Source organism: Bordetella trematum (assembly GCF_900078335.1).
GTDB classification, from domain to species: Bacteria; Pseudomonadota; Gammaproteobacteria; order Burkholderiales; family Burkholderiaceae_B; genus Bordetella; species Bordetella trematum.
The window spans coordinates 272984-330654 of the sequence record NZ_FKBR01000046.1 but is presented as its reverse complement, the minus strand read 5'-3'; the positions used below and the strand labels follow the sequence as shown (position 1 = coordinate 330654).

Annotated in this window: 48 protein-coding genes (2 of these 48 running past the window's edge); 9 read left to right on the top strand and 39 right to left on the bottom strand. The window is 67.5% G+C overall.

Annotated features, from left to right (window positions below):
* On the bottom strand, window positions 1–668 hold the 5' portion of the coding sequence (locus tag A7V84_RS18610) for a helix-turn-helix transcriptional regulator (RefSeq protein WP_025514306.1). It extends 412 nt beyond the left edge of the window; 668 of the gene's 1080 nt are visible here — the first part of the coding sequence; it begins with the start codon at window positions 666–668; its stop codon lies off the left edge, out of view.
* A gap of 150 nt (window positions 669–818) precedes the next feature.
* Window positions 819–3686, bottom strand: coding sequence for an excinuclease ABC subunit UvrA (gene uvrA, locus A7V84_RS18605; protein WP_033535210.1), 2868 nt, complete (start codon window positions 3684–3686; stop codon window positions 819–821).
* A 167-nt stretch (window positions 3687–3853) separates the two neighbouring features.
* On the opposite strand from uvrA, the gene A7V84_RS18600 reads away from it, so the two are divergent.
* Complete coding sequence (locus A7V84_RS18600) at window positions 3854–5038, top strand: MFS transporter (RefSeq protein WP_063491698.1); 1185 nt, start codon at window positions 3854–3856, stop codon at window positions 5036–5038.
* 272 nt (window positions 5039–5310) lie between these two features.
* Complete coding sequence (gene ssb, locus A7V84_RS18595) at window positions 5311–5859, top strand: single-stranded DNA-binding protein (RefSeq protein WP_063940023.1); 549 nt, start codon at window positions 5311–5313, stop codon at window positions 5857–5859.
* Between the two features lie 91 nt (window positions 5860–5950).
* Here ssb and A7V84_RS18590 read toward each other — a convergent pair whose 3' ends face one another.
* Window positions 5951–7315: an MFS transporter gene (locus tag A7V84_RS18590; protein WP_063491699.1), complete on the bottom strand. Its 1365-nt coding sequence runs from the start codon at window positions 7313–7315 to the stop codon at window positions 5951–5953.
* 92 nt (window positions 7316–7407) lie between these two features.
* Between A7V84_RS18590 and A7V84_RS18585 the strand changes: the two genes are divergently transcribed.
* A complete protein-coding gene (locus A7V84_RS18585; RefSeq protein WP_113749273.1) occupies window positions 7408–8331 on the top strand; it encodes a LysR substrate-binding domain-containing protein in 924 nt (307 codons plus the stop codon).
* Here A7V84_RS18585 and A7V84_RS18580 read toward each other — a convergent pair.
* From A7V84_RS18580 to A7V84_RS18560, 5 genes are all read right to left on the bottom strand, one after another.
* A complete protein-coding gene (locus A7V84_RS18580) occupies window positions 8328–9905 on the bottom strand; it encodes an acyl-CoA synthetase (RefSeq protein WP_063491700.1) in 1578 nt (525 codons plus the stop codon). The genes A7V84_RS18585 and A7V84_RS18580 overlap by 4 nt on opposite strands.
* Window positions 9906–9954: 49 nt before the next feature.
* Window positions 9955–10722 (bottom strand): 3-hydroxyacyl-CoA dehydrogenase, encoded by a 768-nt coding sequence (locus A7V84_RS18575; RefSeq protein ID WP_033535208.1) that lies wholly within the window; start codon window positions 10720–10722, stop codon window positions 9955–9957.
* 15 nt (window positions 10723–10737) lie between these two features.
* Window positions 10738–11928 carry a thiolase family protein gene (locus A7V84_RS18570; protein ID WP_063491701.1) on the bottom strand — a complete coding sequence of 397 codons (1191 nt, stop codon included), beginning with the start codon at window positions 11926–11928 and terminating at the stop codon, window positions 10738–10740.
* A gap of 17 nt (window positions 11929–11945) precedes the next feature.
* Window positions 11946–13082: an acyl-CoA dehydrogenase family protein gene (locus A7V84_RS18565; protein ID WP_025514287.1), complete on the bottom strand. Its 1137-nt coding sequence runs from the start codon at window positions 13080–13082 to the stop codon at window positions 11946–11948.
* A 100-nt stretch (window positions 13083–13182) separates the two neighbouring features.
* Window positions 13183–13995 carry an enoyl-CoA hydratase/isomerase family protein gene (locus A7V84_RS18560; RefSeq protein ID WP_025514282.1) on the bottom strand — a complete coding sequence of 271 codons (813 nt, stop codon included), beginning with the start codon at window positions 13993–13995 and terminating at the stop codon, window positions 13183–13185.
* Between the two features lie 304 nt (window positions 13996–14299).
* On the opposite strand from A7V84_RS18560, the gene A7V84_RS18555 reads away from it, so the two are divergent.
* Window positions 14300–15388 carry an AraC family transcriptional regulator gene (locus tag A7V84_RS18555; RefSeq protein ID WP_025514280.1) on the top strand — a complete coding sequence of 363 codons (1089 nt, stop codon included), beginning with the start codon at window positions 14300–14302 and terminating at the stop codon, window positions 15386–15388.
* On the opposite strand, the gene A7V84_RS18550 is transcribed toward A7V84_RS18555, so the two are convergent.
* The 28 genes from A7V84_RS18550 to A7V84_RS18415 all read right to left on the bottom strand — a co-directional run bounded on the left by A7V84_RS18550 (window position 15385) and on the right by A7V84_RS18415 (window position 49081).
* Window positions 15385–15645 carry a hypothetical protein gene (locus A7V84_RS18550; protein WP_063491702.1) on the bottom strand — a complete coding sequence of 87 codons (261 nt, stop codon included), beginning with the start codon at window positions 15643–15645 and terminating at the stop codon, window positions 15385–15387. The two genes, A7V84_RS18555 and A7V84_RS18550, sit on opposite strands and share 4 nt — an antisense overlap.
* 19 nt (window positions 15646–15664) lie before the next feature.
* The gene (locus A7V84_RS18545; RefSeq protein ID WP_033535205.1) at window positions 15665–16342 is read right to left on the bottom strand and encodes a response regulator transcription factor; all 678 of its coding nucleotides are present in this window, start codon (window positions 16340–16342) and stop codon (window positions 15665–15667) included.
* A gap of 255 nt (window positions 16343–16597) precedes the next feature.
* Entirely contained in the window at window positions 16598–16912 is a 315-nt protein-coding gene (locus A7V84_RS21720) for a hypothetical protein (protein ID WP_025514273.1), read from the bottom strand.
* Between the two features lie 180 nt (window positions 16913–17092).
* The gene (locus tag A7V84_RS18535; protein ID WP_025514271.1) at window positions 17093–17773 is read right to left on the bottom strand and encodes a response regulator; all 681 of its coding nucleotides are present in this window, start codon (window positions 17771–17773) and stop codon (window positions 17093–17095) included.
* A 12-nt stretch (window positions 17774–17785) separates the two neighbouring features.
* A complete protein-coding gene (locus A7V84_RS18530; protein WP_025514269.1) occupies window positions 17786–19684 on the bottom strand; it encodes a type IV pili methyl-accepting chemotaxis transducer N-terminal domain-containing protein in 1899 nt (632 codons plus the stop codon).
* Entirely contained in the window at window positions 19681–20199 is a 519-nt protein-coding gene (mobB, locus tag A7V84_RS18525; RefSeq protein WP_025514266.1) for a molybdopterin-guanine dinucleotide biosynthesis protein B, read from the bottom strand. Before mobB ends, A7V84_RS18530 begins: the two co-directional genes overlap by 4 nt.
* Window positions 20200–20369: 170 nt before the next feature.
* Window positions 20370–21053, bottom strand: coding sequence for a respiratory nitrate reductase subunit gamma (gene narI / locus A7V84_RS18520; protein WP_025514264.1), 684 nt, complete (start codon window positions 21051–21053; stop codon window positions 20370–20372).
* Window positions 21041–21658, bottom strand: coding sequence for a nitrate reductase molybdenum cofactor assembly chaperone (narJ, locus tag A7V84_RS18515; protein ID WP_025514262.1), 618 nt, complete (start codon window positions 21656–21658; stop codon window positions 21041–21043). The genes narI and narJ overlap by 13 nt, the downstream gene beginning before the upstream one ends.
* Before the next feature lie 14 nt (window positions 21659–21672).
* On the bottom strand, window positions 21673–23229 hold the full coding sequence (narH, locus tag A7V84_RS18510; RefSeq protein WP_063491703.1) for a nitrate reductase subunit beta: 1557 nt from the start codon (window positions 23227–23229) through the stop codon (window positions 21673–21675).
* Entirely contained in the window at window positions 23226–26939 is a 3714-nt protein-coding gene (locus tag A7V84_RS18505) for a nitrate reductase subunit alpha (RefSeq protein WP_063491704.1), read from the bottom strand. Before A7V84_RS18505 ends, narH begins: the two co-directional genes overlap by 4 nt.
* Window positions 26940–26966: 27 nt before the next feature.
* Entirely contained in the window at window positions 26967–28343 is a 1377-nt protein-coding gene (locus A7V84_RS18500) for a NarK family nitrate/nitrite MFS transporter (RefSeq protein WP_025514257.1), read from the bottom strand.
* A gap of 37 nt (window positions 28344–28380) precedes the next feature.
* On the bottom strand, window positions 28381–29628 hold the full coding sequence (locus A7V84_RS18495; RefSeq protein ID WP_033535201.1) for an MFS transporter: 1248 nt from the start codon (window positions 29626–29628) through the stop codon (window positions 28381–28383).
* 142 nt (window positions 29629–29770) lie between these two features.
* On the bottom strand, window positions 29771–30775 hold the full coding sequence (locus A7V84_RS18490) for an MraY family glycosyltransferase (protein WP_063491705.1): 1005 nt from the start codon (window positions 30773–30775) through the stop codon (window positions 29771–29773).
* A 16-nt stretch (window positions 30776–30791) separates the two neighbouring features.
* Window positions 30792–31730 carry an NAD-dependent epimerase/dehydratase family protein gene (locus A7V84_RS18485; protein WP_025514251.1) on the bottom strand — a complete coding sequence of 313 codons (939 nt, stop codon included), beginning with the start codon at window positions 31728–31730 and terminating at the stop codon, window positions 30792–30794.
* A complete protein-coding gene (locus A7V84_RS18480) occupies window positions 31727–32995 on the bottom strand; it encodes a glycosyltransferase family 4 protein (protein ID WP_231940166.1) in 1269 nt (422 codons plus the stop codon). Before A7V84_RS18480 ends, A7V84_RS18485 begins: the two co-directional genes overlap by 4 nt.
* On the bottom strand, window positions 32985–34136 hold the full coding sequence (locus A7V84_RS18475; RefSeq protein WP_063491707.1) for a glycosyltransferase: 1152 nt from the start codon (window positions 34134–34136) through the stop codon (window positions 32985–32987). The genes A7V84_RS18480 and A7V84_RS18475 overlap by 11 nt, the downstream gene beginning before the upstream one ends.
* 2 nt (window positions 34137–34138) lie before the next feature.
* Window positions 34139–35281, bottom strand: coding sequence for an N-acetyl sugar amidotransferase (locus A7V84_RS18470; RefSeq protein ID WP_082832949.1), 1143 nt, complete (start codon window positions 35279–35281; stop codon window positions 34139–34141).
* Entirely contained in the window at window positions 35278–36534 is a 1257-nt protein-coding gene (locus A7V84_RS18465) for a hypothetical protein (RefSeq protein WP_063491709.1), read from the bottom strand. The genes A7V84_RS18470 and A7V84_RS18465 overlap by 4 nt, the downstream gene beginning before the upstream one ends.
* 8 nt (window positions 36535–36542) lie before the next feature.
* Window positions 36543–37667, bottom strand: a complete 1125-nt coding sequence (locus A7V84_RS18460) for an N-acetyl sugar amidotransferase (RefSeq protein ID WP_033535227.1) — start codon at window positions 37665–37667, stop codon at window positions 36543–36545.
* A gap of 178 nt (window positions 37668–37845) precedes the next feature.
* A complete protein-coding gene (locus A7V84_RS18455) occupies window positions 37846–38607 on the bottom strand; it encodes an AglZ/HisF2 family acetamidino modification protein (protein WP_025514238.1) in 762 nt (253 codons plus the stop codon).
* On the bottom strand, window positions 38601–39227 hold the full coding sequence (gene hisH, locus A7V84_RS18450) for an imidazole glycerol phosphate synthase subunit HisH (protein WP_025514236.1): 627 nt from the start codon (window positions 39225–39227) through the stop codon (window positions 38601–38603). Before hisH ends, A7V84_RS18455 begins: the two co-directional genes overlap by 7 nt.
* A complete protein-coding gene (locus A7V84_RS18445; RefSeq protein ID WP_081695020.1) occupies window positions 39224–40669 on the bottom strand; it encodes a lipopolysaccharide biosynthesis protein in 1446 nt (481 codons plus the stop codon). Before A7V84_RS18445 ends, hisH begins: the two co-directional genes overlap by 4 nt.
* Window positions 40666–42549 carry a polysaccharide biosynthesis protein gene (locus A7V84_RS18440; RefSeq protein WP_025514232.1) on the bottom strand — a complete coding sequence of 628 codons (1884 nt, stop codon included), beginning with the start codon at window positions 42547–42549 and terminating at the stop codon, window positions 40666–40668. The genes A7V84_RS18445 and A7V84_RS18440 overlap by 4 nt, the downstream gene beginning before the upstream one ends.
* A 55-nt stretch (window positions 42550–42604) precedes the next feature.
* A complete protein-coding gene (gene wecB / locus A7V84_RS18435; protein WP_063491710.1) occupies window positions 42605–43687 on the bottom strand; it encodes a non-hydrolyzing UDP-N-acetylglucosamine 2-epimerase in 1083 nt (360 codons plus the stop codon).
* A complete protein-coding gene (locus A7V84_RS18430; RefSeq protein WP_025514228.1) occupies window positions 43687–44787 on the bottom strand; it encodes a DegT/DnrJ/EryC1/StrS family aminotransferase in 1101 nt (366 codons plus the stop codon). The genes wecB and A7V84_RS18430 overlap by 1 nt, the downstream gene beginning before the upstream one ends.
* Before the next feature lie 5 nt (window positions 44788–44792).
* Window positions 44793–45362 (bottom strand): acyltransferase, encoded by a 570-nt coding sequence (locus tag A7V84_RS18425; protein WP_025514226.1) that lies wholly within the window; start codon window positions 45360–45362, stop codon window positions 44793–44795.
* Window positions 45363–45366: 4 nt separating this feature from the next.
* A complete protein-coding gene (locus tag A7V84_RS18420) occupies window positions 45367–46413 on the bottom strand; it encodes a Gfo/Idh/MocA family protein (RefSeq protein WP_025514224.1) in 1047 nt (348 codons plus the stop codon).
* Window positions 46414–46915: 502 nt separating this feature from the next.
* Window positions 46916–49081: a malate synthase G gene (locus tag A7V84_RS18415; protein ID WP_063491711.1), complete on the bottom strand. Its 2166-nt coding sequence runs from the start codon at window positions 49079–49081 to the stop codon at window positions 46916–46918.
* A gap of 228 nt (window positions 49082–49309) precedes the next feature.
* Here A7V84_RS18415 and glcC point away from each other — a divergent pair, with 228 nt between their 5' ends.
* A complete protein-coding gene (gene glcC / locus A7V84_RS18410) occupies window positions 49310–50074 on the top strand; it encodes a transcriptional regulator GlcC (RefSeq protein ID WP_033535226.1) in 765 nt (254 codons plus the stop codon).
* A gap of 81 nt (window positions 50075–50155) precedes the next feature.
* On the opposite strand, the gene A7V84_RS18405 is transcribed toward glcC, so the two are convergent.
* From A7V84_RS18405 to A7V84_RS18395, 3 genes are all read right to left on the bottom strand, one after another.
* Window positions 50156–50536 carry a DUF4148 domain-containing protein gene (locus A7V84_RS18405; RefSeq protein ID WP_081976986.1) on the bottom strand — a complete coding sequence of 127 codons (381 nt, stop codon included), beginning with the start codon at window positions 50534–50536 and terminating at the stop codon, window positions 50156–50158.
* A 265-nt stretch (window positions 50537–50801) separates the two neighbouring features.
* Entirely contained in the window at window positions 50802–51725 is a 924-nt protein-coding gene (gene ubiA, locus A7V84_RS18400; RefSeq protein WP_063492557.1) for a 4-hydroxybenzoate octaprenyltransferase, read from the bottom strand.
* Between the two features lie 93 nt (window positions 51726–51818).
* A complete protein-coding gene (locus A7V84_RS18395; protein WP_025514214.1) occupies window positions 51819–53018 on the bottom strand; it encodes an aminotransferase-like domain-containing protein in 1200 nt (399 codons plus the stop codon).
* Between the two features lie 192 nt (window positions 53019–53210).
* Here A7V84_RS18395 and A7V84_RS18390 point away from each other — a divergent pair, with 192 nt between their 5' ends.
* The 4 genes from A7V84_RS18390 to A7V84_RS18375 all read left to right on the top strand — a co-directional run.
* Window positions 53211–53699 (top strand): GAF domain-containing protein, encoded by a 489-nt coding sequence (locus A7V84_RS18390; protein ID WP_063491712.1) that lies wholly within the window; start codon window positions 53211–53213, stop codon window positions 53697–53699.
* Window positions 53700–53987: 288 nt separating this feature from the next.
* Entirely contained in the window at window positions 53988–54923 is a 936-nt protein-coding gene (gene dapA / locus A7V84_RS18385) for a 4-hydroxy-tetrahydrodipicolinate synthase (RefSeq protein ID WP_051348215.1), read from the top strand.
* 114 nt (window positions 54924–55037) lie between these two features.
* On the top strand, window positions 55038–56660 hold the full coding sequence (locus A7V84_RS18380; RefSeq protein ID WP_025514207.1) for a GMC family oxidoreductase: 1623 nt from the start codon (window positions 55038–55040) through the stop codon (window positions 56658–56660).
* A gap of 148 nt (window positions 56661–56808) precedes the next feature.
* A protein-coding gene (locus tag A7V84_RS18375) for a putative Na+/H+ antiporter (RefSeq protein WP_025514205.1) crosses the window boundary here: on the top strand, window positions 56809–57671 show its 5' portion. The gene runs 406 nt beyond the window's last position; 863 of the gene's 1269 nt are visible here — the first part of the coding sequence; its start codon is at window positions 56809–56811; its stop codon lies off the right edge, out of view.

Sequence of the window (57671 nt, the reverse complement as noted above, 5' to 3'; positions counted from 1 at the left end):
CGTTCGGAGCGAGCCAGAAAACCCGCCTGGCTGCTGAACCAGCTTTCGCCCGCGGTGTTGGCAAGCAGCAGACGCGCCCCGCCGCTGACCAGCAGCAGGGGTGTGGCAAAAGAGTTGAGGGCGGCCATGCCCAGGCGGCTGCGATGCTCCAGCCCCTGCAGGCGCAGGCGCAGGCTCAGTGCGTTTTGCAGGTGCGGCGCCAGACGGCCCAGGACGCGCTCATGATGCGGATCGAAATGCGGGATGTCGCGGCTGCGATGAAAGGCGATGAGCCAGTCGGTTTCCCGCTCGCGCAGGGTCTGCGAGAACATGATCGAGCCGATGTCGTGCCGGAACAGGAACTCGTTGTAGAAGGGCGAGCGGCGGATGGCGTCTTCATCCATGATCTGCCGGTCGCGACGCAGGGCGCCGGTCGGCACGTCTCGGGCCGCTTCCAGCAGGGTGTCCAGCGTGTGGTAGTAGCCTTCGTACTCTTCCAGGATGCAGGCGTCGAGCCCGGCGTTGTCGACCACGAGGATCTGCTCGGTCGGGGTGTGCCGGGCCAGCACCACGCACCGCTCGGTGTCCAGGGCCTGTGCCGTCTGCCGCAACGCCTGACGCCACAGACCATTGTCAGCAACCCCGGCATACAGGGCGCTGGCGATGCGGAGTTCTTGGGCGGAATCCATGGCGCGGGGTCTACGTAAAATGCACGGGGCGGAAAAATGATCCGCACCCAATTTACGTCAAACATACCCGATTCCCCTGACAGGACCATCCGTGTTTGTCCTAGGGGACGGATCAGGGCCTGCTGCCGTTGTGCCGGCGCCACCTCCGTTTCATCGCCCCGGGGTGGGCAGCAGGCGCGCCAGATAGTGGCCGGTATGGCTGTCAGGGTGGGCGGCCACGGTTTCGGGCGTGCCCTGGGCCACGACCTGGCCGCCCTTGTTGCCGCCTTCCGGACCCATGTCGATGAGCCAGTCGGCGGTTTTGATGACATCCAGGTTGTGCTCGATGATGAGCACGGTGTTGCCCTGCTCGACCAGCTGGTTGAGCACTTGCAGCAGCAGTTCGATGTCGCGGAAATGCAGGCCGGTGGTGGGCTCGTCGAGGATGTACAGGGTGCGTCCGGTGCTGCGCCGTGACAGTTCCAGCGACAGCTTGACGCGCTGTGCCTCGCCGCCGGACAGGGTGGTGGCCGATTGCCCCAGCCGGATATATGACAGGCCGACATCGATCAGGGTCTGGAGCTTGCGGGCGATGGCCGGCACGGACTCGAAATAGTCGAGTGCCTGTTCCACCGTGAGGTCCAGGACTTCGCTGATGTTGCGGCCGCGATAGCGGATCTCGAGGGTTTCGCGGTTGTAGCGCTTGCCGTGGCACACGTCGCAGGGCACGTACATGTCGGGCAGGAAGTGCATTTCCACCTTGACCACGCCGTCGCCCTGGCAGGACTCGCAGCGTCCGCCTTTGACGTTGAAGCTGAAGCGGCCCGGGTCGTAGCCCCGGGTGCGCGCTTCCGGGACGCCGGCGAACAGTTCGCGGATCGGCGTGAACAGGCCGGTGTAGGTTGCCGGGTTGCTGCGCGGGGTGCGTCCGATGGGGCTCTGGTCGACGGTGATGATCTTGTCGAAGTGTTCCAGGCCCGTGATGCTGGCATAGGGGGCGGGTTCGCCCTGGGCGTGATTGAGCTGGCGCGCGGCGGCCACGGCCAGCGTGTCGTTGACCAGGGTGGACTTGCCCGAGCCCGAGACGCCGGTCACGCACACCAGCCGGGCGGCGGGCACGCGCAGGGTGACCGATTTGAGATTGTTGCCGCTGGCGCCGGACAGCACCAGCCAGGGCTGCTCGTCGTTGACCGGGCGGCGCTGCGGGATGGCAATGGCGCGAGCGCCGCTGAGGTACTGGCCGGTGAGCGAGGCCGGATCGGTCTGGATGGCCTCGGGCGCGCCTTGCGCCACGACCTGGCCGCCGTGTTCGCCTGCGCCCGGCCCCATGTCCACGACCCAGTCGGCCTGGCGGATCATGTCCTCATCGTGTTCGACCACGATGACGCTGTTGCCCAGGTCGCGCAGGTGCTGCAGGGTGCCGATCAGGCGGTCGTTGTCGCGTTGATGCAGGCCGATGGAGGGCTCGTCCAGCACGTACATCACGCCGGTCAGGCCCGAGCCGATCTGGCTGGCCAGCCGGATGCGCTGCGCCTCGCCGCCGGAGATGGTGTCGGCGCTGCGGTCCAGAGACAGATAGGTGAGGCCGACGTTGTTCAGAAAGCTCAGGCGCGCCTCGATCTCGCGCACGATGCGCTGGGCGATCTCCTGTTTGGCGCCGGTCAGCTGCAGCGCCTGGAACCAGGCCAGGCAGGCCGACAGCGGCATGGCCTCTACCTGATAGATGGCCAGCCCGCGCTCTTCGTGACGCCCCGGCTCGTCGCCGATCAGCACGTGGCGCGCGTCGGCGCGCAGGCGCGAGCCGGCGCAGTCCGGGCAGGTCTTGATGTTGCGGTATTTGCCCAGCTCTTCGCGCACGGTGGCCGAATCGGTTTCGCGCCAGCGCCGTTCCAGGTTGGGGATCACGCCTTCGAAGGCATGGCGCTTGACGCTGCTGCGGCCTTTCTCGTTGAGATAGAAAAACGCGATCTCCTCGTCACCGGAGCCGTACAGCACCTTGTCGCGCACTTCGGGCGCCAGCGACTCGAAGGGGGCCTCGATATCGAATTCGTAGTGCGTGGCCAGGCTGGTGAGCAAGGAGTGCGTGAAGGCGTTGCGCTTGTCCCAGCCGCGGATCGCCCCGGCCGCGAGGCTGAGCTCCGGGAAGGCCACGACGCGCTTGGGGTCGAAGAAGCCGACCTGGCCGATGCCGTCACAGCTCGGGCAGGCGCCCAGGGGGTTGTTGAAGCTGAACAGCCGCGGTTCGAGTTCGGGCAGGCTGTGACTGCATACCGGGCAGGCGTAGCGGCTGGAAAATACCTGCTCGTGGCCGTCGTCCATGCCCAGCGCGATGGCGCGCCCGTCGGCCAGCTGCAGCGCGGTCTCGAAGCTCTCGGCCAGGCGCTGCTTGCTTTCGGCACGCACGCGCAGCCGGTCGACCACCACGTCGATATCGTGCTTCTCGGTTTTCTTGAGCGGCGCCATCTGGTCGATCTCGACCATCTGCCCGTCCACGCGCAGCCGCACATAGCCCTGCGCCTGCAGGCTGGCGCATTCGTCCTCGAAGCTGCCCTTGCGCGCCCGCGCGATGGGCGCGAGGATGGCCAGCCGGGTGTCGGCCGGCCAGGCCAGCACCGCGTCGACCATCTGGGCCACGCTCTGCGCCTGCAGCGGCAGGCCATGCTCGGGGCAATAGGGCGTGCCCACGCGGGCGTAGAGCAGGCGCAGGTAGTCGTGGATCTCGGTGATGGTGCCGACGGTCGAGCGCGGGTTGTGGCCGGCCGCTTTCTGTTCGATGGCGATGGCCGGCGACAAGCCTTCGATCAGGTCGACGTCGGGCTTGTCCATCAGCTGCAGGAACTGGCGCGCGTAGGCCGACAGGCTTTCGACATAGCGCCGCTGGCCTTCGGCATAGAGCGTGTCGAAGGCCAGCGATGATTTGCCCGAGCCGGACAGGCCGGTAATCACCACCAGGCGATGGCGCGGCAAATCCAGCGAGACACTCTTGAGATTGTGGGTACGGGCACCGCGTATGCGTATCTCGTCCGTTCTCTCGTTCATTCTCGCGTCCTTCCTTGCCCCGGCTAGAGGGAGGGTTTAAGCAGTTTCAAAGGCCAACTTGGTACTATAGCGCGCCGTGCCAGCCAGGGTGCGCGTGATCGCCGCCCCAGGCCTGCGGCCCGTTCTTTCCCCCTTCTTCCCGATGCGCCCTGCGCGCTTTGCAATCCATGGCGGTAGACCAGAAGTTACGACTGACCTCTTCGGAGCGCCGCGCCAGCGTGGCGCTGGCCGGGCTGTTTGCCTGTCGCATGCTGGGCCTGTTTTTGCTGCTGCCCGTGTTTGCCGTGGCGGCCCAGGGTCTGCCGGGCGGCGACGATCCGGCCCGCGTGGGCCTGGCGCTGGGCATGTATGGCCTGACGCAGGCCATCATGCAGATTCCCTTCGGTCTGGCTTCCGACCGCTGGGGGCGCCGTCCGGTGGTGATCACGGGCTTGCTGCTCTTCATTGCCGGCAGCGTGGTGTGTGCCCAGGCCGATGACGTGCTGTGGATCACGCTGGGCCGCGCCATCCAGGGCGCCGGCGCCATCTCGGCTGCCGTGACGGCCTGGCTGGCCGACGCCACGCGCGACGAAGTGCGCACCCGCGCCATGGCGATGGTGGGCGGCTCCATCGGCCTGTCGTTCGCCCTGTCGTTGGTGCTGGCGCCCGTGCTAGTTGGCTGGTGGGGCCTGCATGGCCTGTTCTGGACCATTGCCTGCCTGGGGCTGCTCAGCCTGGCGATCGCGCGCTGGGTGGTGCCGGTGGTGCCGCGCAGCAATGCGCGCTCGATGACGCAGGCGCCGGCCGCCGAGGTCATGCGGCATGGCGAGCTGCTGCGCCTGAATTTCGGCGTCTTCGTGTTGCACCTGATCCAGGTGGCGCTGTTCGTGGTGGTGCCGGCGCTGCTGGCGCGCACCGGGGGGCTGGATGCCCAGGCGCTGTGGCGGGTCTACCTGCCGGTCATCCTGCTTTCGTTCGTGGGCATGGTGCCGATCATTTTCGTGACCGAGAAACGCCGCGCCCATCGTGCGGCGCTGCGCCTGTCGGTGGCTGGCCTGGTGGCAGTGTGCGCCTTGCTGCCGCTGGCGGCCCACAGCTTTCTGCTGCTCACCCTGGCGCTGACCGGTTTTTTCGTGGCCTTCAATGTGCTGGAGGCCCTGCAGCCTTCGCTGGTGTCGCGCGTGGCCCCGGCCGAGCACAAGGGCCTGGCCCTGGGCTTTTACAACACGGCCCAGGCGGCCGGGCTGTTCTGCGGCGGAGCCCTGGGTGGCTGGCTGGCGGCCACCGCCGGCGCGGACGGCGTTTTCATGGCTGCCGCGGTGCTGGCCCTGTTGTGGCTGTTGGCCGCCTGGCGCATGCAGCCGCTGCGTTAAGCACCGGTTACAAAATCGCCCGGGACAGCCCTGTCCCGACCCGGTGGCGGCGATGGCCGTAATCGTCGATAATGGCGCTTAACTTCAGCGCCTTGACAGGACGTTTTCGCAAGGTTGCTTTGCACGCTCAGCACCTTGCATCCGCGCCGGTCCTCCCTTCGAGACCGGCGTGTTTGTTAAGGCCATCATCTTGAACATCCAGAGACCGGGCGCGGCCGCGCCGCCACCCGCCAAGGCGGGGCGCCGGCCGGTCCGGCAATAGGGACATCGCCATGGCATCGGTCAACAAAGTCATTCTCGTCGGCAACCTGGGGCGCGACCCCGAAGTGCGCTACAGCCCGGACGGCGCGGCCATCTGCAACCTGTCGCTGGCCACCACGTCGCAATGGAAGGACAAGGCCAGCGGCGAGCGCCGCGAAGAAACCGAATGGCACCGCGTGGTCATGTACAACCGCCTGGCCGAGATCGCCGGCGAATATCTGAAGAAAGGCCGCTCGGTCTACATCGAAGGCCGCCTGAAGACCCGCAAATGGCAGGACAAGGACACCGGCGCCGACCGCTACAGCACCGAAATCGTGGCCGACCAGATGCAGATGCTCGGCGGCCGTGACGGCGGCGACGGCGGTTACGGCGGCGGTGGCGGCAACTACGGCGGCGGCGGTGGCGGCGGTGGCGGCGGCGGCGGCGGTTTTGACGACGCACCGCGCCAGCAGCGCGCCCCGGCCCAGCGCCCGGCCCCCCAGCCCCGCCCGGCCCCGGCCGCCCCCGCCGGCGGCAACCCCGCCAACCTGGCCGACATGGACGACGATATTCCGTTCTGAATTCCCGAATCCGGCCTTGCCGGGTTCGATGCCCGCAAAGCCCGCACCCGCTCACAGGGCGCGGGCTTTTTGTTTGGTTGGGCAGGGCGTCTCAGGCGCGGCGCACCGATGGCGCCAGCCGTGCCAGGCTGACGCCGCCGCCGAGGACGGCGACGGCGGCGCCGACCCAGAGGGTGTAGGTGATGCCGCCTTCGGGCCAGGCGGTCAGGCAGAAGGCGACGGCGGCAGCACCCAGGGATTGGCCGAGCAGGCGCGAGGTGGCGAGAATGCCGCCGGCGCTGCCGCTGCGCTCCTTGGGGGCGCTGCTCATCAGGGCGACCATGTTGGGCGACTGGAACAGGCCGAAGCCGATGCCGCATAGCACCAGCCGCCAGCTGATGGCGTAGGGGTCGGCGATGGCGGGCATGAGGGCCAGGGTGATCAGGCCGAGGCAGAGTATGGCCAGGCCGACGCCGCCCAGCGCGCCGGGGGCGATCCGGTTCGACAGCGGCGCGGCCACCAGCGTCATGAGGGCCAGGGTGGCCGGCCAGGGGGTGATGAGCAGGCCGGATTGCACCTGGCTGTAGCCCAGCTTGAACTGAAACAGAAAGGGCAGCACGACGATCACCAGCCCCTGGATGGTGAAGGCGCATACCGAGGTGGCGGCCGACAGGGTGAACAGCGGGCGGCGGAAGAGATCGAAGGCGAGGATGGGAGCGGGCTGGCCGGCTTCGCGGCGGCGCAGGCACAGGCCCAGCAGCAGGGCGACGGCCGCGCTGATGAGCACGGCGCGCCAGCCCAGGTGCGCGCCGCTGCCGATGGCAAACAGTACGCAGCCGAACATCAGCGCGCACAGGCCGGCCGACAGGGCGTCGAAGGGGCGCGCCGAGCGCGCGGTGGCGGGCACGCCCTTGCCGGCCAGCAGAATGGACGTCAGCGCGATGAGCGCGTTGGAGATGAACAGCCAGGGCCAGGTGGCGATGGCCAGGATGGCCGAGGCCGCCGTGGGGCCGAGCGCGACCGCCAGGCCGACGATCATGGCGTACAGGCCCAGGCCGCGGCTCAGTTGGGCGGGCGGGTACATGGCCTTGATGAGGGCGGGCGTGGTGGCCGAGACGGCCGCCGCGCCGATGCCGACCAGCGCGCGGCCGAAGATCAGCGCCGGCAGCGATTCCATCAGGGCGCAGGCGGCCGAGCCGAGCAGGAAGACGGCCAGGCCAGCCATGTAGATGCGGCGGTGCCCGAGGATCTCGCCCAGCGCGGCCAATGGCAGCAGGGCGGCCACCACGGCCAGGAAGTAGCCGTTGATGATCCAGATCATGCGGGCGGGGCTGACGTCCATGCCACGGGCGATGGCCGGCAGGGCGGTGCTGGTGAGCGAGGTGTCCAGCGCGACCACGACGGTGCCCAGCATGACTGCCGCGATGGCCTGCCGGTTCAGGGCGGGCGCATTGTCTGCCGCTTGAGGTGATCCCATTGCCTGCTCGAATGCCCTTGAAGCCTTGGATTCTGGCACCCGGCGGACTTATGATCCAATATGATTTAAGCCGTTATTGATACAAGATAGGTATGGTGGATCTGCGCCGTCTGCGTTATTTCGTGGTGTTGGCCGAAACCCTGCATTTCGGCAAGGCGGCGCTGCGCCTGGCAATTGCCCAGCCACCGCTGAGCCACCAGATCCGGGTGCTGGAGCGCGAACTGGGCGCCCAGCTCTTCGAGCGCAGCAACCGGCGCGTGGAACTGACTTCCGCCGGCCAGGCCCTGCTGCCCGAGGCGCGCCGCTTGCTGGAGCAGGCCGCCAAGACCGCCCAGGTGGCCGCGCGGGTCGAGCGTGGCGAGCAGGGCGAGTTGCGGCTGGGCGTGGTCAGCACCGCTGCCCTCACGCAGGCGGTCTCGCGCCTGATCCTGAGCTATCGCCAGCGCTGGCCGGGCGTGCGCCTGCACATCGAGGAGTTCACGACCCACGAGCAGTTGTCGGCCATGGTCGAGCGCCGCCTGGACTTCGCTTTCGTGCGTGGCGCACAGGCGCCCGAGCTGCCGCCGGCCTCCTTCGGGGCCGTGCGTCTGTTCGAGGATGCCTTGCTGGCCGCATTGCCGGCGGCGCACCGGCTGGCCGGCAGCGCGGCCGCCCTGTCGGTGGGGGCCTTGCGTGACGAGGCTTTCGTGATCTATCCGCTGGAAAGCGGCGCGGGCATTCATGCCCAGATCATGGCTTTGTGCCACCAGGCCGGCTTCGCGCCGCAGGTGGTGCAGGAGGCCCGCTCGGCCACCACCATCATCGGGCTGGTCGCCGCCGGGTTGGGGGTGTCGCTGGTGCCCGAATCCTTCAAGAGCATCGCGGTGCAGGGCGTGACCTACCGGCCCTTGCGCGAGAAGAAAGCCCGCTCGGCCATGTGGCTGGTGCACCGCAATGAGCCCGAGTCCGCGGTCGAGCGCGAGTTTCTGGCGCTGGCCGGCGTGGCGCCGTTTGCCGGCCAGGCGCGCGAAAGCTAGGCCGGATCTTCCCCGTATTGCGTGCGCAGCTGGCGCTTGAGCAGCTTGCCGGAAGCGTTGCGCGGCAGATCGTCGACGAAGAACACGCGCTTGGGCACCTTGAAGGGGGCCAGGCGCGCGTGCACGTGGGCGATCAGGGCATCGGCATCCTCCTGCGCGCCCTGCTTGAGCGCGACCACGGCGGTGACGGCTTCGATCCAGCGCTCGTCGGGCAGGCCGATCACGGCCACCTCGGCCACGGCCGGGTGGGTGTAGAGGCATTCCTCGACTTCGCGGCTGGAGACGACCACGCCGCCGCTTTTGATGATGTCTTTGACGCGGTCGGTGATGTAGAGGTAGCCCTCGTCGTCGAGGTAGCCCACGTCGCCGGAGAGGAACCAGCCGTCGGCAAAGCTGTCGGCGGTTTCCTCGGGCTTGTCCCAGTAGCCGCTCATCAGCTGCGGCGAGCGGTGGGCGATCTCGCCCTGCGTGCCGGGCGGGACTTCACGCATGTCGTGATCGACGATGCGGGTCTCGACGTTGAGGATGGGGCGGCCTGCCGAGGCGGGCCGCTCGGCGTGCTCTTCCGGGCGCAGCACGGTGGCCAGCGGCGCGATTTCGCTCTGGCCGTAGCAGTTGTAGAGTTGCAGCGCGGGCAGACGGGCGGCCAGCTCCTGCAAGACCGGCACCGGCATGATGGAAGCGCCGTAATATCCCTTGCGCAAGGAGGCCAGCTTGGCGGGGTCGAAGGCCGGATGGCGCAGAAAGGCGATCCACACGGTGGGCGCGGCAAAGAAGGAGGTGATGCCTTCGCGCGCGATCAGTTCGATGCAGCGTTCGGGGTGCGGCGCCGAGACGATCAGGGTGCTGGCGCCCACCAGAAGCTGGGGCATCAGAAACACATGCATCTGGGCCGAGTGGTAGAGCGGCAGGGCCGCCAGCGAGCGGTCTTCGCCACGGATGTCGGTGGCCAGCAGCGTGCTGGTGTACTCGGCCAGCAGGGCGCGATGGCTCATCATGGCGCCCTTGGGCGCGGCGGTGGTCCCCGAGGTGTAGAGCAGCTGGGCGATATGTTCGTCATCGATATCCAGATGCGGCGCGCTGTCGTCGCCCGGCCCCTGCGCCCAGGCCAGCACGTCATGGCCCTCGCCGCCATGCAGGGTGCCCTGGATGGCGCAGCCCAGGGTCGGCCCCAGGGCGCGCACGGGTTCGGCGATGTCGAGGTCGCAGAACAGCGCGCGCGAACCCGACTGGTCGATGATGTAGCGCAGCTCGTCGTCGATGAGCGCGTAGTTGACCGGCACGTGGATGAGCCCGGCGCGCACGCAGCCCAGCCAAAGCAGCACATAGGCGTCGGAGTTGCGGCCGTAGGCGGCCACGCGGTCGCCTTGGACCAGGCCCAGCCCGAGCAGGCGATGGGCAACCCGGTTGACGGCGGCATCGAGCTGGGCGTAGGTCCAGCTGCGGTCTTCGAAGCGCAGGGCTTCGCGGCGGGCATGGCGGCGCGTGGCGCGCGCCAGCGCATCGCCGATCAGGTCGCGCCGCGCGCGCTGGATCTGTGCCGGGGTGTTGTCGTGATGCAAGGAAGTGCTCATGTCTCTGTTCTCCGGAGGGATCGCGTGAGAGCCGGGCGGCGGCTTGCCGTTACTTGGCTGCCATGCGCAGCGCACCGTCGAGGCGGATGACCTCGCCGTTCAACATCGGGTTTTCACAAATGGCCTGCACCAGTTGAGCGTACTCTCCGGCACGACCCAGGCGCGAGGGGAAGGGCACGGTGCGTCCGAGCGAGTCCTGGACCTCCTGGGGCAGCCCGCGCAGCATGGGGGTCTCGAAGATGCCCGGGGCGATCGTCATGATTCGGATGCCGAAGCGCGCCAGTTCGCGCGCGATCGGCAGGGTCATGCCGACCACGCCGGCCTTGGAGGCAGCATAGGTGGCCTGGCCGATCTGGCCGTCGAAGGCGGCCACCGACGCGGTGGTGATGATCACGCCGCGCTCGCCGTCGGCGTTGGGTTGCGCCGTGCTCATGGCATGTGCGGCCAGGCGGATGGGGTTGAAGGTCCCGGCCAGGTTGACCATGAGGCCGCGCACGAAGGTATCCAGCGCGTGCGGGCCGTCGCGGCCGACCACTTTCTCGCCCGGCGCGATGCCGGCGCAGCACACCAGGCCATGCAGCCCGCCGAACGCGTCCAGCGCGGTGTCGATGACGGCCTGCATGGAGGCTTCGTCGGTGACATCGCAGCGCACGAAGCGCGCCGCGGCGCCGAGCTTGTCGGCCAGCGCGGCGCCGGCGGCTTCGCCGATGTCGGCCAGCACGACTTTGCCGCCCTGTTCGACCAGGTGCTGCGCGGTGGCCGCGCCCAGCCCGGAGGCGCCGCCCGTGACAACGAATACCGATCCTGCAATTTTCATGTGCTTTCCTTGTGCTTAGAGACGTTCGACGATGGTGGCCGTGGCCATGCCGTGGCCGATGCACATGACCTGCAGGCCGAACTGGCCGTCGCGGGCCTTGAGCCCGGCCAGCATCTTGGCCATCAGGCCGGCGCCGGTGCCGCCCAGCGGGTGGCCATGCGCGATGGCGCCGCCCCAGGGGTTCATCTTGTCGGGGTCGGGGGAGAACTCGCGCGCGAAGCACAGCGCCACGCTGGCGAAGGCTTCGTTGACCTCGATCCAGTCCAGGTCGGCCAGGCTCAGGCCGGCCATGGCCAGCGCCTTGCGGGTGGCGGGGATGACGCCGGTCAATTGCATGACGGGGTCGGAGCCGACCGCCACGCGGGCGCGAAAACGGGCCAGCGGCGTCAGGCCGTGCGACCGGGCGGCAGCCTGGCTGCCGACGAGCACGGCCGATGCGCCATCGGACATCTGGCTGGCGTTGGCCGCCGTGACCACGCCGGCGCCCGGGTCGCGGAACACCGGGTTCATGCCGCGCATGCGGTCGGTGTCGATGACGGCGCGGATGCCTTCGTCGTGCGCCAGGGTGAGCGGCTGGCCGGCCTTGTCCATGCCGGCCACGGGGATGATTTCCTCATGGCGCTGGGCCTGGCGCGCGGCCTCGGCGCGGCGGTGGCTTTCGATGGCGTAGTCGTCCAGTTCGGCGCGGCCCAGCGACCAGTGCTCGGCGATGCGTTCGGCGCTTTCGACCTGATGCGGAATCGGGTGGCGGGCCACCAGATCGGGGTGCAGATCATCGAAGCCCTGGAAGTCGCCCCGGCCCAGCGTGAGGTCCAGGAACATCGGCACCCGGCTCATGCTCTCGACGCCGCAGCCGATGGCGAAATCGAGATCGCCGGCGGCCACGGCCTGGGCGGCTGCGTGCAGCGCGAACTGGCTGGAGCCGCACATGCGGTTCATGGATACGCCCGGCACCTCGGCGGGCAGTCCCGCCAGCAGCGCGGCCTGGCGCGCGATGTTGCCGCCCTGTTCGCCGGCCTGGCTGACGCAGCCGGCCAGCACGTCGCCGACCTGATCGCCCGGCAGGGCGGCGCGCGTGAGCACGGCATCGAGCACGCCGGCCAGCAGCACATCGGGTCGGGTCTCGCGCAGGGCACCGCCGCGGCGGCCGAAAGGCGTGCGCACCGCGCCCAGGATGAGCGGCTCGCGGTTCGAATGGGCATTCATGGATAACACTCCTGTGCTCAGGCCCGCTGCAATTCGCGGGCGATGATGTTGCGCTGGATCTCGCTGGTGCCTTCGTAGATCTGCAGCACCTTGGCGTCGCGGAACAATTTTTCGACGGGGTATTCGGTCGAATAGCCCATGCCGCCGAAGACCTGCACGGCTTCGGTGGCGGCCCACATGGCGGCATCCGCGGCAAAGGCTTTGGCGACCGAGGCCTCGATGGTGTTGGGCTGTTTCTGATCCACCAGCCAGGCGGCGCGGTAGGTGAGCAGGCGCGCGGCATCCAGCTTCATGCGCATCTCGGCCAGCTTGTGGGCGATGGCCTGGTGTTCGATCAGGCGCCGGCCCATCGAACTGCGTTCGCGGGCATAGGCGAGGGCTTCGTCCAGGCAATGTTCGATCAGGCCCACGCCGAAGGCGGCGACCATGGGGCGCGAGTGATCAAAGACTTTCATGGCGATCTCGAAACCCTGGCCTTCGGCGCCCAGCAGATGGTCATCCGGCACGAACACCTGATCCAGGAAGACTTCGGCAGTCGGCGCGGCGCGCTGGCCCATCTTGCCCAGCGGCTCTCCCACCGACAGCCCCTGGCTGTCGCGCGCAACGATGAAGGCGCTCAGGCCGCGATGTCCGGCCTCGGGGTCGGTCTTGGCGAAGACGACGAAGAAGGCGGCGCGGTCGGCATTGGAGATCCAGGTTTTGCTGCCCGAGAGACGATAGCCGCCGGGCACGCGTTCGGCGCGCGTGCGGATGCCGGCCACGTCGGAGCCGGCTGCCGGCTCGGTCATGGCGAAGCTGGCGATGGCGCCCTGGGCAGCCAGGCCGAGGTAGTGGCGTTGCTGCTCGGCGTTGCCGGCGATCAGGATCGGCTCGGTGGCCAGGGCGTTGACGCACAGCGCGGTGCCGATGCCCAGGCAACCCCGGCACAGGGCCTCGGTGACCAGCACCAGTTCGAGGCAACCCAGGCCGCTGCCACCCACGCTTTCGGGCAGGTTGACGTTGAGCAGGCCGAGTTGCAGCGCGCGTTCATGCACATCGGCGGCGAAGGCGCCATCGCGGTCGGCCTGGGCGGCGCGGGGCACGATCTCGCGTTCGGCGAAACGCCGTGCCAGGGTGCTGATTTCCTGTTGTTCGGGACTGAGTTGGAACTGCATCGTGACTCCTCACTGGGGCCGCCCCGACGGGCGGCGCGGTAGAACCTGCGTGCAGGCGGCTTGCGTGCGCAGGCCGCCTGACGGATATCGGGGATGGAATTCAGGTCGAGGACGGGTCGAAGCGCGCGGCCCGGCGTTCGCAGAAGGCGCGTACGCCTTCGGCAAAATCGGGGCCCTCGGCTTGCGCCAGAAAGCTTGCCGCTTCGGCGTCGAGGGCGGTGTCCAGATCGCTGTCCAGGGCCGCGCGCAGCAGGCGTTTGATGCCGGCCTGCGCCTGGCCCGCGCCGGCGGCCAATTGCCTGGCCAGGCGCTGGCCGGCCGCGTCCAGTTCGGCGGCCGGCACGACCTGGCAAACCAGTCCGGCAGCCAGGGCCTGTGCGGCGTCCAGAGACGTATTGAGCAAAGCCATGGCCAGGGCGCGCTGCAGTCCGATGCGTCGCGGCAAATGCCAGCTGGCGCCGCCGTCGGGGGTGGCGCCGATGGCGCCATAGGCAAAGAGAAAGCGCGCGTCCTCGGCGGCCAGGGTGAGGTCGCAGGCCAGCGCCAGCGACAGGCCGAAGCCGGCTGCGCTGCCGCCGACCAGGCCGATCACGGGGCAGGGCAGGCGGGTGAGCCGTGCCACGGTGTCGTTGGCCGCCCCGATGATGCGAGCCAGCTCTGCCTGGCAGGCGGCAGGCGAGTCTTGCAGCAAGGCGTCGAAGCGGCGCACGTCGCCGCCGGCCATGAAGTGGGCGCTGCTGCTGCGCAGGATGAGCACTCGCGGCGCGGCGTCGCCTTCGAGACTGCGCACGGCGTCGCGCAGGGCCAGCGCCAGGGGCAGGTCAAGGCTGTTGCGCGAGGCGGGGCGGTCCAGCGTGAGGCGGGCGATGGGGCCGTCGTGCTCGAGCAGGACGCCGCAGGTCGGGTCAGACATGGGGCGCTCCGGTACAGGCGACGGCGGGCCGGCCCCGGAGGGCGGCGGGATGGGGGCGGGCAGGGGCGCGCAGGCGGCATTGCGGCGCGCCGATGCTGCCCGGCGCCGGGGCCAGGGCCCCGGTACAGCCTGGATGCATGGTGTCTCCTCCGGCCGGCGCTCTTGCGGGAGACGTTCGGCGTGCTGTGCTCTCTATGCCAATCGGGATGGCTCCTTGTGGGAGGGCATTGACCGGTTGACGCGGCTTTTTTACGTTACAGCTTGGATCTGCCCTTCATACTAGACCGTCCTGCCTGCAAATGGGATGATCGAGAAAGCCGACAAATTGTCTTTTCCTGCCATGCCAGAAGCCTATTCGCCTGACACCGGGTCGGGCGCGCCGACGCGTTCGGCCACGATCCCCATCCGTTTCGTTGCAGAGCTGGCCCGTCATCTGGGCGAGCGCGCCGGGGTGGTCGCCGACAGCATCGAGCGGGCCGGCATCGCCCCGGCGCTGCTGGCGCAGGAGTCCGCCCGGGTAACGGTGGAGCAGTTCGCCGCGTTCTATCGCAGCCTGGCCATCGAGCTCGACGATGAAACGCCGGGCCTGTTTGCCTCGCCCCTGCGCGCCGGGACACTGAAGTTTCTCTGCCTGGGTTTGCTGGATGCGCCTAATCTGAGGGTGGCGCTGCATCGCTATTGCCAGTTCTTCCGCTTGCTGCTCGACGACCTGCGCTTTGAACTGGCCAGCAGCGGCTCCGTGGCGCAGATCCGCCTGATCGAGCGGCGCGATCTGGGCGCGGTGCGGGTGCTGGCCCTGGAGCTGATGCTGATGCTGGTGCAGGGGATCGCCTCGTGGATGCTGGATCGCAAGATTCTCTTCAACCGGATCGAACTGGCCTATCCGGCGCCGGCCTACGCCGGCGAGTACATCCATCTCTACACGGGACCTGCGCAGTTCGGCTGCGCCGTCACCGCGTTGTCGCTGGATGCGGCCTATCTCGATGCCCCCATCCGCCAGGACAAGCGCGCGCTGTCGGCGTTTCTCAAGCGTGCGCCGATGGACTGGATCCATGTGTCGGTGGGCGAGCGTTTCGTCACGCACCGCGTGCGCGATCTGCTCGATGCCAGGCTGGGGCAGGCCCAGACCGTCGAAAGCATCGCGCACGCGCTGCATATGTCGCCGCGCACGCTGGCCCGCCGTCTGCAGGCCGAGGGCACGCATTTCCAGGCAGTCAAGGATGGCCTGCTGCGCGATGCCGCCATCGCGCGCCTTTCCCGCACGGCGGAGGCCATCGGCGCCATCGGGGCGGACCTGGGATTCGAGGATCCGGCGGCCTTCAATCGGGCGTTCCGGCGCTGGACGGGCACGCCGCCGGGCAGCTACCGCCGGCGGCTGGCGCTGCCGGCCTAGCGTGCGGCGTTTCGCCCCGCCACGCCCAGGGCCATCAGCAACGGCGTCCCGATGCCTGTGCCCACCAGGCAGAACAGCGGACCGTAGACCAGGGCGCTGAGGGTGATGACGTCCAGGCAGGCGTTGATGCCGTCATCCAGGCAGGTGTAAGGGTCCGCCTGGAAGGCCCCATAGAGCGGCAGGAACAGCCCGGCAGCGGCCAGGCTGATGGCAAATGCGATCAGGGCGCAGACGCTAAGGCGAACGAGTGTCTTCATGGCGCTTGCGGGGGGCGGTTCAGTCTGGAATGGCAAGGCGGTAGCCTACTCCATGCACGGTGCGCAGCAGCGCGTGCTCGAAGGGGGCGTCGATGGCCTGGCGCAGGCGATAGATATGCGTGCGCAGCGGCAGGCTGGCGGGCGTGGCCTGCTCCCAGAGCAGGTTTTCCAGCTGGGCCTTGGTCAGGGCGCGTGGCGCGGCATCGGCCAGTGCCTGAAAGAGCCGGAACGGCGTCTGGGTGAGGGCGATGGGGATGCCGTTGCGATAGACCTGCTGCATCCGGGCGTCGATCACCAGTTCGCCCAGCGTTTGTTGCGCGCTGCCGCCGGCCTGCACGCGGCGCAGGATGGCCTGCAGGCGCCAGCGCAGCTCTTCGGGGTGGGCGGGTTTGACGAGATAGTCGTCGGCGCCGGCCCGAAAACCTTCGATCTTGTCTTGCAGCGCATCGCTGGCCGAAAGAAACAGGATGGGGATATGGCGGCCGTGGCGCTGACGCAGCCGCTGGCAGGTGGCCACGCCGTCCAGGCCGGGCATCATCATGTCCATGATGATTGCGTCATAGGCGCCGCGCAGCACCAGTTCGATGCAGGCCTGCCCGCTGTGCGCGAAATCGATCTCGAAACCCAGGCCGGCCAGATAGTCGCCCAGGGATTCTGCGTTGGCGCTGTCGTCGTCGACCAGTAAAAGCTGAGGCAAGCACGGCTCCTGAAGGGGCGGCCGGCGGCCGCCGATCGGCGTGCTCCATTCTGGCATGGCCTGGTCTGTTCACTGCGGCAGTTTTCCGGCTCCGGCCTGCCGGCAGCGCCGCCGGCCATGGACGGCGTGATCCCGCTGCGACCGGACCGCTACGCCCGGCGCGGGTTTGCGTGGTGGAGGTGACGGCAGGCGGGCGTTGTCGCGGTCTCGGATGCGGCCCACCGGCCAGCGTCGGGGTCAGACGGAATCAAGGCATCAGCGGATCACGGCGGTGCCCTGGATGACAATGCCGGGTATCGCTGGCACGGTGATCTGCGGATAGACCGAGTAGCCGGGCGCCCCGCGATGGCCGTGATAGGCGGGTTTGCACTTGCGCTCTTCCTTGTATTCGCCGTTGCCCTTCCACTTGCGTTTGACCTTGCAGGCGCCGTCCCAGTATTCCTGCTTGTGGCTGCCGTGGGCATGATGGCGGCGCCCGCGTGAATCGTCCCAGCCGTCCCAGGCGCTGGCACTGGCGGAGAACAGAAGGCCGGCTGACAGCAGGCAGGAGAGCGAGAGGATTTTTTTCATGATTTACCCGAGCCGCAGAAGAAAGAGACTGACGCGTCAAGGCGCGTGGCGTGCTGCCTGTCTCGACGGAGCTACCGTAGCGTGCGGCGTCTGCCAGATGGACTCATGCCGTAACCAGGCTTTGCCGACTGTTGCCTGCGGGGCGGGATTGCCCGTCGTGGAGATGGAATGTCGCGCTTGTTACGGCAGCCCGGGGGGCTTTTCCTGGGGGGGGCCGCCGGCGGCCTGCCAGCCTTGCGCGACCACATAGGCGGCCACCTGCACGCGGCTGGTGAAGTTGAGCTTCTTCAGGATGTTCTGGACATGGATCTTGACGGTGCTGGTGCTGACGCCCAGTTCGCGCGCAATGGTCTTGTTGCTGGCGCCGCGCGCCAGGCAGCAGGCGATCTGATGTTCGCGTGCGGTCAGGCGGTGGCGGTCGGCATCCAGGCTGTTGGCCTGGTCGCGGAACTGCTCGACCAGCTTGCCGGTCATGCTGTCGGCGATCACGGGTTGTCCGGCGGCGGCGCGCAGGATGGCATCGACCAGCACGGCGGCATCGATGTTCTTGATGAGATAGCCGCGTGCGCCATGACGCAAGGCCTGGGCGAGTTCGTCGGCGGCTTCGGACACCGTGAGGATGAGCACTGCGCAGCCGGGCCGGTCCTGGGTCAGCAGCTGCAGGGTTTCCAGGCCTGACAGGCCGGGCATGTCCAGGTCGAGCAGGATCACATCCGGATTGAGCGCCTTGGCGCGCTTGAGGCCCTCCAGGCCATCGCCGGCCTCGGCCACCACCTCGAAGCCCGGCTGGCGTTGCAACAGCAGCCGCAGGCCGGAACGAAACAGCGTGTGGTCGTCGATCAGCAGGATGCGGATGGGCATGGGTGTCGGAGGTCAGGCGCCATGGCGCTGGCGGCCTGGCAGGGTGAGCGTGACGCGCGCCCCGCCGCCGGGGCGGGCGTCGAGCACGATGCGGCCGTGCAGCCGGGCGGCGCGTTCGCGCAGGATATGCAGGCCGATATGGTGACCGCTGGCCGTGGCAATGACGGCCGGGTCATAGCCGAGGCCGTCATCGCGCACATCCAGGACGAAGTCACGGCCGTTGTCGACCTGGATGTATACGTGGCGGGCCTGCGCGTGCTTGCGCACGTTCGAGAGTGCTTCCTGCAGGATGAACAGCACCTGCAGCTGCTGTTCGGGGGCCAGCGGCGCACCCCAGTCCTGGCCGAAGCGCAGGCAGGCCTGTACGCCGGCCTGCGACTGGAAGCGGGCGACCGTGTCTTCGATGGCCAGCCGCAGATCGCCTTGCGGCAGGCGGCTGCGGAAGTTGTGCAGCAGTTCGCGCACGTCGCGGTAGCTTTCGTCGACGCCGTTGCGCAGCAGCGGCAGGATCTGACGCGCTTCTTGCAGGTCACCGGCGTCCAGGCCGGCCTGCAATAGCTGCAATTGGAGATTCAGGAAATTGAGTCCCTGGGCCAGGCTGTCGTGCAGCCCCTGGGCGACCAGGTTGCGTTCCTGGATGACCGCCAACTGCCGCGCCTGCGCGCTCAGGCGGCGATTTTCCAGCGCCACGCCCAGGTGATGGCCGAGGGTGCGCAGCACCTGGATCTGCGAGGCATTCAGGCGTCTGGGCTGGCGAAAGTGCAGGGCGTACGAACCCAGGCCGGCGACCCTGATCATGGCCACGCTGGTAAAGCCGGCTTCCTTGCAAGGGGGCGAGGGCGGCTCGCCGGGGCGGGATTTGCGGCGGAACGTGATGAGGGCATCGCGGCGCAGGGCGCGGTCGCAGGCGCAATGCTGGGCCGACAGGCAGCGCGGGGTCGAGATCAGGGATTCGGGCAGCCCGACCGATGCCAGCAGCTTGAGCTGGCGGCTGGTGTCATCGAAGCGCCTGACACTGCCGCCGGCGGCATCGAAGCGCCGCATGAGGCGGCGCAGAAAGCCTTCGCACAGGGCCCTGGCGTCTGCGGGCTGGTTCAGGAAGGCGGTCACGGCGTAGAGCGTGCCGATATCGCGGTTGCGGGCCGCGAGGCGGGCCGTTTTCTGGCTGACGCGCTGCTCCAGCTGGGTGTAGAGCGCCTGCAGTTCGTCGGCCATGCGGTTGAAGCCTTCGGCCAGCAGGCCGAATTCGTCCTTGCGCACGACCGGCAGGCGCACGCTGAAGTCATGCGCAGCCATGCGTTGCAGGCCCTGCCGCAGACGCAGCAGCGGGGTGATGATCCAGAGGTAGAGCAGCCAGATCATGAAGGGCGTGCCCAGCGCCGCGATGACCGCCAGCACGATCTGCGACATTCGCAGCAGGCGGGTCTTGCGTGCGCTGTCGTGCTCGATCATGCGCACCAGCGCGTCGGCCCGCGCCACGAACTCGGGCAGGGCCTGCAGGTAGGGGGTGGCATCGCCGCCGTCGATGGCGCGGCGGGCGGCCGGTTTGAGCGTGTCGGCCCAGTAGCCGGCCACGCCACGCCATTGCAGGTCGATCGTGTGGTCATGGGGCAGGGACAAGGGGCGCTCGGGGTTGCCGCGCGCCAGTCGTTCGAGCGTGGCATCGATTTCCTGCATCCGCGCCTGGCTGCGCGGCGCACGGGCGGGGCCCGCGCGCAGAAGTTCGACCGCCACCCGATATGCGCCCATGCGCAGGCTGCCGGTGTCGTTGATGGCCGCGCCGGCGCCCTGCAATTGCCATGAGAGCAACAAGGTCCAGCCCACGATGAGCGATATCACCAGCAGGGCGCCCGTGGAGCTGGCCACGATGCGGATCGACAGGCGCTGACGCAGTGGCGGCAGTGCGCTCATCCCGGCCGGCTGGCGTCGCGGGGCAGGCCCAGGGTGCGACAGATGAAGGCGGCGACCTGTGGCGGGTCGTTCAGCGGCAGGCAGGGCAGCGCGATCGGCAAGGCCGTGTCGCTGGCGACGGCACTCAAGGAGGGATCGTGAGGATACAGGGGCGCTCGCCCGTGGCCGGGCCGGTAGACCTCAAGGCGTGGCATGTCCAAGAGTGAGAAGCCCTCGACCAGCACCAGGTCGACCGGCGCCATGCGCGCCAGCAGCGCATCCAGGCCGGGCGCCGGCTGGTCGTGATGATCGTGCACCAAGGCGCACAGACGTGGCGACACCGCCATGACTTCCCGGGCGCCGGCCCGCACGAAGCGTGAGCTGTCCTTGCCGGGCGGTCCGAGGTCGATGGTGTGGTGGCAATGCTTGATGACGCTGACGGCGAGGCTGCGCTGCTGCAACCAGGGCAACATGGCTTCGATGAGAGTGGTCTTGCCGCTGCCGGAGCGGCCGACGACGCCGAAAACAAGAGGCATGCCAGCAGGGGGGGATCTGAAGTGAGGCGGAAGGCGGGCCGGGATACGCGTTGCGCTTGACCCGCCGGGAGTATGCCAGCCGCTTGCGGCACAACGGCGCTTCGTTCCGGATGCAACAAGAAAATCCGACTCCCTTACCGTGGGAGCCGGACTTTCATTGCAATGCCGGGTCAGCGGGGGCGCACCAGTTGCCAGGCGCGGGCCAGGTAGGCCAGCGAGGCGAAGCCGCTCCAGACATGCACCAGGCGGGTGAACGGGAAGATCACGAAGAGCGTCATGCCCATGAACAGGTGCAGCTTGAACAGCCAGGGCACACCCGCCAGCAGATCGGCGGCGCCAGGACGGAAGGTCACGATGTGCTGGGCCCACTCCATCAACTGCACCATCATTGCGCCGTCCACGTGACGGGCGGACAGGACGATGGTGCTCAGGCCCAGCAGCAGCGTGATCAGCAGCCATGCCAGCAGCAGCCGGTCGCCTCGATGGCTGGTGGCGGCGATGCGCGGGTCGCTCAGGCGGCGGCATATCAGGATGAGCAGCCCGGTCAGGCAGATCAGGCCGAGCACGCCGCCCGCGATCATGGCGGTGAGCTGTTTGGTTTCGTGGGAGATGCCCAGTACGCGCCAGACTGCCAGCGGCGTGAGCAGACCCACCAGATGGCCGAAGAACAGGCCCAGTACGCCGACATGGAACAGCGGGCTGCCCAGACGCAACCAGCCGCCGCGCAGCAACTGGGAGCTGTCGCTTTTCCAGCTGTAGGGTGCGCGTTCGTAGCGCACCAAACTGCCCAACAGGAAGATGGTCAGCGCGATGTAGGGATAGATGCCGAAGAAGAAGTCGTTCAGGGCAGGCATGAGGGAGGCTCCTTGGCGGACGTGACATCGGGTTGCAGCAGCGGTTCGCTGCCGTCGGGTGCACATGCCTGGCAGGCCAGCACCTGCGCCATGGGGTGGCTGGGGGTGGCCGCCAGTGTGCGCGTCGGCGTGCCCAGAGCGGCGAAGACGCCGGCATACGGGCTGTCCTGGCGCGCCAGGCGTTCGCCGATCGCCGCCAGCACCGGCAGGGCGTCTTCCAGCAACGCTTGCGCGGCGGCCGCGTCGATGGTGCCGAGAAACTCCAGAAACAGCGGGATGTGATCGGGCAGTTCGTTGGGAATCGGCGCCAGTCCGTGGGCGCGGTAGGTCTGCAGCAGATCGACCAGGGCCTGTCCGCGTGCGCGGCTCTCGCCGTGGACGTGCTCGAACAGATGCAGCGCGTGGGCGGGATTGCGATCGAAGGTGTCGACGTAGTTTTCCTGCAGGGTGATGAGGGGTTGGCTGCGCAGATAGGCCAGCAGGGGCGCCAGGTTGCGGGCGGCCGCTTCGTCGGCGGCCAGACGCTCGTCGATATCGGGCAAGGCGTCCAGCAAGTCCTGCTGCGGGTAGCTCAGCAGCACACTCAGGAGTCGGTAGGGTGTCATGGCAGGCTCCGGGCTCAGGGCGTGGCGGCGCGCTTGCGCGAACGGGGCAGGTCGACGCGCACCTCGCCCGCCGCGGGCTGGCTGCCGAACAGCGAGCGCGAGCCGCTGCCGCCGGCGTTGTCGAAGCTGAAGCCGCACTGGCCCTGCTCACTGAAGTTGTCGTGCGTCAGTTCGCGGTGGTTGGAGGGCACCACGAAGCGGTCTTCGTAGTTGGCGATGGCCAGCAGCTGATACATCTGCTGCACATCCTCGGCGCTCAGGCCGGCGGCGGCCAGGACGTCGGCGTCCTGTTCGCCGTGCACGGTTTCCAGGCGCTTGTAGGCGCGCATGGCCAACAGGCGCTGCAGGGCCCGGCGCACCGGCGCCTCGTCGCCCGCGGTCAGGAGGTTGGCGAGATAGCGCAGCGGGATGCGCAGGCTGTCCAGGTCGGGCACGCGCACGCGTGACCCCATCGCCTGCATGGGCAGTTTGCCGCTTGCCGCCGCCGACTGGATGGGCGAGAGCGGCGGGATGTACCAGACCATGGGCAGGGTGCGGTATTCAGGGTGCAGCGGCAGGGCCACGCGCCATTGCACCGCCATCTTGTAGACCGGGGAGCGGCGGGCGGCCTGCAGCCATTCCTCGGGAATGCCCTGCTCGCGCGCACGGTGGATGATGGCCGGGTCGTGCGGGTCGAGGAAGACGTCCAGCTGGGCGGGATAGAGCGATTGCGTCTCGGCGGCGGCAGCCTGGGCGATGCGGTCGGCGTCATAGAGCATCACGCCCAGGTAGCGGATGCGGCCCACACAGGTTTCCGAACAGACGGTGGGCTGGCCGCCCTCGATGCGGGGATAGCAGAAAGTGCATTTCTCGGCCTTGCCGCTTTGCCAGTTGTAGTAGATCTTCTTGTACGGGCAGCCCGAGACGCACATGCGCCAGCCGCGGCATTTGTCCTGGTCGACCAGCACGATGCCGTCCTCCTCGCGCTTGTACACCGAGCCCGACGGACAGCTGGCCACACAGGCCGGATTCAGGCAGTGTTCGCACAGCCGGGGCAGGTACATCATGAAGGTGTTCTCGAAGCTCGCGTAGAGCTCTTTCTGCACCTGCTCGAACAGGGGATCCTGGCTGCGCGCGCTGAACGGGCCGGCCAGGTCGTCTTCCCAGTTGGGGCCCCAGTGGATCTTGTCCATGGGCTTGCCGGTCAGCAGCGACACCGGCCTGGCGGTCGGCGGCGTCTGCGACAGTGGCGCGTCCTGCAGGCGGGCATAGTTGTAGCTGAAGGGCTCGTAGTAGTCGTCGATCTGGGGCAGCCGCGGATTGGCGAACAGCTTGGTGAGGATGCGCACCTTGCCGCCCTGGCGCGGCTGCAGCGTGCCATTGGCTTTGCGCTGCCAGCCGCCCTGCCATTTTTCCTGGTTTTCCCATTGCTGCGGATAGCCCACCCCGGGCTTGGTCTCGACGTTGTTGAACCAGGCGTATTCCACGCCCTCGCGATTGGTCCAGACGTTCTTGCAGGTGATCGAACAGGTGTGACAGCCGATGCATTTGTCCAGGTTCAGCACCATGCCGATCTGCGCGCGGATTTTCATGTCTGTTGCTCCTGAGCGGTTTCGGACAGCGGACCTTCGAGCCAGTCGACCCGGCGCATCTTGCGCAGGATGACGAACTCATCGCGGTTGCTGCCGACCGTGCCGTAGTAGTTGAAGCCGTAGGCCTGATGGGCGTAGCCGCCGACCATGTGGGTCGGCTTGAGCACCGCACGGGTGACGGAGTTGTGGATGCCGCCGCGCTTGCCGCTGGTTTCGGCGCCGGGCACGTTCACGATCTTTTCCTGGGCGTGATACATCAGGCACATGCCGGGCGGCACGCGCTGGCTTACCACCAGGCGGGCGGTGAGCGTGCCGTTCAGATTGAAGGCCTCGACCCAGTCGTTGTCGGCCAGGCCGGCGCGTTGCGCATCGCTCTCGGAGATCCAGACATGCGGGCCGCCGCGGCTGAGCGTGAGCATGCGCAGGTTGTCGGAGTAGGTGCTGTGGATGCCCCACTTCTGGTGCGGCGTGAGCCAGTTGAGCACCAGTTCGGTCTCGCCATTGGGGTAGCGTCCCAGCATCGGCGCAACCGTGCCGGTGTCGATGGCGGGCTTGTAGGTGCAGAAGCCTTCGCCGAAGTCCAGCATCCAGCGATGATCCTGGTAGAACTGCTGGCGTCCGGTCAACGTGCGCCACGGGATCAGCTCGTGAACGTTGGTGTAGCCGGCGTTGTAGCTGACTTCCTCGCTTTCCAGGCCCGACCAGATGGGCGAGGAAATGATCTTGCGCGGCTGGGCCTGCAGATCGCGGAAGCGGATCTTGTCGTGCTCGCGCCCGGCGGCCAGGTGCACGTGATCGCGCCCGGTGCGTTCGCCCAGCGCGCGCCAGGCCTTGACCGCGACATGGCCGTTGGTTTCGGGCGCCAGCGACAGAATCATTTCTGCCGCGTCGATGGCGCTGTCCAGGCGTGGACGCCCGGCGCTGGGACCGGCTTCGGTCACCCGCTGGTTGAGGGCGGCCACTTCCTGCACCTCCGGGGCGGCAGGCCAGCTGATGCCCTTGCCGCCGTTGCCCAGTTTCTCGAGCAGCGGCCCGACGGACGTGAACTGCTGATGGATGGCGCGGTAGTCGCGTTCGACCACAGTCATGGCGGGCGCCGTGCGCCCCGGGATGAGCGGACATTGGCCGTGCTTCCAGTCCAGCGGCTCGAGCGCCTGGCCCAGTTCGGCGGGCGTGTCGTGCAGCAGCGGCGTGAGCACCAGGTCGCGGCGCGTGCCCAGGGCCGGGCCGCCGATCTCGCTGAAGCGTTGCGCCAGCAGCTTGTAGATTTCCCAGTCGCTTTTGCTTTCCCAGAGCGGCTGCACGGCTTCGCACAGGGGATGAATGAAAGGATGCATGTCCGAGGTGTTCAGATCATCCTTTTCGTACCAGGTGGCGCTGGGCAGCGCGATGTCGGCATACAGACAGGTGGTGCTCATGCGGAAGTCGAGCACCGTCAGCAGGTCGAGCTTGCCTTGCGCGGCGTTGCCGCGACAGACCTCGGCTGCCGGCAGGGCCTCGTCTTCCTCGTCGAACAGAGCGTGCTGGGTGCCCAGCAGGTACTTGAGGAAATACTCGTGGCCTTTGCCGCTGGAGCCCAGCAGATTGGAGCGCCACACGAACAGGTTGCGGGGGAAGTTGGCGGGATCGTCGGGCGCTTCGCAGGCCAGCTGCAGCCGGCCGCTTTGCAGGCCCTCGGCGGCGTATTCGACCGGATCGCGGCCGGCGGCCTCGGCCTCGGCCACCACGTCCAGGGGGTTGCTGCGCAGCTGCGGGGCGGAGGGCAGCCAGCCCATGCGTTCGGCGCGAATGTTCAGGTCGATCAGGCTCAGGCCGGCGTAGCGCGCGGCATCGGCGCTGGGCGCCAGCAGGCTGCCGACCGGCAGCTTCTCGTGGCGCCACTGGCTGGTATGGGCGTAGAAGAACGAGGTGCCGTTCATCTGGCGCGAGGGACGCGCCCAGTCGGAGGCGAAAGCCAGCGGGGCCCAGCCGGACTGCGGACGGAGCTTTTCCTGGCCCACATAATGGGCCCAGCCGCCACCGCTCTTGCCTATGCATCCGCACATCATCAGCAGATTGATGATGGCGCGGTAGGTCATGTCCATGTGGTACCAGTGATTCAGCCCCGCGCCCACGATGACCATGGACTTGCCTTCGGTGTCGTGGGCGTTCTGGGCAAATTCGCGCGCCACCTGGATCACCAGGTGGCGTGGCACGCCGGTGTGGCGCTCCTGCCAGGCGGGCGTACAGGGCTGATCGTCGTCATAGGAGGCGGCCACGTTGGCGCCGCCCAGCCCGCGGTCCACGCCATAGTGGGCCAGCTGCAGGTCATACACGGTGGCGACCCGCGCGAGGCTGCCGTCGGCCAGACGCAGGCAGCGCACCGGCACGCGGCGATGGTACAGGCGCGGGCCCGCCCCGCCGAAGTCGGTGAAGCCCACTTCGACGACCTCGTCGGCGCAGCCGATCAGGCTGAGCGCGGCCTGCAGGGGCTCGCCGTTGGCGGCATCGCGGGATTCGAGATTCCAGCGCCCGCCCGCCTCGCCCCAGCGAAAGCCGATGCTGCCTTGCGGGGCATGCAGGGTCTGGCCGTCTTCGGCGAAGACCAGGGTTTTCCAGTCGGGGTTGTTGTGTTGGCCCAGGGCGCCGTCCAGATGGCTGGCGCGCAGGAAGTGGTCCGGCACATAGCCCTCGCCATGCGGGCGCAGCAGCACCGCCATGGGCATGTCGGTGTAGCGGCGCACATAGTCGCGGAAATAGGCCGAGCCTTCGCCGAGATGGAATTCCTTGAGGATCACGTGGCCCATGGCCAACGCCAGTGCGGCGTCGGTGCCCTGGCGCGGCGCCAGCCACAGATCGCCGAACTTGACCATCTCGCCGTAGTCGCTGGAGACGGCGACCGTCTTGGTGCCCTTGTATCGAACCTCGGTGTAGAAATGGGCGTCGGGTGTGCGTGTCTGCGGTACGTTCGAGCCCCACACCATCAGGTAGGTCGAGTTGTACCAATCGGCCGATTCGGGCACATCGGTCTGTTCGCCCCAGGTCTGGGGGCTGGCTGGCGGCAGGTCGCAATACCAGTCATAGAAGCTCAGGCACACGCCGCCCAGCAGGCTGAGGTAGCGGGCCCCGGCGGCATAGCTGATCATGGATTTGGCCGGAATGGGCGAGAAGCCGAACAGGCGATCGGGGCCATAGCGCTTGATGGTGTAGGCATTGGCCGCGGCGATGATCTCGCTGGCGGTATCCCAGTCGGCGCGCACGAAGCCGCCCAGGCCGCGCACCGATTTGTACTGCCGCGCCCGTGCTTCGTCCTGGCTGATCCATTCCCAGGCGGCAAGGGGGTCCATGGTCTGGCGTGCCTGACGCCACAGCGCCATCAGCCGGCCGCGCACCAGGGGGTACTTCAGGCGTTGCGCCGAATAGACGTACCAGCTGTACGAGGCCCCGCGCGGACAGCCGCGAGGTTCGTGGTTGGGCAGATCGGGCCGGGTGCGCGGGTAGTCGGTCTGCTGGGTTTCCCAGGTGATCAGGCCGTTCTTGACGTAGATCTTCCAGGAACAGGAACCGGTGCAGTTCACGCCGTGGGTGGAGCGCACGATCTTGTCGTGCTGCCAGCGCATGCGATAGGCATTCTCCCAGCGGCGGTCTTCATTGATGGTCTGGCCGTGCCCGTCGGCGAAGGGGGCGGTCTCGCGCCGCAGGAAATTCAGGCGATCCAGAAAACGGCTCATGGCGTGTCTCCAGTGAGTGGATGTGGATCAGCAGGGCACGGGCGCGTTGCGGCGCGCGTACCACCACCAGGTCGCCAGCAGGCAACTGGCATAGAAGATGATGAAACCGTAGAGCGAGGCCTGGGCGCCGCCGGTCAGCGCCAGCGAACTGCCGAAGCTGCGCGGGATGAAGAAGCCGCCATAGGCGCCGATGGCGCTGGAGAATCCGAGCACCGCGGCCGACTCGGTTGCCGCTTCGCTGCGGGCCTGTTGCTGGGCCTGGGCCTGCTGGCCTGCCGCGCTCAGCTGTTGCTGCAGGAAGATCACCGGGATCATGCGGAAGGTCGACCCGTTGCCCACGCCGGTCAGGGCGAACAGCACGATGAACATGCCCAGGAAACCGCCGAAGTTGCCGCCCGTCTGGCCGGCCGGGGGCAGAAAGGCGAGCACGCCCACCACGGCCGCAATCATGGCCGCGAAGGTCCAGAAGGTGACGCGGGCCCCGCCCACGCGATCCGACACCCAGCCGCCCAGCGGCCGCGTCAGCGAGCCCACCAGCGGCCCGAGAAAGGCATAGGCGGTCGGGTCGGCCTGCGGGAACAGGGTCTGGGAAAGGATGGCGAAACCTGCCGAGAAGCCTATGAAGGAGCCGAAGGTGCCGACATAGAGCCAGCACATCACCCAGTTGTGCTTGCGGCGAAAGATCACGGCCTGCTCGGTGAAGGAGGCCCGCGCCGAGGCAATGTCGTTCATGCCGAACCAGGCGGCCAGCGAGGTCACGGCGATGGGAATGACCCAGATAAGTCCGGCGTTCTGCAACCATAGCGGTGCGTGGCCGGCGACGTCCTGGGGCGCGCCGCCCAGCGGGCCGAACAGCCCGGTCGAGATCGCCAGCGGCACGGTGAACTGCACCAGCGAGACGCCCAGATTGCCGATGCCGGCGTTAAGCCCGGTGGCCAGGCCTTTCTGTTCCTTGGGAAAAAAGAAACTGATGTTGGCCATGCTGGAGCTGAAGTTGCCGCCGCCCAGGCCGCACAGCAAGGCCAGTGCGAGCAGCGTGCCGTAGGAGGTGGAGGGGTCGCGCAAGGCGATGCCCATGCCGATGGCGGGCACCAGCAGCGAGGCGGTCGACAGCGCGGTCCAGCGGCGTCCGCCGACGATGGGCACCAGGAAGGAATAGAAGATGCGCAGCGTCGCGCCGGACAGCGCGGGCAAGGCCGTCAGCCAGAACATCTGGTCTTTGGTGAGGCTGAAACCGGCCCGGTTCAGGTTGACCACCACGACGCTCCAGAGCAGCCATACACAGAAGGCCAGCATCAGGGCGGGAATGGAGATCCACAGGTTGCGGCGTGCGATGCGCGCGCCGCGCTGCTTCCAGAATGCCGGATCGTCCGGCTCCCATTGTTGTAGGACGTATTGGGGCATAAAAACTCCGTGCAGGAAAACAGGTACTGGAAGACGCTCAGGCAGCGTCCCGGGGCGCGGTGGCGCGGAAGCTGTAATGCATGAAGATCAGCGAAACGCAGACCGTGCCGTAGAGCAGCATGAAAGCGCTGGAGCGAACGCCGGTCAGGTCGAGCAGGACACCGAACAGGATGGGCAGCAGGAATCCGCCCAGGCCGCCCGCCAGGCCGACGATGCCGGAGACGGCGCCGATGTTCTGGCCGAACTCATCGGCGATGAACTTGAAGACCGACGCCTTGCCGATGGCCATGGCCACCCCTACCGTGAACAGCAGCAGCGTGAAGGGCACCGGGCCGAGCGCAAGGTCGAACTGCTGCGTGCCGGTGGTGGTCTGGATACTGAGATGCGTCTGGGGATAGCTGAGGATGAAAAAGGCCACCCAGCACACCCACATCACCCACCAGGTCGTGCGAAAGGCGCCATAGCGGTCCGCGATCCAGCCGCCCAGTGCGCGCAGCACGCCGCCCGGCAACGAGAAGCTGGCCGCCAGCAGCGCGGCGGCGGCGATGCCGAAGCCGTACTCGCCGATGTAGTACTTGGTCATCCAGAGCGCCAGCGCGACGTAGCCGCCGAACACGACCGAGTAGTACTGGCAATAGCGCCAGACGCGTTTGTCGCGCAAGAGGGCAAGCTGGTCGCGCAGGCTGGTGCGCTGGCTCACGAGGTGGGCGGGATCGCTGGCCGACAGGCTCCAGAAGACCACGGCCGTCACCAGCAGCGCCACGGCGTAGACCTTGGGAACGATGGTCCAGGCGCCGGCGGCCGCGATCAGGGCCGGGGCGACGAACTTGGTGATGGCCGAGCCGGAATTGCCGGCCCCGAACACGCCCATGGCCAGGCCTTGCTGCTCGCGCGCGAACCAGCGCGCCACATAGGGCGTGCCGACCGAGAACGATGCGCCGCTTACGCCGATGAAAAGTGCCAGCACCAGAAACTGCCAGTACGCCGTGGCGTAGGAGAGCAGCCACAGCGGAGGTACGGTGGCCAGCATCAGCGCCATGAATACGGGGCGTCCGCCATAGCGGTCGGTCCAGATGCCCAGCGGCACGCGCAGCAGCGAACCCGAAAGCACCGGCATGGCCGCCAGCAGGCCGAACTGGGTTTCGGACAGATCGAGCTGTTGCCGTATGGGAATGGCCAGCACGGCGAAGATCACCCAGACGGCGAAACAGATGGTGAATGCGAAGGTGCTGGACAGAAGCACACGCCAGGATGTGTGGCGGTGCGGGGCAGGGGCTGCGGGCATGATGCGCTCGGAAGGCCGGCGAAAAGACTCGCATAGCCTAAGGCGCAGGGGATGCACCTGCCATTGGTCTGGCGGCCAGGGGGGACTGGCCGGAATGACTAGTCATCGGGCCGCCCGCGAGGCGGGCGGCCGGGGGGGCGCTTCAGCGGTCTTCGCGTCCGGCGCCCAGCCACAGCAGGGCGAATGCCGGCGGCAGCAGGGCGATGGCCAGCACCGCCAACGTGAGGGTCGCGTCGGGGCGGATCGCCAGCCAGGTGGCCGCGCCGAACCAGACGACGGCGATGGCCGTGTAGGCGACGCTGACCGGGCCGTGGCGGCCGGCACGGCGCGTCAGGATCTGGTAGGCATGCGAACGGTGCGCCTGGCCGGGGCGTTGGCCGCGCAGGATGCGCGTGATCAGGGTGAGGGTGGCATCTAGGATGAAGGGGGCGACCGGCAGGAACCAGGCCAGCGGCCAGGACAGCCCGGCCTGCTGGCCCATGGCCAGGGTGGCGACCATGATGTAGAAGCCGCAGAAGGCGCTGCCGACATCGCCCATGAAGATACGCGCCGGCGGACGGTTGTAGACCAGGAAGCCGGCGGCTGCCACGGCCAGCACGATCAGGGGCAGGGCGATGGCAGGCCCCAGCAGCACGTACCACACCAGGCCGGCGGCGATGGCCTGGCCGGCGGCGATGCCGTCGATCCCATCCATGAAGTTGAACAGATTGGTAAGCCAGATCGTGGCCAGGAAGTACAGGCCGAAGGTCACGGCCGCCGGCAGCGTCCAGCCGGAGAGCTCGAGCGTGGGCAGGGGCGAGAGCAGCGTCAGCGCGCCCAGGGCGCAAAGCGCCTGCACCAGCAGGCGCAGCCGTGCCGATAGCGAGACCCGGTCGTCGATGTAGCCGGTCAGGGCTATCGGCAGGCCGCAGGCCAGCGCGCCGGCGACACGGGGTTCCAGCCAGCCGGTAAGGGTGGCGGCGGCCAGCGCCAGCACGCAGGCGGCCACGATGCCCAGGCCGCCGCCACGCGGGGTGGCGCGGGTGTGAGAGCTGCGGTGATTGGGCTGGTCGATGATCGCTTTGTGCAGCGCCCAGGCCAGGCTGGCGCGGGTCGCTGCGATGGCGAACAGAAAGGTCAGGGCGTAGAACAGCGTAAGGGCGAGCATGGTCTGGATCGGGCGCTCAGGAACGTGGGGTGGCGTAGGCCTGGATGGCTTGGTCCAGGGCGTTGTCGGGGGGCAGGGGGGGCGCCCAGCCGCTGGCCCGGGCGTGACGCCAGTCCACCAGCATGGGGCGGGTGAGGCTGTCGACTTCGCGGGCTTTGCCGGCCAGCCGGGCCAGCGCGCGCAACAGGCCCGGAGGGCAGGGCAGCAGGCGGACGGGCTGGCCCAGGCCCTGGCCGATGCGGCCGATCAGTTGCGGCAGGGTGTAGTCGCTGCCGTCGGCGACGGTGTAGAGGCCTTGCGCAGGGGTGTCGGCGGCGCAATAGGCCAGGAAGTCGGCCAGGTTGTCCACGTGCATGAACGAGCGTCGTGCGCGTACCGAGCCGAAGGGCAGGGGCAGGCCGCGTTGCACCAGCCGCAGCAGGCGGCTGAAGTTGCCCGGGCAGTGCGGGCCGTAGATCATCGGCGGGCGTACCGTCACGCGGCGCGTGGCGCTGCCCTCGAGCGCGGCGCTCACGGCGTTTTCGCCGGCGATCTTGGCGCGCGCATAGGGGGTGTCGCCGAGCAGCGGCGAGGCTTCGTCGATGGGCCGCTGCGACACATTGCCATGCACGCCCAGGGTGCTGACCAGCACGAAGCGGGCCACACCTGCCTGGCGCGCGGCCAGGGCGCAGTCACGCGCCAGCAGGTGGTTGGCGGCGTCAAAGAGGTCGACGCCCTGGTGCATGACGGTGCCGGTGTGGGCGCGTCCGGCGAGGTGGATGACGGCCTGGCAGCCGTCCAGGTCGCCCGCTTGCGGCAGGCCATCGGGGCGCACGATCCAGCTCAGGCCGGGCAGGGCCGGCGGCGCGGCCCTTCGCGTGAGGGCGCGCACCGGGATGCCTGCGCTGCGCAGGCGCGCCACCGTGGCCTGGCCGATGTAGCCGGCCGCGCCGGTCACGAGGATCGGCGCGCTCATGCCGCCGGCTCCGTCGCGAGGTTCAGGTAGGCCTGCGCCAGCGCTTCGTAGCTGTGGCGCGCGAGGACATAGTCGCGGCCGCGTTGTCCCATGGCCTGACGGGCGGCTTCGTCCTGCAGGCAGAGCTGCTTCAGGCCGTCGGCGATGGCGGCAGGGTCGCCCGGGTTGACCGAGACGCCGCAGCCGGCTTCGCCGACGGGATCGTTGCCGGCCTGTACGGCGAACAGCACCGGCAGGCCGGCCAGCATGTAGTCGAACAGTTTGTTGGGGCTGACCCCGAAGCGGAACAAGGGTTCGGGCCGCAGCGAGATATAGCCGACCGAGGCGCTGGCCAGCAGGGTATGCACGGCGGCCTTGGGGATCTGCCCGAACAGGGCCACCTGGTCGCTCAGGCCGCCGGCCTCGATCTCGGCGCGCAGGCTGTCCTGCAGTTCGCCGCGACCGACGATGATGGCGGCAATGTGGTTCTGGCCTTCGGCCTTCAGGCGGGCGATGGCCTTGACCAGGGAGTCGACGTGGTTGGGCTTGCCCAGCGCGCCCGCGTAGACGACCACGGCCCGGCCTTCGGCCCGCCAGCGCAGCGCCAGCTGCACGCAGGCTTCGCCGGCGCCGGCGCCGGCATCGGCGCTCTCGTCGGTGTGCACGCCGTTGGGGATGTAGCGCCAGTGCGCCGGCGGCAGGCCGGCGGCTTCCATGTAGTCGCGCGTGCAGGGCAGCAACGACACCACGTAGTCGGCGCGCCGATAGGCATGGCGTTCGATCGCGCCGGTCAGGCGCACCAGCGGATGGCCGGGCGAGACGCCGGCCAGCTCCACCAGGCTCAGCGGCCAGAGATCGCGCACCTCGAAGACCGATTGCGCACCGAATCGCCGGGCCACCGCCTGGACGGCCGGGAAGGCGTAAGGGTGGGGGCTGGAGCCGATGATCAGGTCCGGCGTGCCGTAGCGCTCGCGCAGGGCGCCGGCCTGGGTATAAAGGCGGGCGCTGAATCCGAACATGTTGCGCAGCCGCCCCAGGCCATTGCCCTGGTAGGCGTGGGCCGGCAGGAAGGCGTAGTCGACCCCGCCGATGCGCCGATGCCCGGCTTGCTGCGGCTCATCGAGCAGATGGTGGAAGGCGGCCGTGATGATGGTGGCGCGCACGCCCTGCTGCTGCCATTGGCGGCTCAGGTAATAGGGGCGGCTGTAGCGGCCCACGCCCGGGCCGCCCGCATAGGGGTGCACGTACCAGATGTTGCGGATGAGGCGGGGGGCGTCAGTGGTCAAGGCCATCGCTCCGGTAACGTTCGACCAGGCGTTGCGCCTCGGCCGGCCAGTTGAAGGCCTCGGCGGCAGGGCGCGGGTCGCAGGCGGCCAGGCTGGCGCGGTCGATGCCATTGAGCAGGGTCAGCAGGGCCTCATCCTCGGCCGGCGCGACCCACCCGCAGCGGTACTGTTCGACGATGCGTTGCTGCTCGATGAGCGGGTTCACAATGATGGGCAGGCCGGCGTGCAGATACTCGAATATCTTGTTGGGCAAGGAGTAGTAATGCGACAGGCAGGAGTCGTCGGTGAGGCAGATGCCGACGTCGGCCGCGCAGGTGTAGCCGAGGACCTCCTGCGGGCTGACCGGCGGCAGCAGGTGGATGTTGGCGGCCTCGGCCGCGCTTTGCGCGACCAGCCCGGTCAGGGGGCCGCTGCCCATGCATACCAGGTGCCGGTCGGGATTCGCTTGCCGGAACACGCGCAGCAGACGCTCCAGTCCGCGTCCGGCAATGAAACCGCCCTGGTAGATGAACAGCGTCGCATCCGTCGGGATGCCCAGGCGCTCGCGCAGCCAGCGGCCATCGCGCGCCTCGTCGGCCGGGGCGCGGAACTGGGGAATGTTGCGCACCACGGTCGGGCGCGCGATGCCGTAGCGCTGCACGTACCAGTCGGCAATGCTGTCGCTCACGGCAAAGACCGTATGGCAGCGCTTGATCAAAAGACGCTCGACCCATCGGCCCAGCTTCTGACGCAGCCCCTTGAAGCCGGATGTTTCCGTTTCGAGCTCGTGGGTGTCATAGACCAGCGCCGCGCCGGTGATCCGGCTGGCGACATAGCACAAGGGCAGCACGGCCAGGCTATGTGCGTTGATGCAGGCGACCTTGCGTTTGCGCAGGCGCGCCAGCACGCGCAGGGACCATTCGGCCGTCTTGACTGTCTTGGCGACCAGCGAGTTGCGTGCGGCGAAGGCCTTGCGCGGCACGCGCACGAAGCGGCGCCGGGCGTCGACATCCTGTTCCGCAGGCAGTCCTTCGGCGGCCACGCCGATGACCTCGAAGCGGTCGAACACATTTGCCTGCGCCAGCGCATCGGTCAGCCGCAGGATGCGGCTCTCGTGCGTCAGCGGCGAGGGGTAGATGTGGAGATTGAGTCGATCTGCCATCGTTAGACGTTCTTGGCCCGCTGGCGGATGTACTGGCGAAAGCTAGCCATGCCTTCGATGAAGCGGGCCTGGTTGGGATAGTCGGTGTGCTTGCGGTTGGGCGCGGCAATGAGCGCGTCCAGCTCGCCCTGGCTGATGCCGAACTTCTTCAGCACGAACTCGGTGTCGCCGGCCAGGTCGTTGTGCTGGTAGGGATCGTGCGCCATTTCCTGCAGCCCCTGCTCGCGCGTCATCTGGCCGGCGCAGACCAGGGCCGACAGGTGGGCGCGGCGCTTGTCGAAGCCGAACTTGGTCGGCAGGTAATAGCCCTGATACCAGCGGGTGTAGATGGACTCGTAGTGCTTGCCGCCGTAGTACTTCCAGCCCAGCTCGTTCTGCATGGTCTGCATGGCCGCCGCCTTGTCGTAATCCAGGTAGTTGAGCAGGTTCACCATGCGGTACTTGCCGCGCAGGATGCGCAGCGTGAAGGACGGCAGCCCGATCTGCGGGAAGGTCTTCAGCCGCTGCGTGCCAAAGCGCGCATGCAGCGCCCGGATATGTTTGAGGTCGTGGCTGTAATAGACCCAGGAAATCGGCAGGATGCCTTCGGTGACCACGTTGCTGCCGTTGATCACATAGGGAGTGCCGATGCGCCTGGCGGTGTTCAGCAGCGTGGCGGTGATGGCGTGGTCGGTCGGGATTTCGCAGTTCGGCACCGAGGCGCGCAGAAAGGACATCTGCAGGTCCTTGAACTCTTCCCAGTCGATCACGTAGGTCTGCAGATCGATCTGCAGCGCGTCCAGGGCGTTCTTGATGTTCTGCACGGCCAGTTCGGAGTTCCAGCCGTTGTCCAGGTGGACGGCCAGCGGGCGCAATCCCAGCTGCTTGAGCTTGTAGATGACGAAGGTGCTGTCCACGCCGCCGCTCACGCCGGCGATGCAGTCATAGTCCTTGCCGCGCCCTTCGGCACGGATGCGTTCGGCGATGCGGGCCAGCATGCTTTCGCCTGCCGCGCCGCGATGCACTTCGTTCTGCACGCGGGTGAAGTAGCGGGTGCAGTGGTTGCATACGCCATCCTGGTCGAAGGTGATGACCGGGTCCGAGGTATCCATCAGGCAACGCGTGCATTGCTGGTAGGGCCGCTGCGGGTAGGGAGCTGAAGTCATTTCGGTGTGCGGAAGAAGAGAAGGAACAACGCTGTCATGGCCAGCCAGCCGGCGCCGGAGTTCAGCGCCGTGAGCAGGCTGGTTTCCATGCTGGCGAGCACCAGGGGCAGGTTCATCGGCACGGCCAGCGGGTGGTCGCGATAGATCAGCGTGATGAGACAGAACAGCCACGCGGCCAGCACGGCGCCCAGCAAGGCGCCAAGGGGGCCGAAGTTGGCGTAATCAAGCATGAAGGATGCGGCATTCAAGTTGCCCTTCATGCCGTTGCGCACGTTCTCCGGATAGTAGGCCTGATAGAGCTTGGCCGGGACGGAGACATAGGGGCAGCCGAGGGCGCGCGCCATCAGCCGGTAGCCGCAGCCGCCTTCGCGGGCCTGCGGGTCGGCATAGAAGGCGAACCATTGGTCGATGACCTGGCCGGGAATGTAGAGCGCGCGCTTGGCCACCGCGTAGAGCACGGAGTCGTGCCGCAGCCGCTGCATCAGGTTCGGGGGCGCTGCGTCGGCGACGGGGGCGGGTGCGGCCTGGGCAGCGGCCGCCGGCGCCAGCGCGGTGGCGAAGCTGGCGCGGATGGAAGGCGCCGAGGCGGCCGTCGAGATGGCCAGCAGCGCGCCCAGCAGCGTTGCGCTCAGCGCCAGCGCCAGCCAGCGGCGCTCCAGCAGCAGATACACCAGCAGCGGCAGCAGCACGATCACCGGCAGGATGCGGGCAAACATTGCCACCGCATACAGGCAGGCAATGCACAGGACGAACCAGAAAACCCGCTGACGGTAAAAAACGCTGATCAGCAACAAGGCCGGCGCCAGCGCCTTGATGCCGTAGTCGCTCAGATAGCGCTGCCAGCGTGGCAGATCGAGGTAGGCCTGCTGACGGATCAGGGTGGTGGTTTCATCGTCGGGCGCGGCCAGCGCGGCCAGCAGGGGAATTTGTCCCAGCCGCAGGAGATGGGCCGCGAAGATGGCCGCCAGCAGCAGGGCCAGCCCCCAGAGCAGCCCGTGCTGCCAGGGTTTCAGAGGAGTGCCGTGCCGTGGACGTTCGCGGGTCCAGGCCGTTGCCCGGGGCGCCAGCCGGTCCGTCAGCGTCCACAGGGCCAGATAGGCCAGGATGGTGGTCAGCAGCAGCCCCGCCAGAAACGGCGCGTGGCCCGGACCCCGGCCGTTCCAGAGGGCATGGCCGAGGGCCGTCATCGTCAGCCACAATAGCGACGCGCAGTAGATGACGAAGACGCGATGCTGCGAAAGCACCTTCCGCATGGGTGGCGTCACAGCTTGGTGAAGGAGCGCTTGACCTTCAGGCCCACGTCGAACAGCTTGGCGTAGGATTTGTAGGCGGTGTAGTCCTTGTTGGGCTGGGCAAAGATGGCGTCCAGTTGGTCCACGCTCACGCCCAGCTTCTTGGCCACGAAGCGCTTGTCCTCGGCCTGCAGCGCCGGGTCGTAGGTCGGTTCGCGCAGCTCTTGGAGCGCCTGCTCGCGGCTGAGCTGACCGGAGTTGATCAACGAGGACAGGTGGGCCAGCCGCTTGTCGTAGCCGAACTTGGTCGGCAGGTAATAGCCCTGGAAAAAGCGCGTGAACACCGACTCATAGTGTTTGCCGCCGTAATCGCGCCAGCCCAGCTCGCGCATGATGATCTGCTTGGCCTCGAACTTGTTGTAGGGCAGGTAGTTCAGCAGCTTGACGGTCTTGATGCGACGGATGTACGGATACCAGATGTACTGCTTGAAAAAGCCGATGGTCGGGTACTCGCGCAGGCGGCCCTGGCCGAACTGGCGGTGGATGTCCTTCAGGTGGCGCAGGTCCCCGGACTGATAGCCCCAGGACGACGGCAGGATGAACTCGGTGGCGTAGTTGCTGCCCGACAGCACGTACTTGATGCCGTGCTTGGCGGCCTGGCTCAGCAGGATGGCCGGGAAGGCATGGTCTGTCGGGATGTCACAGTTGGCCACCGATGCCTTGAAGAAGGCCAGTTGCAGGTCGCGCATCTCATCCCAGTTGACCACATGGGTGTAGAGGTCGATACCCAGGCGCTTGACGATGTTCTCGATGTTGCTGACGGCCAGCTCCGAGTTCCAGCCGCTGTCGAAGTGCACCGCCAGCGGGCGCAGGCCCAGTTCGCGGGTCAGGTAGGCGATGTACGAACTGTCGACCCCGCCGCTCAGGCCCATGATGCAGTCGTAGTCCTTGCCCTGGCCGGCAGCCTTGATCCGGGCGACCACCGCTTCCAGCTCGGCCCGACGCTCGTCGCGCGTGGCGCGATCGACGATGTCGCGCACCATCAGGTCGTAGCGTTGGCAGTGGCTGCACAGCCCCTGCTCATCGAATGTGATGTCCGGGTCCGTGGTGTCCATGACGCACCGGGTACATTGCTGATAAGGGCGAGAGTTCATAGTTTCCTGTTGCATATTGCGGCGCATGGCCGCGCGTCGCATGACTGCGCCCGGCGGCAGCGCCACCATGGGCGGCATCATGCCGTCAAGGGCTGGATATCCGATTTTACTGACCCTTGCCCGCCCGTGGCGGGGCGGGCAAGGGGATCTGGCACTGATTCCGCTGCGGCGGCGGGGCTCAGGCGAACAGGGCTTCCAGGGCCTGCTGGGACGGGTAATTGATGAGCACGGCGCGGTGGCGGCCATGGAAGACGAACAGGCTGCCTGCCGCCAGCGCGGGGATGTGCGCCCGATCGACGGCCTCGCGCATGTGCGCCAGCGAGCCGGCCCCGCCGCAGGCGATGATGGGGGTGTCTACCGAGGCGGCGAGCTTTTCGAGAAAGGCCAGGTCGTAGCCGGCCATGGTGCCGTCACGGTCGATGCTGTTGACCAGGATCTCGCCCACGCCCGCCTGCGACAGGGCCTGGGCGTAGCGGATGGGATCTTCCTTGGTGTTGGTCTTGCCGGCGTTGATCCAGACCTCATACTTGCCCAGGAAGGTCTTGCGCACGTCGATCGAGGCGGTCACGCTGGAGCTGCCGAACGTCGCGCAGGCTTGCTGCACCAGTTGCCGGTTGGTATAGGCCGCCGAATTGAGCGAGATTTTCTCCACGCCCAGCCGGTAGAGCCGGCGCATCTGTTCCAGCGAGGTCACCCCGCCGCCATAGCTCAGCGGCATGAAACACTCGCTGGCGATGTCTTCGATGAGTTCGAAATCGGGCCCGCGTTGCTGGGCTGTGGCGGTGATGTCGAGCAGGATCAGTTCATCGACTTCTTTCTCGTTGAAAATCTTGACCGCGTTGACCGGGTCGCCCACATAGGTAGGGTCTTTGAACTTGACGGTCTTGTAGAGTCCGCGGCCGCGCAACAGCAGGCAGGGAATGATGCGGGTCTTCAGCACGATGGGAAGCGCTCGGCAAAGTTGCGATAGATCTGCAGCCCGTATTTATGGCTTTTTTCGGGGTGATACTGCATGGCGAGGATGTTGTCCCGGCCCAGGACGCTCACGAAGGGCTGTCCGTAGGGGGTGGTGGCCAGCGCGAGCGCCGGATCGTCGGTCACCATGTGGTAAGAGTGTACGAAGTAAAAGCGCATGGGCGTCGGCACATCCTGAAAGATGCCGATGTCGGGGCGCGTGGGCGTGACCAGGTTCCAGCCCATGTGCGGCACGCGCAGCGGCGTCTCGGAGGTCGACCGAAAGCGCTGGATGCGCGCATCCAGCCAGCCGAAGCCGGGCTGGCTGCCTTCTTCGCTGGAGCGCGTCATCAGTTGGGCGCCCAGGCACACGCCCAGGATGGGCTTGCGCGCCTGCAGCACGAGTTCGTCGAGCAGCTCCCACAGCCCGAAACGGCGCAGGTTGGCCACCGCTTCGTCGAAGGCGCCCACGCCGGGCAGCACCAGTTTGTCGGCGGCGCGCAGCGTGTCCGGATCGCGGGTGATCTGTGCCTGCGCACCGACCTTGCGCAGCATGTTCAGCACCGAGCCGACGTTGCCGATGTCGTAGTCCACGATGGCGATCATGGGGTAGCTTCCTTGGCTTGCATGAGAGTGGTGACCTGGCGCCAGTGGGTCCGGGCCGCCAGCAGGGCGCCGCCGGCGCACAGCACGGCCAGGAGTGCGCCGGCGGCCAGCGAGGCGTCGCTCAGTTCGCGCACGATGGCCAGCGCCAGACAGATGAGCGCGAAGCGCAGCCAACCCGCGCCCAGCAGCCGGCCCAGGCTCGTCGCCTCGAAGCCGGCGGCGCGGAAAATGGCGCCCAGGTACACCAGGTGATAGAGCAGATTGGCGACCGTGAAGGCCGCGATGGCGACGATGACATCATGGCCCAGCGCCAGCGGCACGATGACCGAGGCGGCCATGACGATGTCGGCGCCGATCTGCACCTTGAATGACAGGTCCTGGCGCATGCAGACCTCGAACAGGCGTTCGGGCCAGCCGGTCTGCAGGGCCATCCAGGCCGCCGGCGCCATGATCATGGCGTACTCGCCGGCGCGCCGCCAGCCCGGGCCGAACAGCAGGGCGAAGACCTCATCGCCCCACAGGGCGCAGAAAGCGAACAGCGGCGCGCCTGCCATCAGCCCCAGGCGCAGCAGCGCCAGCGTCAGCGCGAGCAGCCGGGGGCTGCCGCGCAACGCCACGGCCTCGCGGTAGAACACCTGGCTCAGGGCATTGGAGACCAGCAGCGTGGGCGCCATCAGGACGCTGCGCGTCAGGCCGTAGAAGCCGGCTGCGCTGGTGGCCGACATGGCTGCGAAGACAAAGATCGGCATGTCGCGCGCGACGGTGCCGATCAGGCTATAGGGTGTGTTGTAGACCAGAAACTGGCGGTAGCGCGCGGCGCTGGCGCGCAGCGAGGCCCACCGGATGCCGCGCAAGGCGCGGCGCAGGCTGGCACCGAACACCAGCAGCACCGTCGCGGCGGCGACGGCCTGTCCGCCGACCTTGGCCCACACCAGGCCATCGGCCTGGGCGCCGATCAGCCCGATGGCCACGGCGATCAGGGCATAGGCGGCCTGGTTGAAGACGGCCGCGCGCGCCACCGGCGTGAAATGACGGGCGCGCGCCGCATGGGCGCTGGCCAGCAGCGTCAGGGTGGTGCCGGCCAGCATCGGCAGCAGCAGCCACAACCAGCTGTGCTGGCCGGGATAGCCCGCGGCTTCGCGCAGCGCCGGGCCGAACAGCATCACGGTCAGGGCCAGCAACAGCAGCACGCCTGCGCTGAGCGCGAGCACCAGCGCCGTCAGGTGGTCGGCGTCTTCTTCCTTGTCGGGCAGCACCACGGCCAGGTCGTAGCGGCAGGTGGCCGCCACGCCCAGCGCGGCCGCCCAGCCCATGAACAGCGTTTGCAGGCCGATGGCCTCGGGAGAGTACAGCCGCGTCAGCAGGGGCGAGATGGCCAGCGGGATGGCCTGGGCCATGGCCGTGCCCGTGAGCATCGCGAGGACGTTGCGGCGGAAACTCATGGTTGTGTGCTGGGGTGGAACTCGGGCACCAGTTTCGTGAGCAGGCCGATCAAGGCCTTGCGGTCGCCGCTGGCCAGCACCGTCTGCAGCTCGTCCAGCCGGCGCATCAGTTCATCGTAGGGGATGTCGCGCTCGCGGGCCTTCAGGATGCGCGGATGCTCGGTCTGGGAGACATCGCCGCCGATCAGCAGTTCTTCGTAGAGTTTTTCTCCCGGGCGCAGGCCGGTGATCTGGATGTCGATGTCGCCATCGTTCTGCGGACCGCTGCGTACCGTCAGGCCGTAGAGGCGCACCATGCGATGGGCCAGGTCGACGATGCGCACGGGCTCGCCCATGTCCAGCACGAACACCGAGCCGGACTCGCCCATCGAGCCGGCCTGCAGCACCAGCTGGGCGGCCTCCGGGATGGTCATGAAGTAGCGCGTGATGTCGGGATGGGTGAGCGTGATGGGGCCGCCGGCGAGGATCTGCTTCTGGAACAGCGGCACCACGCTGCCCGAGCTGCCCAGCACGTTGCCGAAGCGCACCATGGAAAAGCGCGTGGCCGCGCTGGTCTGCGACAGACCTTGCAGCACCAGTTCTGCCAGGCGCTTGGACGTTCCCATGACGTTGGTCGGGCGCACGGCCTTGTCGGTGGAAATGAGCACGAAGTCCTGCACGCCGCACTGCACGGCACAGTGCGACAGGGTCAGGGTGCCGAAGGCGTTGGTCAGGACGCCCTCTGCGGGGTTGTACTCGACGATGGGCACGTGCTTGTAGGCCGCCGCGTGATAGATGGTCTGCACGCCGTGGGTCTGGAAGACCCGCCGGCACAGCGCTGCGTCGCGCACCGACCCCAGCACCGGCACGATCTCGACCTCGGCGGCATCGGCCTGGCCGCGCAGCAGCTGGTCGACCAGATAGAGCGCAGCCTCGGAGATCTCCAGGATCACCAGCTTGCGGGGGCGCAGCGCCAGGATCTGGCGGCACAGTTCCGAGCCGATCGATCCGCCGCCGCCGCTGACCATCACCACGCGGCCGGTGACGCAGCGCCCGAGCAGATCGGGCAGGGGGGCGACCGGATCGCGACCCAGCAGGTCCTCGATCTGCAGATCGCGCAGACGCGGGCCGTCGCTCGGGGTGACCAGTTCGCGCATGCTGGGCACCAGCCGGATGCGCAGCGCGTGCTCGGAGACGCTTTCGATGATCTCGCGCACGCGCCCCTGCGAGGCCGACGGCATGGCGATGAGCAGCTGGCGCGGTTTGTGGCGTGCGATCAGCGCCGGCAGGCGGGATGGCGCGTGGATGCGGATGCTGGCCATCATCAGGCCCTGCTTGCGGGGGTCGTCGTCCAGCACCGCCACCACGCGATAGTGGGGGCCGGCATGCAGGGCCGAGGCCAGTTGCGAGCCGGCGCCGCCGGCGCCATAGATGATGACCGGGATGCTGCGCTCGGCCGAGATCATGCCGGTGCGCGGGAACAGGGCGCGGCGCGCGAAGATGCGCATGCCCACCAGCAGCACCAGCGCCACCAGGCCGTAGATCACCAGGAGGCCGCGGGACAGGCCCCGGCCCAGTTCCAGGAAGCGGTCCACGGTCACCACGGCCATCATCGAAACCATGATGCCGCCCATGATGGACAACACCACGCGTTCGTTCATGTAACGCAGGATGTAGCGGTACAAGCCCAGGGCGGCGAAGGCGCTCACGCCCGCCGCACAGGCGACCAGATTGAACAGCAGGTAGTGGTGGTCGAAGAAGAACAGTTCGAAGCGCAGCCAGCTGGCGAGCTGGAAGGCGACGAACAGCAGGCAGGTGTCGGCCGCGATGGCCAGCACCTGCTTGCCACGCCGGGGCAGATTGACGAACGTGCGTCGGATCGGAGCGACAGGTTGGAACATAGTCCCGGGAGGATAGGCATAAAGGGGCCGCTGCAGCATCGCGGCGGCCCTGATATCAGGCGAGGCTCTCGGCGATGCGAACGGCAGCGGTGCCATCGCCATAAGGCTGGATCTGGCCGGGCGTGGCCGTCAAGGCCGCCTGTACCGCCTGCACGATGATCCCGGCCGATTCGGGCGGGGCCAGACGGTTCCAGCCGGCCTCGACCAGTTCGGTCCATTCGGTCTCGTCGCGCACCGTGACGCAGGGGCGCTGATGGAAAAAGGCTTCTTTCTGTACGCCGCCGGAGTCGGTCAGCACCAGTGCGCAGTGTTTCTCCAGGCGCACCATGTCCAGATAGCCGACCGGGTCGATCAGCCGGATGCGGCTGGCCAGTTCCTGTTCCAGGCCCAGCTGCTGCAGGATCTGCTTGGTGCGCGGGTGCAGGGGCCAGACGACGGTCTGCGAGCGGGCGGTCTCCAGCAGGGCGGCGACGATGGCGCGCAGGCGCTGCGGATGATCGGTGTTCTCGGCCCGATGAATGGTGACCAGGATGTACTGCCCCGGCACCAGCCCGTGGCGGCGCAGCAGATCGTCATTCTCGCCGGTGCGTGCGCCATGAAAGCGCGCCACGTCCAGCATGACGTCCCCCACTTGCTGGATGCGCGCGGCGTCCATGCCTTCGGCAAGCAGGTGCTGCGTGGCGGTGTCGGTGGGCGTGAACAGCAGGCTGGAGAGCCTGTCGGTCAGCACCCGGTTGACCTCTTCGGGCATGCGCATGTTGAAGGAACGCAGGCCGGCCTCGACGTGCGCCACCGGGATGTGCAACTTGGCCGCCGCCAGGGCGCCGGCCAGGGTCGAGTTGGTGTCGCCGTAGACCAGCACGGTGTCGGGGCGCTCTTGCTGCAGGACGCGCTCCAGCGCGATCAGCATGCGGCCGGTCATCTCGCCATGGCCTCCGCCATGGATGTCCAGGTGGTGCTGCGGGGCGTTCATGCCCAGTTCCTGGAAGAACACATCCGACATGTTGGCGTCGAAGTGCTGGCCGGTGTGAACCACCACCTCTTGCAACTGCGGATGCGCCGCGATGGCCGCCGAGACGACGCTCGCCTTGATGAACTGCGGGCGTGCGCCCAGGACGGTGAGGATTTTCTTGGGCATCAGAGTTGGTTCAGGGCCGTTTTCAGGGCCTGGACGATGTGATCCTGCGTCTCGGCATCAAGATCGGGGTGCATGGGCAGACTCATCACCGAGGCGGCCAGCATGTCCGAGACCGGCGTGTCGCCTGCGGCGAATTCGGCGTAGGCCGGTTGCGCGTGGATGGGACGCGGATAGTGGATCGCGGTCGGGATGCCGGCCTCCTTGAGGCGGGCTGCGATCTGATCGCGTTGCGGCACGATGACCGTGAACTGGGCCCAGACGCTGTCGCGGTCAGGGCGCACGGTGACGGTGCGCGCGCCGCCGGGCAGGTCGGCCAGCAGCGCCTGGTAGCGCGCGCCGATGCGGCGACGCTCCTGCAGCTCCCATTCGAAACGTTCCAGCTTGCCCAGCACGACGGCGCACTGCAGGGTGTCCATGCGGCCGCCCACGCCCACGCGGGTATGGTAGTAGCGGGCCGATTGGCCGTGCACGCGGATCTCGCGCATGGCCTGGGCCAGCGCATCATCGTTGGTGAACAGGGCGCCGCCATCGCCATAGCAGCCCAGCGGCTTGCTCGGGAAGAAACTGGTACAGCCGATGGTCGAGAGGTTGCCGCTTTTCTTGCCCTTGTAGGTGGCGCCGAAGCTCTGGGCCGCATCCTCGATCACGGCGATGCCATGCCTGGCGGCGATGGCGTTGACCTCGTCCATGTCGCCGCACTGGCCGTACAACGACACCGGGATGATGGCCTTGGTGCGCGCGGTGATGCGCGCCTCGATGTCGGCCACCTTGATGTTGCAGGTGTCGGGCTCGACATCGACGAAGACCGGCACGGCGCCCAGCAGCACGATCACCTCTGCCGTCGCCACGAAGGTGAACGACGTGGTGATCACTTCATCGCCGGCCTTCACGCCCAGCGCCATCAGCGCGATCAGCAGCGCCTCGGTGCCGGAGGACACCGTGATGCAGTGCCGTGCGCCGCTGAAGTGCTCCAGCGCCGTCTCCAGCTCCTTGACTTCCGGACCCATGATGTACTGGCCGTGGTCGAGGACGGTCTGGATGCGGGCATTGATGGGGTCGCGCAGAGCCCGGTATTGCGTTTTGAGGTCGATGAATTGCATGCGGTTCACACCAGTTGGCAGACGCCGTTGTGGAGGCGGTATTGGTCGCCGGTATGCGGGCAACGGGCCTGGCCGTCGCCGCTCAGGGGCAGGTCGAGCTGTTCGCCGTGGCGGCTCATCCAGCCGATCTGACGTGCGGGCACGCCCACCATCAGGGCAAAGTCGGGCACGTCCCGGTTCACCACGGCGCCGGCGCCGATGAAGGCATAGCGGCCGACGGTCGCACCGCAGACGATGGTGCAGTTCGCGCCCAGGGTGGCGCCCTGGCGGATCAGCGTGTCGCGGTATTCGCTTTTGCGCTCGATGGCCGCGCGCGGGTTGTAGACGTTGGTGAACACCATGCTGGGGCCGCAGAACACATCATCTTCGATGAACACGTTGTCATAGACGGAGACGTTATTCTGGATTTTGACGCGGTTGCCGATGCGCACGCGATTGCCCACGAACACGTTCTGGCCGAGCGAGCAGTGCTCGCCGATTTCGGCGCCACCACAGATATGGACCCAATGCCAGACGCGGGTTCCTGCGCCGATGCGGGCGCCATCATCGACGATGGCGCTGGGATGTATGGTCATGGCGTCAGTCCAGGGGCAGCGGCACGCGAACGCCGTCGCGGGCCGAGCGGTAGATGGCCGTCAGCAGGGCCAGCGACTGCAGGCCTTCACGACCGTCGGTTTCGGGTTCGCATTCGCCGCGCAGGGTACGGATCACGTTGTCGTAGTAGAGCGGGTGGCCGAAGCCATAGACCGACGAGGTCTCGTAGCTGGCGTCGCGGATCTTGTCGTCGTCTTCATGCGGCTCGGCGAACTTCCATTCGTCGATCCGGTTGACGGCCACGCCGCCCACGCGCACCGTGCCCTTTTCACCGAGCACGGTGATGGAACCTTCCAGGTTCTGCGGATAGGTGAGCATGGTGACGTTGATCGAGCCCATGGCGCCGTGGCGCCAGCGCAGGGCGGCCACGCCGGTATCCTCGGCCTCGATGCGGCGCGCGAGCGTGGCGGTATAGGCGTAAACGCTCTCGACCGGCCCGATCAGCCAATCCAGCAGGTCCACGTAGTGGCTGGCCTGGTTCATGAAGGCGCCGCCGTCCCATTCCCACTTGCCGCGCCAGCGCGCGGCATCGTAGTACTCCTGGGGGCGGGTCCAGAAGACGTTCACGGTCACCATGAAGATGCGGCCGAAACGGTTCTGTTCGATGGCTTGCTTGAGCAGTTGCAAGGTGGCGTTGCGGCGGTTCTGCTTGACCACGAACAGGCGCACGCCAGCTTCGTCACAGGCCTTGACCATGCGCTTGCCGTCTTCCCAGCGCGTGGCCATGGGTTTTTCGCTGACGACATGGCGACCGGACTGGGCGATCTCGATGGCTTGCCAGGGGTGCAGCCCCGATGGCGTGGCCAGGATGACGGCATCGGCGCGGCTGTTGGCCAGCAGATCGGTCAGACAGGCATAGGGCGTGGCGCCGGTGGCTTCGGCTGCCGCCTGCAGGGCCTGGGGATTGGTGTCGCACACCTCGACCAGCTCGGCGCGATCGCTGTGCTGGGCGATGGCGGCAATATGATTCTTGGAGATCCGTCCGCAGCCTACCAGGGCAAAACGGATCTTTCGATCAGAAATAGGGGTCATGTGAGAGGCGGGATCGCGCGGATCGGTGTTATCGGTTTTATTCAGCAGGAAATGGCCCTGCGGAGTGTCAGAGAATATTACCGTGATTCGGGTTCCAAACCCAAAATCAAGTACGGTCCATGCACCCAATTCATACCTTGAAAAAGGGATTCATCGTTATCGACAGGGTATGGCCGGTTGGTATTTCGAGGCATGTCGATTGGTTAATAAGATTCATTATTGTTTTCTGGCGGTATTGCGCCGCGACATGGGCCGCATGCCGTCGTCTGGCCGCGCGGGCAATGGCGCCTCGCCGGTCACGCGGGGATATCAAAAAGCGAGCAGGCGCTGCGTGTCGGGCGGGTAGGGCCCGCGTGGGGGAGGGCCGTGCCGATCAGGATGATCGGGGCCGTTGCCTGAGCGTGGCGGGCGCCCCGCTCGGGGCGCCGAGGTGTCATTCCGGGGGTGCGCCCGCACTGACGGCCCGCCGGCGCGTCAGGCACCGGCGGGACGCCACCGGGCGTCAGTCGCGCGCCGCCTTGAAGGCGAGGCGGAAGGCGTGCAGCAGCGGCTCGGTGTAGCCGTTGGGCTGTACCAGGCCTTCGAACACCAGGGCCTGGGCGGCTCGCAAGGCATAGGAGCTCTCGGCGTGGCCGGCCATCGGCAGATAGGCGGGATCGTCCGCGTTCTGGCGATCGACCACGGCGGCCATGCGCGCGAAGCTCGCCTGGACCTGCTCCTGCGTCACGATGCCATGCAGCATCCAGTTGGCGATGTGCTGGCTGGAAATGCGCAGCGTGGCGCGATCTTCCATCAGGCCGATGTTGTTGATGTCCGGCACCTTGGAGCAGCCCACGCCCTGGTCGACCCAGCGCACCACATAGCCCAGGATGCCTTGCACGTTGTTGTCGAGCTCGCGCTGGATGTCTTCGGCGCTCCAGCCCGAGGGGTCGCCGATGGGCAGGGTCAGCAGCCCGGCCAGCAGGTCGTCGGCCACTTCGGCCAGCCGGGTCTGTTCGAGTTGTTGCTGCACGGCGCTCACGTCGACCTCGTGGTAGTGCAGCGCATGCAGGGTGGCGGCGGTGGGCGAAGGCACCCAGGCCGTATTGGCGCCGGCCTTGGGATGGGCGATCTTCTGCTCCAGCATGGCGGCCATCAGGTCGGGCATGGCCCACATGCCCTTGCCGATCTGGGCGCGTCCGCGCAGGCCGCAATCCAGCCCGACCAGCACGTTGTTGCGCTCATAGGCCTGGATCCAGGCGCTCGATTTCATGTCGCCCTTGCGCAGCATCGGGCCTGCCTGCATGACGGAATGCATTTCGTCGCCGGTGCGATCCAGAAAGCCGGTGTTGATGAAGGCCACCCGCTCGGCTGCGGCGGCGATGCAGGCCTTGAGGTTGACGCTGCTGCGGCGCTCTTCGTCCATGATGCCCATCTTGAGCGTGTTCGGGGGCAGCGCCAGCAGCGCTTCAACCTGCGCGAACAGGGCGTCGGCGAAGGCGACTTCGGCCGGGCCATGCATCTTGGGCTTGACGATGTAGATCGAGCCCTGGCGCGAATTGCGCCGCTGCTGCAGATCGATGCGCGCGGCCAGCGAGGTCAGCACGGCGTCCATGATGCCTTCGGGCACTTCCTGGCCGTCGCGGTCCAGGATGGCGGGGTTGGTCATCAGGTGGCCGACATTGCGCACGAACAGCAGCGAGCGGCCCGGCAGGGTGAAGGGCCGGCCCCGGGCGTCGAGATAGTCGCGGTCCGGATTCATGCGGCGCGTGAAGGTCTTGCCCTGCTTGGAGACCTGCTCGGTGAGGTCGCCGCGCATCAGGCCCAGCCAGTTGCGGTAGATATGGGTTTTGTCGGCGGCGTCCACGGCGGCCACCGAGTCTTCGCAATCCATGATGGTCGTCAGGGCGGCTTCCAGCAGCAGGTCTTTCACGCCGGCCGGGTCGCTCGCCCCCACCGGGTGCCGGGCATCGATCTGGATTTCAAGGTGCAGGCCGTTGTTGCACAGCAGGATGGCCTCGGGCGCGTCGGGTGCGCCGCGATACCCGACGAACCGGGCCGGATCCTTCAGGCCGGTTTCGCCGGCGTCGGTGGTCACGCGCAGTTGCGTATCGCGCACGCGGTAGGCGGTGGCCGTCCGGTGCGAGCCTTGTGTCAGCGGGGCCGCGCCGTCGAGCACCGCGCGCGCACGCTCGATCACGGCCTGGCCGCGCACGGGGTCGTAGTCCGGACCGATCGGGCCAGCAATGGCATCGGTGCCGTAGAGCGCGTCATACAGGCTGCCCCAGCGCGCATTGACCGCGTTCAGGGCATAGCGCGCATTGGACATCGGCACCACCAGCTGCGGGCCGGCCTGGCGGGCGATTTCGTCGTCGACGTTGGCGGTGCGGGCCCGGACCTCGGCCGGCACGGGTTGCAGATAGCCGATCTCCTGCAAAAAGCGACGATAGGCAGCCGGATCGCGGACCGGGCCGGGATGGGCGCGGTGCCAGTCGTCCAGTGCCGCCTGCAGGCGGTCGCGCTCGGCCAGCAGCGCACGGTTGCGCGGGGCGAACTCATGGATCAGGGCGGCAAAGCCGTCCCAGAAGGCCTGGCTGTCCAGGCCCGAGCCGGGCAGCGCCTCGCGCTCGACGAAATGGTGCAGTTCGGCCGCCACCTGCAGGCCGGATTGGGCAATGCGTTCGCTCATGATGGTGCTCGGAAAAGAGAAAAGTCAGGAAACCCTGGCGGCATGCCGCGATGCGGAAATGATCGGCGAGGGGGACGGCAATGTCTACCCATGAGGGCACTGGTCATACCAGTTTGTGCAGTGCGTCGTCCGGAGAATTCCGGCAGTACTGGTTATATTTCAGGGTATTGAGTATCCGATTTCCTTTTTTCCGGAGCCAGCCACGAGCTGGTCATACCAGTGGATGCAATCGTGACGGAGCACGGCGGCAAGCGCCGCCAGGTGGCCGAAGTCGTGGCCGAGAGAATCGAGCAGCTGGTCGTCGACGGCGTGCTCAAGGCGGATCAGCCTTTGCCGTCGGAGCGGCGGCTGACCGAGAAGCTGGGGGTGTCGCGCAGCGCCCTGCGCGAGGGGCTGCGCCTGTTGCGTGCGCGCGGCATCATCCGCACCGAGCAGGGGCGGGGCTCCTTCGTGGCGCGCATCGCCCAGGTGGATGCGCGCCCGCTGGTGCATCTGTTCCACTCGCAGCCGCGCACGCTGTATGACCTGCTGGAAGTGCGCGCCCTACTGGAAGGCGAATCCGCCCGCCTGGCGGCGATCCGTGGCACCGAGGCCGATTTCATTCTGATCCGGCGGCGCTACGAGGCCATGATGGCCGCCCAGGGTGTGCAGACCGACAGCGCGACGCATGCGCATCTGGATCATGCCTTTCATCTGGCAATCTGCGAGGCCTCGCACAATCCGGTGCTGGTGCATACGCTGCAGTCGCTCACCGACCTGATGCTGGGGTCCGTGTTCGCTTGTGTCGACAACCTTTATCACCGCGAGCCGCACAAACAGCAGATCGACCGCCAGCACACGCGGTTGTTCAACGCGGTGATCGGCCGCCTGCCCGATCAGGCGCAGAAAGCCGCCACCGAGCACGTCAACAGCGTGCGGCAGAGCCTGAAGGAAATCGAACAGGAAGGCGAAAGGCTGGTGCGCGCGACCCTGCGTCTGGAGGGATGGGCCTGAGGGCGCGTGCCTGACAAAAACAAAAAGGCCCGACCCTTACGGGCCGGGCCTGCCGGGGCGGGGGGACCCCGGCGCGGGGAATCAGCCGTGGGTGGGCGGGTAGTCCAGGTTGCCGAAGGTGACCAGGCCGGCGTCGCGGGCCTGCTCCAGTTCGGCGCGCACGTGGGCGCGGTCAGGCGTGGCTGCCGAGACTGCCGTCACGGGCGGGTAGGCCTGCTCGCTCGATGCCATCTGGCCGGCGTTGCGCGCCTGAGCCAGTTCGTCTTGCACCTGGGCCGACGACAGGCTGGCGCCGTGCGACACGATCACCGGATAGCCTTCTTCACCGAAGGTGTATTGACCGGAAGCCTTGGCCTGTTCCAGTTCGGCCTGCACCTGGGCGCGGGTCGGGGTGGTGTCGGCGGCTTGGGCGCCAGCCATGACGGACAGGGACAGCAGGGCGGCGGTGGCGAATGATTTCATGATGGATCCTCCAAATCGGTTGAGGATTCAAACGGGGGCTGGAGGGTTTGCTTAGCCTCGGTTTGTTTCCGTGTGAAGTCATTCTGTGCTTTTATGATCCTGGGATAAACCCTTGGTATCAGAAAACATTGTTCCAATTTTCGATGTAATAAACCGGGAACTAACCAGAACATTCCAACTGTAGGGTTGTTTTTCTTCCCGCGTGATCGCCGGCCCAAAGAAAAAGCCACCCGGGGGGTGGCTTGGCGGGCGGCGTCGGTCGCGCTCAGGGCAGCGTGCCGGCCAGGGCGGCCCCGACCAGCAGCACGCCGGTCCAGAGATTGGCGCGGAACAGCTTGAAATTGCGGTCGGGGCGCTTGAGGTCGAAGACGGCCAGCTGCCAGCTCAGGTGCAGCGCGACCAGCATCATGCCCACCAGATAGAGCGGGCCCAGGCCCATGGCGTAGCCGCCCCAGGCCCATAGCAGCACGGTGGCCAGGTAGAAGCCGCCGATCCAGGCCTTGCCGCGGTCGCCGAAGCGCATGGCGGTCGAGCGCAGGCCCAGGCTGCGGTCATCGCGCATGTCCACGTAGGCGTAGATGCTGTCATAGCCGATCTGCCACAGCACCGCGCCCAGCCACATGGCCACGGCCGCCAGCGGCAGGTGGTTCTGGGTGTCGGTCCAGGCCATCAGCATGCCCCAGTTGAAGCAGATGCCGAGCACGGCCTGGGGCCAGTAGGTGATGCGCTTGCAAAAGGGGTAGATGGCCACGAAGGGCAGCACGCCCAGCGCCCACCAGCGGCTTTGCTCGTTGATGAAGAACAGCAGCGAGGCGCACACCAGCAACTGCGCAAGCAGGAACACCACCGCCTGGCGCATGCTGAGCTGGCCGCTGGTCAGGGGACGAAAGCGGGTGCGCTCGACATGCTTGTCGATGTCGCGATCCCACATGTCGTTGACGGTGCAGCCGATGCCACGCATCAGCAGCGCCCCCAGTGAGAAGACGATCAGGCGCTTGAGGTCGGGCCAGCCGCCGGCGGCCTGGATCAGAGCGGCGATACAGGGCAGCAGCGTCAGCCAGGTGCCGATGGGGCGGTCCAGGCGGCACAGGCGGGCATAGGGCCGCCACGGGCGGGGCAGCCAGCGTTCGACCCAATCATCCAGGACGATGTCGTTCAGATCGGTCGGGCGGGAGGGGGAGGAACTCACGTTGAGCGATACCGGTTGCAAGAAAGAAAACGGGCGCGCGGCCTGTGATGGCCGAGCGCCCGACTATACCGCAAGGCTGCGGCTGGCCCTGGCTCAGACGTGGGTGGCCAGCAGCTTGCCCAGAATGGCGATGCCGGCCTTGATGCGGTCTTCCGGCACCGTGGCGAAGCTCAGGCGCAGGGTGTTGGCCTGGGGCTTGCCGGCATAGAACGGCGCGCCCGGTACAAAGGCCACGTTCTGGGCGATGGCCTCGGCCAGCAGGGCGCTGCTGTCGACATGCGCCGGCAGCGTGACCCACAGGAACATGCCGCCTTCCGGCTGCGTCCAGCTCACGCCGGCGGGGAACTCGCGCTCCATGGCCTCCAGCATGCAGCGGCCCTGGCGGCGGTAGATTTCGCGCACGGCCGGCAGGTGCTCGTCCAGGAAGCCGTCCTTGACGATTTCATAGACGGCCATCTGGGTCAGGGTGGGAGTGTGCAGATCGGTGGCCTGCTTGGCTTGCACCAGCTTCTGGATGATGGCCTGCGGTGCGGCGATATAGCCCAGGCGCAGCCCCGGGGCCAGCACCTTGGAGAAGGTGCCCAGGCGGATCACGGTCGCACCGGCCTTGGCGCCCAGCGCCAGCAGGCCGGGCTGGGGCTCGCCGGCATAACGCAGTTCGCCATAGGGATCGTCTTCGATGATGGGCAGGGCCAGGGCGGCCGCGCGTGCCACCAGCGCCTTGCGGCGCTCGAGATTGAGAGTGCGGCCGGTCGGGTTCTGGAAGTTGGGCAGCGCGTACAGCGCGCGGGCGCCGGCGGCCAGCTCGGGGGTGATGGCCTCGGGGATCAGGCCGCCTTCATCGGTGGGCACCGGCACGAATTGCGGCTGGTACAGGCTGAAGGATTGCAGCGCGCCCAGGTAGCTGGGGTCTTCGACCAGCACCTTGCTGTCCTTGTCGATCAGTACCTTGCCCAGCAGGTCGAGGGCCTGTTGGGAGCCGGAGACGATCAGGATCTGGTCGGCGCTGACGGTCGCGCCGGCGCGCGTCAGGTCGGCCGCGACCCATTCGCGCAGCGGCGCATAGCCCTCCGTCGGGCCATATTGCAGCGCAGCGCGGCCATTGGTGGCCAGCACCTTGTCGAACGCCGCGCGTACAACCTCTACCGGGAACCCGCCGGGCGCCGGCAGGCCGCCGGCAAAGGAAATGACCTCGGGTCGTTCGGTGACCTTGAGGATTTCACGGATGGCCGAGCTGGTCAGTTGCTGGGCGCGTTCCGAGAAAATGCAGGCGGGTTCTAGGGGCTTGTCCATGTGGCTTTCTGTCATAGGAAGATAATGCAGGTCTGATTATTGTGGCACAGCGCCCGGGGCCGGACCGTCTTGCGGGTCCCGGGGGTGGAATCACCACGTACGATTTTTGCCGGTACAGTCGTTTTTTGTTACATGGCCTTGCCGGCCGGGGTGTGCACGCTGTTTCCGACCTTCTCATCGTTTCCGACTCTCATGTTCCAGGCTGACGCGCTTCCCACCGATTCGAAACCCGATTTCTACCGCGGCCTGCAGGCTCAGGCCCGCGCGCTGCTCGACGGCGAGCACGACCGCATCGCCAATGCCGCCAATCTGGCGGCGCTGGTATGGCAGTCCGTGCCGGAGATCAATTGGGCGGGTTTTTATTTCTTTGATGGCCGGGAGCTGGTGCTGGGCCCCTTTCAGGGCAAGCCGGCCTGCGTGCGCATCGCTTTGTCGCGCGGGGTGTGCGGCGCGGCCGCCAGCCAGGGGGTGACCCAGCTGGTGCCCGACGTGCACGCTTTTGCGGGCCACATTGCCTGCGACGCCGCCTCGCGCGCCGAGATCGTAGTGCCGCTGTTTCTCGACGGGCGTCTGCTGGGGGTGTGGGATGTCGACAGCCCGATGCCGGGCCGCTTCGACGATGCCGACAGGGTCGGCATGGAAGGCCTGTGCCGGGTGTATCTGGATAGCCTGGCGCGTTGACAAGGCAGGCGGTGCGGCGTAGATTCAACGCCGCACTTTCATTTTCGATGTTTTTTCGATGACCGTTCAGGCCCGTCTTTGCGCGATTTCCCGCCACGCTCCGTGCGTGACGGCCGCATTCGGCCTGAAATCCAAAAAACAGCCGCTCATCTGACCGGAGCGTGCTGTTCCGTCAGATGGGCGACGGAACAGCGGCGAAGCCGGCTGCGCGACAGGCGCATTCCCTTTTCCTCCTCGACGTCGAACTTCTGTACGGGCCAACCCATACCGAAGGAGTTTTGCATGTCGATGATCACCACCCCCGCCGCCCAGGCCGAAACCCGTCCGGCCGCCCCAGCCAGGCCCGCCTCCTTTCATGGTGTCTGGGTGCCGCTGGTCACGCCGTTCAATGAAGACGGGCCGGACCTGCCCGCCCTGCGCCGCCTGACGCGCCATTACCGCCAGTGCGGCGTCGATGGGCTGGTGGTCTGCGGCAGCACCGGCGAAGCCGCCGCCATGGACGAGTACGAGCAACTGGTGACGCTCGATGCCGTTCTGGCCGAAGCCGGCGGGCTGCCGGTGGTGATGGGGCTGGCCGGCAATCACCAGCGCGACGTGCTGCGCCGCCAGGCCGTTTTCACCTCGCGTCCGCTGGCCGGGCTGCTCACGCCTGCGCCGTATTACGTGCGTCCTGGTCAGGCGGGGCTGGCCGACTATTTCCGCGCCCTGGCCGACGCCTCGGCGGTGCCGCTCATTCTCTACGACATTCCCTATCGCACCGGCGCGCAGATCGAGACGGACACGCTGCTGGCGCTGGCCGGGCACGAGAACATCCGGGCCATCAAGGACTGCGGCGGTTGCATCGACAAGACCCAGGCCGTCATCGCCCATGGCGGCTTGCAGGTGCTGGCGGGAGAAGACCTGCAGATGCTGGCCATCCTGGCCATGGGCGGCAGCGGGCTGATCGCGGCCTCGGCGCATGTGCGTGCCGATCTGTACGTGGCCATGTTCCAGGCCATGCAGGCCCAGCAGGTGGCCCTGGCGCGACAGATCTATCATGCGCTCGCGCCCCTGATGCGCCTGATGTTCGCTGAACCCAATCCCGGCCCGCTCAAGGGGCTGCTGGCACGCCAGGGCTGGATGAGCGAGCAGCTGCGCGCGCCCATGGCGCCGGCCAGCCTGGCGCTGATCGCGCAGCTGGAGGCGGCTTTTGCGGATCTGGAGCGCCGCTATCCGATGGCCTGAGCCGTCCAGTTGGGGGCGATCCGGCTTGGCAGAGCAGGCGATGGTGGACTACAACTGCCCCTCACGGCTTTGCCGACACCCGCGCCCCGGCGCGACCCTGGAGACTCTTGCCCCATGAGCGCGCCTGCTGCCACGACCGATCGGGTATTCGACTACATCATCGTGGGCGCCGGCTCGGCAGGCTGCCTGCTGGCCAACCGCCTGTCGGAAGACCCGTCGTTGCAGGTTTTGCTGCTGGAGGCGGGCGGGCCGGACAACTGGCATTGGATCCACATCCCCGTGGGTTACCTGTATTGCATCGGCAATCCGCGTACCGACTGGTGCTACCGCAGTCATCCCGATCCCGGCCTGGGCGGGCGCAGTCTGGGCTATCCCCGCGGCCGCGTACTGGGCGGCAGCTCCTCGATCAACGGCATGATCTACATGCGCGGCCAGCGCGCCGACTATGACGGCTGGGCGGCGCTGGGCAATTGTGGCTGGGGCTGGGAAGACGTGCTGCCGCACTTCAAGGTCTGCGAAGACCACCACGGGGGGGCCAGCGAGTTCCACGGCGCCGGGGGCGAATGGCGGGTCGAGCGCCAGCGCCTGTCCTGGGAGCTGCTGGACGCCTTCCGGATGGCCGCCGCCCAGGCCGGCATCCCGCCGATTGATGATTTCAATCGCGGCAACAATGAAGGCTGTGATTATTTCGAGGTCAACCAGCGCGCCGGCGTGCGCTGGACCTCCGCCAAGGCGTTTCTGCGCCCGGCCCGCAAGCGCCCCAATCTGACCGTGCTGACCGGCGCACAGGTGCAGCGCATCGTGTTCGAGCAGCGCCGCGCCATCGGCGTGCAGTATCGCCGCGAGGACGGCAGCAGCCACACCGCCCAGGTGCGCGCCGAAGTGCTGCTGGCCGCCGGGGCCATCGGCTCGGCGCAGCTGCTGCAGGTCTCCGGGGTGGGGCCGGGCGCGCATCTGCAGTCGCTTGGCGTGCCGGTGGTGCATGATGCGCCCGGGGTAGGCGGCAATCTGCAGGACCACCTTCAGCTGCGCCTGATTTACCGGGTGAGCAACGCCCGTACGCTCAATACCATGGCTTCCAGCTGGTGGGGCAAGGCGGCGATGGCCTGGCGTTACGCCTGGTCGCGCAGCGGGCCGCTGAGCATGGCGCCCTCACAGCTGGGGGCGTTCGCCCGCTCCAGTGCCTTGCAGACCCGCGCCAATGTCCAATATCACGTGCAGCCCTTGTCGCTGGAGCGCTTCGGCGAGCCGCTGCACCGCTTCCCGGCCTTCACGGCGTCGGTGTGCAATCTGCGTCCCAGCAGCCGCGGCCATGTGCGCATCGTCGCGCCCGATGCGGCCACGCCGCCCGAAATCCTGTGCAACTACCTGTCTACCGAGGATGATCGCCAGGTTGCCATCGACAGCATCCGCCTGACGCGCCGCATCGTGTCGCAACCGGCGCTGGCGGCTTTCCGGCCCGACGAATACAAACCCGGCCTGTCGGTCCAGACCGACGACGATCTGGCGCGCGCAGCCAGCGAGATCGGCACCACCATTTTCCATCCCGTGGGCACCTGCCGCATGGGCGTGGACGAGCGCGCCGTGGTGGACCCGCTGTTGCGGGTGCGCGGCGTGACCGGCCTGCGCGTGATCGATGCGTCCATCATGCCGACCATCACCTCGGGCAACACCAATTCGCCGACCATCATGATCGCTTCCAAAGGGGCCCAGCTGCTGCGCCAGGCCCGCCCCTGAGGCGGTGCTCGGCTGTAGCGTGTAGGGGAAATCACGCAGAGTCACTGGCCGGGGCGGGCCGGGCGGTGCGGTATAGTTTTCCCGCTTTCATCCCTGTGTCATGGCACGCTGCCGGCTCACGCCACAGCGAGGGCCATGCTATCGCTGTATGCCCGAACCTATCGAAATCATCGCCACGCTCCTGTTTGCCGTGGCTGTCCTGCATACCTTTTCCGTGCCGGTGTTCGCGCGCCTGGCGCATCGCAATGGCCCGCATGCCGGCGTCTGGCACCTGCTGTCCGAAGTCGAGGCGGTTTTCGGCGTCTGGGCGTTTGCGCTGGTCGTGGCCATGGCGGCCATGCAGGGCAGCGCGCAGGCGGTGGCCTATATGGACACGCGCAATTTCACCGAGCCCTTGTTCGTGTTCGTGATCATGGTGGTGGCCTCCAGCCGCCCCATCCTGGAGCTGGTCAACCTGCTGGTGCGCGGCGTGGCCCGTCTGTTGCCGGTGCGCCGCGAACTGGCCACCTTTTTCGTGGTGATGTCGGTGGTGCCGCTGGGCGGCTCCTTCATCACCGAGCCGGCCGCCATGACGCTGGCCGCGCTGTTGCTGCGCGATGGCTATTTCCGCGTGCATGGGCAGGCCGGCTTCAAGTACCTGGCGCTGGGCGTGCTGTTCGTCAATGTCTCCATCGGCGGGGTGCTGACCTCGTATGCGGCGCCGCCGGTGCTGATGGTGGCGTCCACCTTCGACTGGGACACCGCCTTCATGGCCAGCCATTTCGGCTGGCGCGCCGCCATCGCAGTCTTCATCAATGCCGGCGTGCTGACGCTGGTTTGTCGCCGTGTCCTGCTGGCCAGCGGGGAGCGCGGCCAGGACGGCGGCCAGGACAAGCGCCCGCCGGTGCCTGCCTGGGTCATCGCCGTCCACCTGGTGTTTCTGGTGGGGGTGGTACTCACCGCCCATCATCCGGCCGTGTTCCTGGGCTTCATGATGATGTTCATCGGCTTCGCGGAGGCCTACAAGCGCTA

Bases quoted from the DNA above. Each gene is read 5' to 3' on its own strand.
- A7V84_RS18485 (WP_025514251.1), bottom strand. From the start codon at position 31,730: ATGAGCGCGCCGATCCTCGTGACCGGCGCGGCCGGCTACATCGGCCAG.
- ssb (WP_063940023.1), top strand. From the start codon at position 5,311: ATGGCATCGGTCAACAAAGTCATTCTCGTCGGCAACCTGGGGCGCGAC.
- A7V84_RS18505 (WP_063491704.1), bottom strand. From the start codon at position 26,939: ATGAGCCGTTTTCTGGATCGCCTGAATTTCCTGCGGCGCGAGACCGCC.
- wecB (WP_063491710.1), bottom strand. From the start codon at position 43,687: ATGCCCAAGAAAATCCTCACCGTCCTGGGCGCACGCCCGCAGTTCATC.
- A7V84_RS18500 (WP_025514257.1), bottom strand. From the start codon at position 28,343: ATGCCCCAATACGTCCTACAACAATGGGAGCCGGACGATCCGGCATTC.
- A7V84_RS18585 (WP_113749273.1), top strand. From the start codon at position 7,408: ATGGTGGATCTGCGCCGTCTGCGTTATTTCGTGGTGTTGGCCGAAACC.
- A7V84_RS18470 (WP_082832949.1), bottom strand. From the start codon at position 35,281: ATGACTTCAGCTCCCTACCCGCAGCGGCCCTACCAGCAATGCACGCGT.
- mobB (WP_025514266.1), bottom strand. From the start codon at position 20,199: ATGCCTCTTGTTTTCGGCGTCGTCGGCCGCTCCGGCAGCGGCAAGACC.
- A7V84_RS18380 (WP_025514207.1), top strand. From the start codon at position 55,038: ATGAGCGCGCCTGCTGCCACGACCGATCGGGTATTCGACTACATCATC.
- narJ (WP_025514262.1), bottom strand. From the start codon at position 21,658: ATGACACCCTACCGACTCCTGAGTGTGCTGCTGAGCTACCCGCAGCAG.
- A7V84_RS18475 (WP_063491707.1), bottom strand. From the start codon at position 34,136: ATGGCAGATCGACTCAATCTCCACATCTACCCCTCGCCGCTGACGCAC.
- A7V84_RS18460 (WP_033535227.1), bottom strand. From the start codon at position 37,667: ATGAACTCTCGCCCTTATCAGCAATGTACCCGGTGCGTCATGGACACC.
- hisH (WP_025514236.1), bottom strand. From the start codon at position 39,227: ATGATCGCCATCGTGGACTACGACATCGGCAACGTCGGCTCGGTGCTG.
- A7V84_RS18560 (WP_025514282.1), bottom strand. From the start codon at position 13,995: ATGTCTGACCCGACCTGCGGCGTCCTGCTCGAGCACGACGGCCCCATC.
- A7V84_RS18600 (WP_063491698.1), top strand. From the start codon at position 3,854: ATGGCGGTAGACCAGAAGTTACGACTGACCTCTTCGGAGCGCCGCGCC.
- A7V84_RS18415 (WP_063491711.1), bottom strand. From the start codon at position 49,081: ATGAGCGAACGCATTGCCCAATCCGGCCTGCAGGTGGCGGCCGAACTG.
- A7V84_RS18445 (WP_081695020.1), bottom strand. From the start codon at position 40,669: ATGAGTTTCCGCCGCAACGTCCTCGCGATGCTCACGGGCACGGCCATG.
- A7V84_RS18555 (WP_025514280.1), top strand. From the start codon at position 14,300: ATGATCGAGAAAGCCGACAAATTGTCTTTTCCTGCCATGCCAGAAGCC.
- A7V84_RS18390 (WP_063491712.1), top strand. From the start codon at position 53,211: ATGTTCCAGGCTGACGCGCTTCCCACCGATTCGAAACCCGATTTCTAC.
- A7V84_RS18575 (WP_033535208.1), bottom strand. From the start codon at position 10,722: ATGAAAATTGCAGGATCGGTATTCGTTGTCACGGGCGGCGCCTCCGGG.
- A7V84_RS18430 (WP_025514228.1), bottom strand. From the start codon at position 44,787: ATGCAATTCATCGACCTCAAAACGCAATACCGGGCTCTGCGCGACCCC.
- dapA (WP_051348215.1), top strand. From the start codon at position 53,988: ATGATCACCACCCCCGCCGCCCAGGCCGAAACCCGTCCGGCCGCCCCA.
- A7V84_RS18425 (WP_025514226.1), bottom strand. From the start codon at position 45,362: ATGACCATACATCCCAGCGCCATCGTCGATGATGGCGCCCGCATCGGC.
- A7V84_RS18530 (WP_025514269.1), bottom strand. From the start codon at position 19,684: ATGAGCGCACTGCCGCCACTGCGTCAGCGCCTGTCGATCCGCATCGTG.
- uvrA (WP_033535210.1), bottom strand. From the start codon at position 3,686: ATGAACGAGAGAACGGACGAGATACGCATACGCGGTGCCCGTACCCAC.
- A7V84_RS18535 (WP_025514271.1), bottom strand. From the start codon at position 17,773: ATGCCCATCCGCATCCTGCTGATCGACGACCACACGCTGTTTCGTTCC.
- A7V84_RS18440 (WP_025514232.1), bottom strand. From the start codon at position 42,549: ATGTTCCAACCTGTCGCTCCGATCCGACGCACGTTCGTCAATCTGCCC.
- A7V84_RS18580 (WP_063491700.1), bottom strand. From the start codon at position 9,905: ATGAGCACTTCCTTGCATCACGACAACACCCCGGCACAGATCCAGCGC.
- A7V84_RS18570 (WP_063491701.1), bottom strand. From the start codon at position 11,928: ATGAATGCCCATTCGAACCGCGAGCCGCTCATCCTGGGCGCGGTGCGC.
- A7V84_RS18495 (WP_033535201.1), bottom strand. From the start codon at position 29,628: ATGCCCGCAGCCCCTGCCCCGCACCGCCACACATCCTGGCGTGTGCTT.
- A7V84_RS21720 (WP_025514273.1), bottom strand. From the start codon at position 16,912: ATGAAAAAAATCCTCTCGCTCTCCTGCCTGCTGTCAGCCGGCCTTCTG.
- A7V84_RS18565 (WP_025514287.1), bottom strand. From the start codon at position 13,082: ATGCAGTTCCAACTCAGTCCCGAACAACAGGAAATCAGCACCCTGGCA.
- narH (WP_063491703.1), bottom strand. From the start codon at position 23,229: ATGAAAATCCGCGCGCAGATCGGCATGGTGCTGAACCTGGACAAATGC.
- A7V84_RS18395 (WP_025514214.1), bottom strand. From the start codon at position 53,018: ATGGACAAGCCCCTAGAACCCGCCTGCATTTTCTCGGAACGCGCCCAG.
- A7V84_RS18490 (WP_063491705.1), bottom strand. From the start codon at position 30,775: ATGCTCGCCCTTACGCTGTTCTACGCCCTGACCTTTCTGTTCGCCATC.
- A7V84_RS18420 (WP_025514224.1), bottom strand. From the start codon at position 46,413: ATGACCCCTATTTCTGATCGAAAGATCCGTTTTGCCCTGGTAGGCTGC.
- A7V84_RS18465 (WP_063491709.1), bottom strand. From the start codon at position 36,534: ATGCGGAAGGTGCTTTCGCAGCATCGCGTCTTCGTCATCTACTGCGCG.
- A7V84_RS18590 (WP_063491699.1), bottom strand. From the start codon at position 7,315: ATGGGATCACCTCAAGCGGCAGACAATGCGCCCGCCCTGAACCGGCAG.
- narI (WP_025514264.1), bottom strand. From the start codon at position 21,053: ATGCCTGCCCTGAACGACTTCTTCTTCGGCATCTATCCCTACATCGCG.
- A7V84_RS18405 (WP_081976986.1), bottom strand. From the start codon at position 50,536: ATGAAATCATTCGCCACCGCCGCCCTGCTGTCCCTGTCCGTCATGGCT.
- A7V84_RS18550 (WP_063491702.1), bottom strand. From the start codon at position 15,645: ATGAAGACACTCGTTCGCCTTAGCGTCTGCGCCCTGATCGCATTTGCC.